The sequence below is a fragment of the Actinoplanes sp. NPDC051346 genome, assembly GCF_040682215.1.
GTDB lineage: Bacteria > Actinomycetota > Actinomycetes > Mycobacteriales > Micromonosporaceae > Actinoplanes.
In genome coordinates this window covers 224877-282289 of record NZ_JBFBAJ010000003.1, presented here as the reverse complement: position 1 = coordinate 282289, position 57413 = coordinate 224877, and the positions used below count along the sequence as shown (strand labels likewise).

The following is a 57413-nucleotide window of genomic DNA, read 5'->3' as shown; positions in this document are numbered from 1 at the left end:
CGGTGCGACGCCCGCGCTGAGCCCGGCTCGGTCGGCGCCGAGGCGGCTGATCGCCGCGTACCACAGGACGAATGCCCACGCTGTGACGACGACGGCGAGGTACAGCAGGCTCAGAGCCTGTGCCTGAGTCGGTACGGGCAGCGCGTGGCGACCGTCGGCCACCAGCGACGCGATCAGCAGCACCGGCACGGCCAGGGCCGACGCGTAGGTCGACACCCGGATCGGACCCAGCCGTGGCAGGACGGGGACGGCCAGCAACGAGAAGGCCACCTCCGCACCCAGCGCACCCAAAGACCACGACAGGCCGGCAAGACTGCCGCCGCCGTACCCCTGGGTGATCGCGACGCCGACGGCGACCACCAGGGCCGCGGCCACGATCCGCATGCTCGGAGATCGCCGGCGCAGCATCGGGTCCATGACGGCCAGCACGATCGGCACGCCGCCCACGACCGCGCCCACGCTGGACGGGTCGGCGTACCGGACCGCCTGCACGTAGCAGACGTTGAAGCCGGCCAGCCCGGTGGCCGCCAGTAGCGTCAGTCGCCCCAGCTCGGCTCGTGACAGGCTCAGATGTGATACGTGTTGAACACGCATCACCAGGAGAAGAACCAGCGTCGCGCCGGCGTAGCGCACCAGCTGTCCACCGAATGTCGGATAGTCGCTGATTCCGGCGAGGACCGCGGCGGAGCTGCCTACCAGGGTCATCGCGCCGATGCCGTACGCGGCACCACGGTAGCTCGTCATGGCAGCACCGTATGTTCGTCAGGAGCCGACGAAGCGGACCAGTTGACCACCGGTTTGGCAGACCACCGGACCGGACGGGGAAGGCTTGGACAGTCGAGATGGCGTGGCACCTCCAGCTCTCGGTCGACAGAGGATCGATTCGACCGCTGCACGAGCAGCTTCGCAGCGGCATCAAGCAGATGATCGAGGCCGGTACGCTGCGGCCGGACGCCCCGCTACCGTCCAGCCGCCGCCTCGCCGACGACCTGGGACTTGCTCGCAGCGTGGTGGTGGAGGCCTACCAGCAGCTGAGCGCTGAGGGCTATCTCGTATCCGTCGATCGCTCCGGCACCCGCGTGGCGCGTCATGCGCTTACCATCGCCTCCCCGGCGGCCCGCGCACCACAGAGCGAGGAACCGGCATCCACCGACCCGCCGATCCGTTGGGATCTCCGGACCGGACTGGCCGACGTCAGCGGCTTCCCGCGAGGCGAGTGGTCGATGTGCCTTCAACAGGTGCTTCAGACGGCCACCCCGGCACACCTGGAATACCCCTCCCTGAGCGGAGTGGTCGAGCTGCGCCGGGAACTCGCCGCGTACCTGGGCCGGGTCCGAGCCGCCCGCACCTCGGCTGACACCATCATGCTCACCGCCGGCTTCGCCCAGGGCCTCGCCTTGTTGTGCACCATGCTCGCCGAGATGGGGCACACCGCCGTCGCCGTGGAGGATCCCGGCCATCCGGGACAGCGCCGGTTCATCGAGGGCATCGGCCTGAATACCGTCGGCATCCCGGTGGACGCCGAGGGACTCGACGTGGAGGCTCTCGCGGCTTCCGGGGCGCGGGCCGTCCTGCTGACCCCGGCGAACCAGTTTCCGACCGGGGCTGTCCTGTCGGACCGCCGACGCGAGGGCCTGACTTCGTGGGCGCGACAGGTCGACGGTCTCGTCGTCGAGGATGACTACGATGCCGAGTTCTGGTTCGACAGCCCACGACGGCCCGCCTCGGTGCAGGGCATCGACCCCGACCACGTCGCGTACGGCGGCTCGGCCAGCAAGACGTTGGCCCCGGGCCTGCGCCTGGGATGGTTGGCAGTCCCGGCACATCTCATGCCCGCGCTCAAGCGGGCCCGAGCTCGTCAGGATCTTGGTGCTTCGACGCTGGATCAACTGGCGTACGCCGAGTTCATCGCCACCGGACGGCTGGAACGGCATCTGCGCCGGATGCGCAAGCGCTACCACGAGCGGCTCACCACGTTCGTCGGAGCGGTCGACGCGCACCTGCCGGAGCTGAAAACGAGCTCGTCAGTCGGCCTCCATTCCTTCCTGACGCTTCCTTCGCACCTCGACGAGCGCTCCCTGGTGAAAGCTGCCCGACGGTCAGGAGTGCTGCTACACGGCGCAGAGCACTTCACCCGCGATCGCCCGGCATCGCCTGGCCTCGTTGTCGGCTACGCCCGGCATACCCCTGATGCTCTGATCGGCGCGGTCAGGGCCCTGGCGGCCGCTGTCGGGACGTTGACCTGACATTTATTGAGATCAAGCTATGCTTGGCGGCCCATCAATGCCTATCGTTCGTTTCGTTTCACCGCGACGACGACAGGGGACTCCCATGGTCCATGTGGCCTCCGCCGGCCTCACCGCCCAGGCACGGGCTCTCGCCGAGGGCACCGTCACGTCGCGGTCGCTGGTCGAGCAGGCGTTGCAGCGCATCGACGCGGCTCAGGCGACGCTCAACGCCTTTCGCCGGGTGCGGCCCGACGCCGCGCTCGCCGAGGCGGACGCGGCCGACCGTCGACTCGCCGCCGGTGAAAGGCTGCCGCTGCTCGGCGTACCGATCGCGGTCAAGGATGACATCGACGTGGCGGGGGATCCGACGGCGTTCGGCTGTGACGGTGAGTTTCCGCCGCAGCAGGTCGACGCCGAGGCGGTACGCCGGTTGCGCGCCGCCGGCGCCATCGTGGTCGGCAAGACCAATACCTGTGAACTGGGGCAGTGGCCATTCACCGAGGGGCCGGCGTTCGGGGCCACCCGCAACCCGTGGGCGTTGGACCGTACCCCCGGCGGATCCTCCGGCGGCGCGGCGGCCGCGGTCGCCGCGGGCCTGGTAGCGGCGGCTCTCGGCTCGGACGGCGCGGGTTCGGTGCGCATCCCGGCCGCCTGGACCCACCTGGTCGGCATCAAGCCTCAGCGGGGGCGTATTTCCACGTGGCCGCACCCGGAGGCCTTCAACGGTCTCACCGGCTACGGGCCGTTGGCCCGTACCGTCGGGGACGCCGCGCTGCTGCTCGACGCGGCCGCTGGCAGCCACGCCGGCGATCTGCATCGTCCGGCGGCGTTGCGGGTGCTGCCGGCCGTGCAGCGCGATCCGGGTCGTCTGCGCATCGCGTTGTCGTTTCGCAGTGCCTTCGCCGGTGGCATTTCCCGGCCGCTGGACCCGGCGGTGCGAAGTGCCGTCACCGGCCTGGCGGCGACCCTGGGTCGACTCGGCCACGACGTCGTGGAGGCGGATCCCCGGTACGGGCTGATCGGCCTGGCTTTCGTTCCGCGGGCGGCTAGCGGAGTGCGGGACTGGACGCAGAGGGTGCCGGACAGAGCGGTGTTGGATCCCAGGACCCGGCACACCGCACGGCAGGGTCGGTTGCTGGGTGGCGCCGCACTGCGCCTGTCCTGGGCCGCCGACTCCGGTCTGCGCCGTCGGATCGGGGCCGTCTTCAACCGGTTCGACGTGGTGCTGACACCGACCACGGCTACGCCGCCGCCGAAGATCGGCGCCTTCGCCGCGTTGTCCAGCTGGGGCACGGACCGGGCGATCATCGCCGCCTGCCCGTACGCGTGGCCGTGGAACGTGCTGGGCTGGCCCGGCGTGAACGTGCCGGCCGGCTTCACCGCGGACGGGTTGCCGGTCGGTGCCCAACTGCTGGGTCCCGCCGACAGCGAGCCGCTGCTGGTCTCGCTCGCCGCGCAGCTGGAAGACGACCAGCAGTGGGCCCGGCACCGGCCGCCGGCGAATCAGACATTGGCTCCATAACCGCCCACGCTGCGGTCTCCGGGACGCAGGACGGGTGCGACCTGGGAAAGCGCCTCAGTCAGGTCCGTCGGCGGCCGAACCATTCCCTGACGCGGCCGACGGGATGGAGAACCAATGCCTATTCGCACCTGGGGTCTACGGTTGGCGGCCGCGGCGCTCATCCCGGTCACGCTCGGTGGCTGTGAGGTGCCTGAGGCGCTCGGCGGCGCGGGCGGTTCGAAGGATGCCGCGCCGGCGGCGACCGAACCGACGGCCGGCTGGATCCTCGTGAAGGAGGGTTCCCGGCAGGACAAGCCGGTCCCGGCGAAGGCCACACCCACACCCACGCCCACCGCGGAACCCACGCTCACCCCGCCGACCGCGTCGCCGCCTCCCCGCAAGAACGTCGGCACCTCGACGGATCCCCGGTGTGTCGGCAACTACAAGCCCGGCAAGATCTCCGGGCTGGACGTGGAAGTCGGCACGACCAGCGCCATCGTCCGGTGGTTCCATTCCCGGGACTCGAGCGTGCTGAAGTACCGCATCACCAGCATCTCCCAGCAGTTGGACGCCGGCGAACAGACCCCGCTGCGGTGGCATGAGGTCACGCCGGGCGCCGGATGCGCCACGCTCTCCGCCACCCTCACGGGGCTGCGGCGCGGCACGTCGTACGTGTTCTCCGTCGATGTCGTCCGCGCCACCTCCTGGCAGAACGGCACCCTCGCCTCCACCGTCGCCCGCTCCGCCGTCGTGACCACCCGCTGAGGCGCGCTCCAGCGATCTGTAGCTGAGGACCGGCGCCGCCTCGGCCGCGTTCGCGGTGACCTCGTTGCCCCGCCCGTCGTGCGCGGTCACCTTGGTGACGCGCCAGACCGCGTGAGCTGTGGCGCCGTACTGCGGCACTCCGAAGTCCATGCTGAGGTGGCGCTGCGATCCGGCGCCGTGTCCGTCACCTGCGCCTCGTACGGTACGGAGTGGGTCTGGCCGATCTGCCTGGCCCCGGCGAACTGCCGTCGCGTGGGGCTCGGGTCGTCAATGCGACGGGGGCTCCCAGACCGGTTGCAGGACATGCCAGTCCTGTGGGTGCGCCCGGATCTCGGCCTCGAACACGTCGGCGAGTTCCTGGGTCATCCGAGCCGCCCGTTCCCGTGACGATCCGACCCCCGGTGCCGGGATTTCCGGGTGCACGCGGACCCGGAGGACGGGACCGTCGTACCAGCTGGCGACCGGGATCAGCGCGGCGCCGGTGCGCAGGGCCAGGTGGGCCGGGCCACCCGGCATCGTGGTGGTGCGGCCGAAGAACAGGACCCGGGTGCCGCTCGCGGACACGTCCCGGTCCGCCAGGAGGCATACCACCGCGCCGTCCCGCAGCCGCGCGGTCAGCGTGGTGACGGTCCGGCGGGTGTCGTCGGCGAGCAGAACCTCGATTCCCAGCGCGGTCCGATGGCGGACGAACCGTCGGTGCAGGCTCTCCGGTCGCTGTCGCTGAGCGACCGTGGTGAAGGGATGACCGAGCCGCACGAGTGCCGCGCCGGCCAGGTCCCAGTTTCCGCTGTGGGAAAGCGCCACTATCACGCCGCGGTTCTGACTGAGCGCGTCCCGGATCGGTGCCAGCGAGTCGATCCTGACGAGGTCGAGAATGTGCTCCGGACGCCAGGTGCGCAGGCTGAAGAATTCACGCCAGTATCGAAAATATGACCGTAGTGCCGCGCGCGACAGGCTGCGTACCTCGGCGCCGTCGGCGGGTGCACCGGTCACCCGCGCGAGATTCGATTCGAGTTGGCGCACGGCTGGGCCGTGTCGGCGCCAGGTGAGGTCGGCCATCGTACGGAACAGCAGATCCGCCGGGCGCCGTGGTAACCGGCCCGTGACCGCCCAGCCCAGGCCGTAAAGCCAGGCGATCAGGTGTTCTCTCATGCTGTTCTCCCGAATTGCGCGCGATATTTCGCCGAGTATCGCGGGGCCGCCGACGGCGCCACGGTGGTGGAGGGGCAGGTCATCTAGAGTGGTTGGCGATCGAGACACTCCGGAGGAACCGTGGAACCCATTACCCTCGACTTCATCTCCTCGCTGTACTCCAAGTACAGCAAGGATTTGGCTGCAGTACGGGACGCGCAGCGCTCGTTTCTGCAGGAGCGTGGCAAATCGATGAAGCCTCAGCTTGATGATCTTGAGGCCGAAATCACCTACCTGCTCGTTCGTGAGGCCCGGCCCGCCAACGTGGTGGAAATCGGGACCTTCTATGGGTGGTCCACGACCTGGCTGCTCAGCGCGCTGCGGGACAACGGAGTGGGGCAGCTGCACTCGTTCGACATCGTCAGCACGGTGACCCAGAACGTCCCGGCCGAGCTTTCCGAGGGTCGCTGGACGTTCAACCAGGGCGACATGCGGGAAAGCCTCGGCAAGGTGCCGGAGACCGACTACCTCTTCATCGACGCCGACCACGGCGCCAAGTTCGCGCGGTGGTACATCGACCACCTCTTCCCGCTGATGCGGTCCGGCACGCCGACCAGCGTGCACGACGTCTTCCACGGCAAGCGCACCCTCCCGTTCACCGAGGGCGCCGTGGTTACCAAGTGGCTCGCCGACAAGAAGGTCGAGTTCTTCACGCCCTCGGCGGCGAAGGACCCGGAGAGCAACCGCGCGCTCACCAAGCTGAAGGGTGAGCTCGGGCTGACCGAGCCGGTTCGGCCGACCCCCGACAACCCGATGATCTACTTCCTGATGCCCTGAGTGTGTCCCTCGATCACCGTGGCGAGGTGATGGCGACCCCAGAGCATGGTCGCCATCACCTCTTCACCGCCTATTCGACGATCCAGCTCAGGTTTGTGACCTTCTGGCGCTGCGGGTCGGGCGCCTGCAGCCACAGAATGACGTCGCCGCCGACCTTGTCGTAGCGGCCGCCGATGAAGTGCAACGCCGGGCCGTGGGTGCGGGAGGAACGGTTCCGGTGCCGTCGACGCCGACGGCGTTCCAGGCGCCCTTGACGGATTTGACCTCCGGGCTGCCCTTTCCGTACAGCTCGACCGCCGCCCGCAAGGTGGCGACGCGGGCGCCGGCATAGTTCGTGTTCGGCATCATGTGCACCGTTGAATTCCGTTCCGTCACCCACGTTGGTGAAAACCCTGATGCCGGCACCATCGTCCGCGACGCCGCGCCGGAGACCGCGCCCCTGACGATGAAAAACGCGTACGTCCGAAGCTCATGACGCACAGCCTCACGCCGGAAGGCGACCACTCTCCAGGCCAGGAGAGTGGTCAGTGCCGTCTAGTCATGTCCACGACTGTCCATTGGGTACTGATGCCGTAAGCCGTCAGTGGGCACGACTGCGGAAGCGGCATACACGCCGCCGTGCCCACTGACGACGATTCAACGACTCACGACACTAGGAGAGGATTCCGCGGGCCTGGAAGGCTTTGCGGGTCTGGTTGGCGCCGCGGATGCCGTAGAGGACGCGGGCGGTGGCGACCGTAGCCTCGGCCGCCTGGGGCATGGTGACGTCCGGGGTGAAGCGGAACTGCGCCTCGAGGATGATCCGGTTGGCCTTGGTGCGGCCCAGCGCCTTGTTGACGTCCCAGAGGGCGTGCGACCAGATCTCGCCGTCGGCGTGGACCTGACCGACCAGGTCGCCGGGGTAGAGCTTGGCGGTGTCGGTACGGCGCAGACAGTGCGGTTCGTCATCGGTGTACGAGGTGGCGTCCCAGTCCATGACGCAGGCCAGCGGCGTGACGGCGGTGTCGGGGCTGGTCGCCTGAGACATCGTCACGGCCCAGTAGTCGCCGAATCCCTCGCCGATCGCGCCCGCTTCCACCGTGCTGCCGAAGCCCGGCACCTGGTCGTCCTGGATCGCGTGGCCGAGCTCGTGCCAGATCACCTCGTTGTCCTCGGCGTCGTCGACGCCGCCGGTGCCGAGGGTGATCCCGTCCACCGACGGGTCGTAGTACGAGTTGTCCGCGGTGAGGCCGGTCGTGGCGTAGTCCTGCGGCTCGTTGTTGACGTCGACGAACCCGAGCCGGTGGATGTAGTCCTGGGCCGCGGTCATGCCGTAATAGGTGTTCACCTGCTCGAAGCCGGGATCCGAACGCGGGTAGACGTACGAGCGGTCCGCGGAGGTGACGGCGGGCTCACTGATGTTGTTCGCGTACGAGCCTTGCAGCGTGTCCTTGTCCGGGTCGAGGTGGCGCAGCGTGACCTGCCGGTAGGCCGCCTTCAGCGTGGCGTACTCGGTGTCGTCCTGGTCGGTGAGCGACTCGTCCTGCAGGGCGACGACCGGGTTCGGATCGAAGACCTGGCCGGTGCCGTTGGCCTCGCGAACCGTGTTCTCCTCGCGCAGCACGGCGCCGCTGCCCGCGTCGACCAGCGACCGGACCGTGCCCCGCGCGGTCGGGGTCAGGGTCTGCCAGGCCAGCTTGGCGGTCGGGCCCGGGACGATGACGAGTTCGGAACGGGCGGGCTGCCTGCCGAGCCGCCCGGCCACCGCGGACCGGACTCGTTGTTCGGTGAGCGCCGCGGCGGTGCCGGCCAGGCCGGTGATCGCCTTGCGGCCGTCGGCGGTTGTCACGGTGCCGTCGGTGGTCTTGTGGACGGCGTAGTAGCCGCCGAAGACGGGGATTCCCCGGAAGGTCTGCTGATACCAGCTGTGGGTGCCGAGCAACGACTGACGGGTCTGGAGCTGCCGCAGGTCGCCGGGAACGGCGGCCGGTGCGGCGACGGCAGGTCCCGCTAGCGTCGTGGCGAGGCTGGTGACGAGAACGGATGCGAGCACGAGCGGTGTTTTCTTCAACGCTTCTCCCACTGTCGCACGTAGATCCATCGATGCTAGTCGCTTCCGATCTCCATCGATACCTGTCTTTGTGTAGAGGTCGGTGCGGCGTTCGTGGTGGTCGAAGATCGACGTGGTGCCCGACCGGCAGGCGCGTGACGTGCGTCATCCCGGTTGATCACTACGGGGCGGGTCATGGCACGATGCTCCGACTGTTCATTGATGTATCTACGGGGGTTAGTGTCAATGACTCGCCTGTTCGGTCCGCGAACCCGACGCGGCAGAGGTCGCGCCGGTCGGATCGCCGTGTCCGCGATGACCGGCCTTGCGCTGATTGGTGGGCTGTTGACCGGGCCGGCCGCGCCGGCCGGGGCCACCGGACCGGCCACCCTGGTGCGCGCCGCGGCCGCCGCCCCGGTGGCCGCCAAGGCTGACGACGCCTGTGGTCGGCCGATCGTGCTCGGCACGCCCGTCACCTGTCCGGAGCTCGAAGCCTCCGCCCGGCACACCTTCACGGTGACCACCGCCTCCGACGGCGAACGTCTCGCGGTGCGCGTCCTGTCGCCGGACCGCCGCGTGCGGGCGGAACTCGCGGACGCCGACGAGAACGCCTCCTTCTGCCAGCCCCGCTTCCTGGTGGCGGAGTGTGTCGTCCCGAAGGCCGGCGAACACACCCTGGTCGTCATCGGGGCCGCACAGGCGACCGACTACGTGCTCGCGGTGGACTCCCGGACGAACCCGTCCCGCTGCGCCGACCTGCCGGCTGCCGCGTTCGCGGTCTCCGCTCCCGGCCGCGACGACGCCCTGCCCGCCGGGTCGGTCGGCACGTGCTACCGATTCGACCAGCCGGCCGGTGCCGTCGTGCGTATCGACCCGAAACCGGCCGGTGCCGGTGCTTTCCTGCAGGGCGAGGTGCGCAACGCCGAAGGCGACGAGGTCTGTGACGCCAAGAAGCTCCGGGAGTGCGTCCTTCGGGGATCCGGACCGTACCGGTTGTTCCTGGTCGAAATCGACGGCGAAAAGGTGGACTACCACCTCACCACGACCCGGATGTCTGAGCCCACGGGCTGCCGCGAGTCGTCGCTCGCGGCGTTCGGCGGACCGGGTGACCGTGCCGTCTCCGCGACGGTCGCCGACGGCCGACCGGTCTGCTTCACCTTCGCGGCGTCGGCCGGCCCTCACCTGGTCGTCTCGGATACCGCAAGCCTGTTCCGGCAGGTGTTCGACAGCGCCGGCAAGGAGGTGACGTGCACACCGGTGAAGCTCGGTCACCGGTGCGTCTTCTCGAGCGACGGGACGTACACCCTCATCGTCAGCGACTCTGCCACCACCAAGTCGCGCGATGTCCAGCTCGCGATGTACCCGCTCGCCGGCACGCAAGGATGCTCCTCGAAGCTCGGATCGGTCACTAAAACCCGGCTCGAGCTCGTCAGGATGCAGTCGCCGTTGCAGGTCGACTGCCACCTCATCGAAGCCGACCAGGGTGACCTGGTGCAGGCCTTCACGGTGGGCAACGGTTGGCTGACCAATGCGACCGGCGCGCCGATCTGCGGTATCGAGCCCCGGCGGGGATCAGTCGGCGTTGACGCCTCCGCGCCGGCCAGTTGTCCGCTGAAGGGCGCCGGACCGTACCGGGCCATCGTGGCCGGATCGTGGGACGAGAAGGCCGCACGAGGCGCATACTCCCTGCACTTCAAGCTCGTCAGGGACGCCGAGGGCTGTGCTCCGGTCCGGCCGGGCCGGTACGGCGAGAGCCCGGCGGGCGACCTCTCCGACGACTCATGCCGCTTGCTGGTCGTGCCCGCCGCGGGCCGGTACCGGGTCGAACTGGTGGACGGCTCGAACCGCCGCGGCGCTGGAACGGTGACCGACAGCCAGGGCACCCGCGTCTGCGAGACCGGGTGGTGCACGTTCCCGGCGGCCGGCCGGTACCGGCTGACGGCCGTGAAGAGCGACAGCTACGCCACGGTCTTCCTGCCGGAACCCGGCGGCCCGGACACCGGTTGCGCGCCGGCGTCGGACGAACCCCAGTCGGCCGCTCAGAACGTCGAGGTGCGTGCCGGCGGCATCGCTTGCCTCACCCTGTCGACCCCGGCGGGCGCCCGCCTGCGCGTGGTGCGCCCGACGGACACCGCGACAACCCGGACGGTGGAACTGTCGGTGCAGGACGCGGCCGGCAACGCCGTCTGTGACCTGCCCACTCTGTCCGAGCAGGGCTGCGTTCTGCAGGGTACCGCCCCGTTCCGGGCGTTCCTGAACCGGCGCGCCGGCACCGACCAGGACGTCGTCTACCCGCTCACCTTCGTACGCCTCGGCGGCAACCCGACCTGTCCGGTCCTCCCCGCCGAATCGTCCGCGGCGTCGGACCGACAGGCGGTGTCCTTCGACAGCGGCCACTACGTCCGCTGCTTCAGCGTGCCGGCGTCGGCGCACAGCGCTGCCGAGGTCGTCAGCATCCGCAAGACCGACTTCCTGGCGCGGGCGCGGGTGTCCGTGGTCGACGAGAACGGTGAGCTGATCTGTCGTACCACCGGGGCGGGCGACGACGACTTCACCTTGTGCCGGTTCGGTGCGGGCGCGGCGACAGTCCTGGTGGAAAGCCCGGTGGCAGCCGGCTCGTACGCCCTCTCCCGCCGCGACGTCGCTGGCACGGCGGCCAACTGCCGTGAGCTTCGCCCGACCTCCCTGGGCGGCCCGTCGACGACCGGCACCATCGCCTCCCGCGCGGACGTGCACTGCTACCAGGTGGCGGCGGAGACCGCAGACCAGCTGGTGTTCGGAGTGCGGAACGCGAAGGGCATGGTGCGGACGCTCGTCCTCGACGCGGACGGCGCCCAGGTGGGGTGCGGCGTCGTCGCCGACACCTGCTCCGTGGCTGGCAAGGCCCGCTACCAGGTGCTCGTCTTTGGCGACCAGTTGGTCCGGGACGACCGTTACCACCTGGACGCCTGGAAGATGTGGACGGCCGGCGGGCCGGCGAAGGAGTGCACGGCCGTTCCCTCCAGCGCCTACGGCTTCGGCCCGTACACCGGGACGCTGACCACGACCGACGCGCCGGTGTGCCTGCTCACCACCGCCCGCCAGGGCCGTGATCTCCGCCTGGAGCTCACCAACCCGGTGACGCCCACCGACGGGTTCGGCCTGGCGACCCGGTTGTTCGCCGTGACCGCCAGCGCCGGGCTGCAGCAGTGCACGACGGGGACCGCCGGCTCCTTCTCGTGCCCGTCGGGCCGGGCGCCGGTCGAGCAGACCGCGTTCCTGCTGACCGCGGGGGACCGGGCGCCTCATCCGTACCGGTGGACGGCGACCTGCGCCACGCCGCTGTGCGGTGACAGCACGTTCGCCGTGACGGCGGTCGCCCCGACCGCCCTGACCGCCGGTGCCACCCGGTCCATCACGGTCCGCGGCACGTCGCTGCACCTGCGCGACACGGTCACGGTCACGCCGGCCGGCAAGGGGCCGATCACCGCGACGGTGAAGACGGTTTCCGCCGACCGAACCGCCCTGACGGCGGAGGTCGACCTGACGTCCGCCGCGGCGGGCCCGGCCACCATCGAGGTCCGCTCGTTCGCCGCCGGCATCGAGACGGCGAAACTGGCTGGCGCCCTGCAGGTGGTCGCGCCGGTGCTGCGCGCGACGACCGCGCCGACGATCGCCGGCAAGCCGGTGGTCGGGGGCACGGTCACCGCCGGTACGGGTACGTGGACGCCGGCCGCGACCTCGTACGCGTACCAGTGGCTCGCGGGCGGTGTCGCGATCAACGGGGCGACCGCGCGGTCGTACGTGATCCCGGCGGCTCTGGTCGGCAAGCGGCTCACCGTCCGGGTGACCGGGAAGCGTGCCGGCGCCACGTCGGCCACGGCGACCTCGGCGCCGTCCGCGGCGGTCGGCAAGGGCCCGGCCGCGAAGGCGACGTCGAAGCCGGCGATCCGCGGCACCGCGAAGGTGGGCCGCAAGGTGACCGCCGCCGTGGGGAACTGGCGGCCGAAGCCGACCGCGTTCCGCTACGAGTGGCGGCTCAACGGCGCGGTCGTCCGCGGCGCGGGCGGCTCGTCGCTGAAGCTCACCGCGGCGATGCGCGGCAAGCGGCTCACGGTGACGGTGATCGCCGTCCGGCCGGGACACGCCGACGGCAAGGCGCAGAGCGCGGCGGTCGTCGTTCGCCGGTGACCGGGTTCAACGGATAGTCCGACAAAGTTAGGGCACCCCCACCTGGGGGTGCCCTAACTATGATGCCGGGATGGATCACCGGTGGGTTGAGCTGGCGCGGACACTGCGCGACCTGGGGATGTGGCGGCATCGCGCCGAGGCTGAGGCCGCGGCCGGAGAACGGGCGGTCGCGGAGGGCGCTCATCCGCTCGGCGGAAAGGCGACCCTCGACGAGGAGCCGGGTCTCCGGTTGTTCTACGTCGACGGGGAGACCATGGCCGAAGGCGGGGTGGGTCGAGTGCTGGCGGAATGGGGACCCGCGCTGCGCCACCACGGTGTGGAACTGCACGTCGAGACGGTGAGCTATCCCGACAGCGTCGAGGCCGGCGACTATGTCACGACGATCAACGACCGGCGCTGCGTCGTGTGGACGCCGCGGGACTGGGTCGAGAGCAGCGCATGGGCGGTGGCGACCGTCCGGCCGCTGGCCGTCATCAACGATCTCCTGGCCGAGGCCGGCGCGGTCCCACGGATCTACACCCTCTACCCCGGCGGCAACGACGGAGAGGCCTGGCTCCTCGACCCACGCATCGTCGCCGCCATCGCTGAAAGTGGCTTGATCAAGGAGGGTGGAGTACCCGCGTTGGCTACTCACGACTGAAAGAGCGCCGCCTCTGTGGAACCAGAGGCGGCGCTCTCAGCGGATCAGGCTGGCCGATCAGCCATCGATCGGGTGGTAGTACAGCTTGATACCCATCGCCTTGGCTTCGTCGACAAGTTCCATGGCTCGCTCCATGTAGCCCGGCGGCGGGTTCTTCGGATACGCGACCCTCAGCACCCAGTTGTCGATGTCGCCCCGCTTGTATTGCTTCGACAAGGTCCAGCCGTCGTCGAACCTCTTGCCGTTGTGCAGGTCGTTCAGGACGCTCTTGATCTTGCTTTTGAACCTGCCCGCCGTGTCGACGTTGTCCGCGCGCCAGTCGACGGACTTGATGCTGGTCCCGGTCCTCGTCGCCGAGTCGTAGGCGTCGATGAACGGATGGCCGGGCGACAGGTGGCCACCGAGTGCTTCCTCGATTTTCAACCCGTCCTGAGCGGCCACGTTGTTCCACTTGCCGGGCGTGAGGCCGACGACCCTCTGGACCGCCATGATCACCGGGCAGGTGTTGTGCACCAGCACCGGCAACCCGCCATTGACCACGAAGTACGCGGGGACGCCCTCGACGGACAGGTCATAGGTGATCATCGCGTCGGTGTAGTTGCTGACTGCCTCGACGGTGGCCACTACGGACCCCGTCATTCGCAACTGATCGCCCGCTGCGAGAGCGCTCGCCGCCACGAAATCGTGATGGGTGACGCTGTAGAACGGATGGTTCTGCGTGCCGACGATTGTCGCCCGACGGTCGTCGGACTTGATGGTCAGCTTGGTGAACTGGGTGTCGGTGGTCGTGACGTGCAGTTCGGTGACCCGGTGCGCCTCGACCCCGCCGGCGGGAGCCGCGTTGCGGACCCAGTCGCCGACCTGGACGTCCTCGATCGCCTTGATCGACCCGTCGGCCATCAGCACACCGGTGCCGGCCGCGAAGCTGTGACCGGTTGGCAGGCAGGAGCTGAACCCCTTGAAGATGGCTCGCGCCCGTGCCGCCAGCGCCACCTGCTGCAGCTTCAGATAGGTTCGCGCGTTGATCGAGGACAGCTTGAGCATGCCGAGCGCGGCGTCGATTCCTCCGACGTTCAGCGCGATCATCGCGACCCGGAGCTCTTTGACCGCGAGCGAGACGCCCTTGAGGGCGAACGGCAGGGCCACCTCGGCGAGGACGATGCCGCAGTCGAGCAAGCTGCCGCCGTCGTCCCCCGGCGTGAGCTTCTTGTAGCAGCCGATGAACTCGCCGAAGAGGATTCCCGGCAGCGCCTTGAGCGTGGACTCGAGCATCTGCTGCTGGGTGACGTGAATCTTCGCCGGGGTGGTCACGTCGAACGGTTCGGTCATCAACTCGTCGAGCGCGACCTGCGGCCCGCTGCCGGTGTTGACGCACACGTTGGGATCGGAGCTGCTGGGCGTGACGCAGCTCGCGAGGAGATAGACGTGGTAACCCTTGGAGCGGTAGTTGCCAGTGACGTCACAGCCGCCGGTTCCCACGCAGTCGCTCGTCGGGTCGAAGCTGTAACCGGTCTGGACCGTCACCCTGTAGACGTTGTCGAGCTCGGTCGGTATGGCGTTGGTGTTCGATCCGGATCCGGCGATGTCACCCGGCGACTGCGGGTTGTTGGCCAGCGTCTGGTTGATCGCGTTCAGCGAGGCCTGCGCGGCGTCCGCCGAAGCCTCCGCGTTGTCCGCCGCTTCGCGAGCCGACACCGCCGATGCCTCCGCGTCGTCCGCGTAGCCGTCCGCCAACGAGGCGTCCGATGCGGCATTGTCGGCAGCGCCGCGTGCGGCGGCGGCGTCGCGTTCGCTGTCGTCGGCCGCCGCCTCGGCCGCGTCGGCGGAGCCGTCCGCCGCCTCCGCCGAGTTGCGTGCCTTCTCGACGTCGAGCTGTGCCTTGGCGTCCATGTCGTCGATCCGGGCGGACGCCTGCTGGGTCGCCTTCGCGTCGGCGGCCGCCTGGTTGGCCGACTTGGTCGCCGCCGCGGCCGACGCTGCCGCCTTCGACGCCGATGCCGCCGCGTCCGCCGCCGCCTGGGCGGCGAGCTTCGCGTCTCCGGCGGCCCGGTTCGCCGCGTCCTGTGCGGCCGCTGCCAGAACGGCCGCCTGTGCCGCCTGCGCCGCCGCGACGTTCGCCTGCGCCTCGGCGATGGTCTTGGCCGCCTGCGAGCTCAGCGACGCCAGCCCGGCCGCTGAATCCGTGGTGGCCCACGGATCGGCGAGCGAGATCGCCTCGTCCGCCGGCGCCGCCACGGTCGCCGCTGCCGCGGCGGCCTCCTGCGCCGCCTGGCCGGTGGCCATCGCCTGCCCGGACGCGACCGCGCTGTCCGCGAGCGCCGCGGCCGCCTCGGTGCGGGCCTGCTGCGCCGCTTGCTTCGCGCTGGCCGCCTCGGCCTTGGCGTCGGCCGCGGACTGCCGGGCCAGGGCCGCCTGCTCGGCCGACTTGCGAGCGTTCTCGATCGCGTCCGCGGCGAGCGAGCGCCCCTTGATCGAGGCCGCACGCGTCTGGGCGGCCGCCGCCTCCGCCTTGCGGACGTCGGCGTAAGCCCGATCCGCGGCGGCCCGTGCCTTGGTGGCCGCCGTTCGTGCCCTCGCCGCCGCCGACTGCGCGGCGTTGGCCGCCGCATTGGCGTTGTCCGCGGCGACGCCGGCGGCGTTCGCGGCGCTTCGGGCCCGCCGCGCCTCCGCCTCCGCCGCGTCGGCCGCGCCCGTGCCGGCGGCGGCCGCGGCTTTCGCGTCAGCGACGGCCGCCTCGGCCATCAGCTTGTCCAGGGTCCTGCGGGCGTCCTCGGCCCGCGACGCGGCGGCGGCCGCGTCGGACTCGGCGCGCAGGGCGGCCGCCTCGTCGTCGTTCGCCCGCCCGGCGGCGGCCTGAGCCTCGTTCTTCTTCGCCTCGGCGATCGCCGCCTGCTGCTGGGCGGTAGCGTTCGCGTCCGCCGCCTTCTGCCGCTCTCGCTCGGCGGTCTCCTTCGCGTCCGCGGCGATCTGCGCCTGCTTGGCCGCGTCCGCCGCGGCGGCGTCCGCCTTGGCCAGGGCGACCTTGGCGGAGGCCTCGACCGTGGCGATCTTCGCCTTGTCCGCGGCCACCTTGGCGGCCGCGTTCGCCGCCGCTGTCGCCTGCTCCTTCGCCTGGGCGGCCAACTGCGCGGCACGGGCCGCGCTGTCCTGCGCCGACTGGCGCAGATAGAGGGCCCGGGCGGCGTGCGCCTGAGCACTCGCGTTGGCCAGCAGGGTCGCCGAGTTCGCGAGGGTCGCGTTGACGGCGGCCACCACGGTCTGCATGGCGTTGACCGTGGCCTGCGTCGAGGCCGCGGCCGCCTGGGCGACCTGCGCCGACTGCTGCGCGTAGGTCAGGCCCCGGCCGGCCGGCAGCCCGTTCGCGGTCGCGGTCGCGTACGCCGCCGTACGGATGGCGACAGCCTTGTCGGCAGCGTCCTTGGCGACCGCCGCGGAGTTCTTGGCCGCCTCGGCCAGCGCGGCCACCTTCGCCTTGATCAGCTTCAGGTCTCCCGGGGCGCGCGACATGTCGACGCTGCCCCACGTGATCTGCGGGCCGTTGACCTTCTGATCCTGAGCCCACAGGATGCCGCGGGCGGTCCACGCGTAGTCCAGGCCGTCGTGCATCGTCTCGGCGCTGGCCCGCATCGCCTCCAGGGCCTGCATCTCCGCGGCCAGGATGTCCGCCCGCGGCTGCGCCTGCGAGTTCAGCTCGGCCTGCCACTCCGCCCAGGCGGTCTCCAGGACGTCGAGCAGCACGTCGTCGGGGTCGAGCGGATTGGTCGGGTCGCCCTGCGCCCACCGGGTCTTGATCGCCTCGACCTCGACCCGGAACTCCGGTGTTCCGGGCTCGGGCGCCACGGTGGGCCACCCGTCGTACTGGATGAACCGCCGCACGTCGTCGGCCGAACCGTCGATCGCGTTGTTGGCGTACATGTTCCAGACCCACGCGTCGGACGGGTCGGACGCCGCGTGCCGCGCGGCGATCTCCTTGACCTTGTCCTGCGCGGCCTTCTCCGCCTTCGCCGTCGGTGGCTCGGCGTAGATCGCGTGGGTGGCCAGCCAGAACGTCGAGTCGGTCGACATGAAGTCGACGACGTCGGTGTCGTAGTCGGGCAGCGGCCCCAGGCCCGACATCGGGTAGCCGTAAAGGAAGTGCTCGCGGCCGTCCTCGCGCTGGGCCCGCGCCTGGTCCGCGACCTTCGCGGCGGCGACGTCCTGGTCGAGCGGTCCGCCGTCGGCGCGGACCCAGCTCTCGTCGAGCCAGTCGTACCAGGACTTGTTCATGGCGGTGTCCGGCGCGGCGAGTGTCTCGGCGGCCGCCTTACGCCCGTTGCTGCCCGCGGCGTGCAACACCAGACCGAGCCGGGCGCGGTTGATCCGTACCAACTCGGCGGTGTTCATCGCGGCGGCCCGCTCCCAGCCGGTGCCCGGCGGGATCACCGACGGCACGGCCGTGGCGGGGCTGGTGAACGTCCGCGACGCGTGCGGCACGTCCCACACCTGGGCGCCGGAGTTGTTGCAGTTGTAGAGCTGCAGCTGGGTTCCGACGGTGGTCGAGGAGTTCGGCACGTCGAGGCAGCGCCCGGAGTTCGGGTTGAGCAGCCGGGGCCGGTTGCTGGTGTCCCAGCCGACCGCCCACTGCTGGTCGAGGGTCGCGGCGCACTTCGCCAGTACGGTCAAAGAGCCGTTCGCGGTGGAGGTCTCCCCGCCGTTGACCCCGAGGCACATCCCGGCTGTGGTCAGCTTGCCGTCGGTGGTGAGCGTCCACTGCAGCTTCGGGCCACCGTTGTAGCCGCTGTTGCAGGCGTTGAGTACGACCGCCGTACCGACCGCGGGCGTGGCCGTGGTCGCCGCCGGGGAGGCGCACTTGGTCATCGCCGTGTTGGTGATCGGTCCGGACGGCGGGAGCGGGGTGGTCGTTCCCGAGAACCGCTGCGCGTCGGTGCCGTTGCAGGCGTACATCCAGAGGGCGACGCCGTTGGCCGTCGACCCGCTGGGCGTGTCCACGCAGCGCCCGGCCGACGTGTTGTAGAGCTGGTGGCTGCCCGTCTTGCCGATCTGGAAGATCCAGTGCTGGCTGTCCCAGTCGTGGCAGTCGAACAACTGGACGGGACGGCCGCTGTCCTTCTCGGTGGTGAGGTCGGTCTCGGTGGTGAAGGCAGTGCCGATACCGGTCCGCGCCGCGACATAGCCGGTGCTGTTGACGGCGGCGTGCAGGCCACCGGCGCCGGCCGCGATCGAGGTGCCGAAGCCGGGGCCCTTGGCGTTCGCGAGCTCCTTGGTCCAGCCGCCCGCGCTCACGCCCTTCTTCGCGTACAGGTAGCCGTCCGAGCCGACCATCAGCTGAGTGCCGTCCGAACCGGCCGCGATGGCGGTGTCAAAATCCGGGTCGGTCGCGGTGATCGTGCTTTCCTTGGTCCAGGAAGTGCCGATTCCGGTACGGGCGTAGACGTGATTGTCGCTGCCGACGAGCATCTGCACGCCGCCGTTGGTGGCGATCGCCTGCGCGCCGGGCGCCAGCTCCTTCGTCCACCCTGACGGGCCGCCGATGCTCGACCGGGCGTACACCGCGCCGTCGCTGCCGATCATCATCTGCGTGCCGTCGGAGCCGACCGCGATCGCCTTGGCACCGGCGGCGCTTTCCGTCACCCAGCCGTTCGCGTCACCGATCGAGTTCCGGGCGTAGACGACACCGTCCGAGCCCAGATACATCTGGACGCCGCCGTTAGTGGCTACCTCCCGTGCGCCGTAACCACCCTCGTACGTCCAGCCGTCCACCCCGATGCCGTTACGGGCGTAGACCCCGCCGTTGTACATCAGCTGGGTGCCGTCCGAGCCGACCGCGATCTCGGAGGCGTTGTAGTCGGACTCCTTCGTCCAGCCGCCCAACCCGACCCCGGTCTTCGCCCAGACCTGGCCGGACTGGGTCAACAGCATCTGGGTGGTGCCACCGATCGAGATCGACTGCACGCTGCCGCCGTTGTTGCTGATGATGGTCAGGCACTTGTTCGCGGCGCCGGCCGGCCGGATCGTGCCGTCGTCCCACAGCGAAGTCTCGCGCTGGTACGTCCAACTCTGACTGGTCGCACCGCTGCACGCGGACGACACCGCGGCGGTGCCGTTGGCCGTGCCGCCGTTCAGCACCTCCAGGCACTTGCCGAGCCCGACGTTGCGGATGGGCCCGGTCGCCTGTGCGTTGAGATCCGAGATCTGCGACGCCCCGGTGTTGCCGAGGTTCCAGTCCGGGGCCGCCTGCGCCGGCGGAACCGAAATCAGCGACAGAGCCAGGGCGAGCGCCGCGCCGACGGCGGTAGCACCGGCCGTCCGCCGAGTACGAAACCTGAGCCACGACGATTGGACACGACGAAACGACACGATCCTCTACCCCCCGCGAAAACGGCACCCGCCATGATCGTGCGCGGGACGCTACGGGACGTGCCATCCACTGTGCAATAAGTGAGACGGCCAAAGTTACCGCCGAGTTGAGCCCGGTCGGGCATCGATCTCAATCGGGCTTCGGCGCTACTGGGCCGGAACGCGGAAGTGGCACACCACAGTCGTGTCGGAGCGGTTCATTCCGTCAGTGCCGCGGGCGTACCAGCCGTAAAGATGCCCCGGAGTCAGAGCGGGCACGGTGATGGTGACCGTGCCGGAGCCGGTGACCGGCTCTTCAGCGGGAGGAAAGCCTGACGGTGAGCCCGCACACGCGCGCTCGCCGCGTAAGGGGAGACGTCTTACTACGAACGGCCTTCCGGGAGTGATCCCTGAGGGCCGTTCGTCGTGGTAGCGAGGACAGGATTTAGCGCGGGTGCTGTCCGCAGGCGGATTGGGCCGCCTGATGGTCGCGACTGCGCCCGCCTGCTCGCGGGAGCAGGTGGGCGAGGGAGTCGAGGCGATCCGGCTACGAGCGGCCGGCCGCCGTGGTCCATGCGGCACGACGGGCCTCGTCGGCGACACCGTCCTCCGACGGCGTACGCGGGTGGGGAAGCCCCGGCGAACCGGGTGCGTGAGTGTCGGTCCGGGCCGTATCGCGCGCCGAGGCCTGGCGGATGTCGGCGAGGGCGCTGCGCAGGCCGTCTCGCAACCGTCGGCTGAGCGGACGCTCGACGAAGCGGTGGACGAGGTACGCCGCCACCATCATGGCCACGGCCGTCGCGGGGATCAGCCACCACAGCGCGAAACCGGCGTCGTAGCCTTTGCGCAGGATGCTCGTGCCGATCCGCTGGTGCAGCAGGTACAGCGGGTAGGTCAGGGCGCCGGCGACGGTCAGCCACTTCCACCGGATCCGGTCCGTGTAGCCGAGAGCCACCACCAGGATGACGGCGAACGCCACGGTCACGATCACCCGGGCCGGCCATATCGACACGGGGAACCCGACGTGGTGGCCCTTGATGCGGGCGTTCAGGCCGTTCATGCTCAACACCCACGACAGCGCCACGATGCCCCACAGCACGAGGTTGGGACCGAAGCGGTGCATCAGGAACATCGCGATGCCGGCGATGAAGTACGGCGAGAACCGGGGATTCGCGATCAGGTTGACCATCTGGCTACCGAGCATCGGGGAGAGCACGGTGACGGCGAGCCAGCCGAGGCAGAAGAAGAGTGCCCGACGGTAGGTGACACCCGCCCAGACGACGGCGACCGCGAAGAGCAGGTAGAACCGGAGTTCGCTGAAGAGCGTCCAGTACACCGCGTCGACCGAGGGGACCTTGCTCGGGTAGTTCAGCATCGTCAGGTTGACGAGGACGTCGACGAAACCGGGCTCGTGCTTCTCGGAGGTGCCCGACGGCACGCCGGTCAGCGTGATCACGGCAGCGGTGGCGACGACCGCGAACCAGAACGCCGGGAACAATCGACTGATCCGGGAGACGCAAAAGTCCCCGAGTCCGCGCCCCCAGCTGCTCATGCAGATCACGAAGCCGCTGATCAGGAAGAACAGTTCGACGCCGAGGAAGCCGTAGTACCCGATGCGGGTCGCGGTCGGCAGGGTGTACTGCGGCGGGTGCACGCCGTCGAACGACTCCCACACGTAGTGGCACGCCACCACCATCAACGCGGCCAACAGCCGTAGGCCGTCCAGAACTGCCAGTCGGCCCGGCTGTCTCTCACGTGTTGCGGGCATGACGGCGCGACTCCTTGTACAGCAGAACGAGGGGTGGGCGCGTCATGGTAGCGATCATGGCCAACTTCCTCTCAGGCGTTCCTGGGAGATTCGGCGGCATCATCGCCACACAATTCGGGCACTGGCCACGGTGACGACCGAGCCATCCGCGCACCGCGGCGCAGGAGACTGCTGAGTAGAAAGCCATGTCTCCCTGGGATGCTCCGTGTTTTCTCGTTTGCTACCACAGTGCGCACATGGAGATCAGAAAGCCCGGCTCCCTGAGTCGGGGCCGGGCTTTCTGACCTGCATTATGAGCCCAGCGAGCTACCGAGAGGCCAGGCGCTGAATTGTGTCTGCGCAGTTCAGCGAGATACCCCAATCTCTCCATGATCCTCTGTTCGGGATCATCGTGGGACGCTTGCCCGGACGTCGCCCGGATCAAGGTCGACTGTGGACGCTAGCCAAATCACTGACCATCTTCAATATGAACCCCACACGTCACTTACGCTCTGTGCTGGGTAGAACTGCGAGGTGGTTCCGCTGCGGCGGCACTGTTCATGTAGCCCAGCCATGTCCGAGGTCATGAGGTTATTGGCTGAGCAGTTCACGGGCGCCTTGACGGAGTAGGGCGGCAGCGACCGATGTGCCGAGCGTGAGCGGATCGGTGTGCCACTCGTGTACGTCGAGGACGTCCTTGCCGTCGAGGCCGATGACCCGTGCGCGTAGGTGGAGGCGTCCGTCGGGTTCGGTGCGGGCGAGGGCGCCGATCGGGGAATGGCAGTTGCCTTGCAGGATGTGCAGCATGGTGCGCTCGGCGACCGTCTCAGCCCATGCGCGCGGATCACCGAGACCGGCGACGAGTTCCAGGGTGGCGGTGTCGTCGTCGCGGCATTGCAGTACGAGGGTGCCGGAGCCGACCGCGGGAACCATGGTGTCGACGTCGATCGGGTGAGTGATCCGTCTAGCATGCCCGATGCGGTGCAAGCCTGAGACGGCGAGCAGCAGTGCGTCGTATTCGCCGGCGTCGAGTTTCGCGAGGCGAGTATTGGCGTTGCCGCGGATCGGTACCGGGGTCAGGTGGGGCCAGTGCAGGGCCATCTGCGCGACTCTGCGGACTGCCGAGGTGCCGATCCGGGTGCCTGCGGGCAGCTCGCCGATGGGCAGCCCGCCGGGGTGGACGAGGCAGTCGCGAACGTCGTCGCGGGTCAGGTATGCGGCCAGCACGGTGCCTGCCGGGGCAGGTCGGTCCCCGGGGATGTCCTTGACGCAATGCACCGCGACGTCGACGTGGCCGTCGATGAGTGCCGCGTCGACTTCCTTGGTGAAGGCGCCCTTTCCGCCGAGCGCGGCGAGGTCGCCGTGCCAGCGGTCCCCGGAGGTCGCCATGGACACGACTTCCACGGCGATATCCGGGTATCGGTCGGTGAGCATCGCCTGGACGCGGTCGACCTGCGCGAGCGCCATCGGGCTGTTGCGGGTGCCGATCCGGACGGTGCGGCGGGAAGGCGACATAGCGGCGAGGGTAGCCCTTCAGGTGCGGGCGGCGACGACCAGACCGGACGCCCAGTTCATGATCAGCGGCCGGATCCCTCGTTCGTGGACCAGCCGATCGAGGAACGCGTCGACGCGGACCTGGTGATCATGCGGCCAGGTCGGTTGGGGCAGTAGGTCGTCGCCGACGTAGAGCGCGCCGGGACGCAGCAGGCTCACGAGCCGGTCGAGGTGTTCGTACTTGCCGGGGCGGCAGTCGACGTAGGCGAAGTCGAACGGGGGGCCGGTGTATCCGGCCAGCCACGCCGCAGCGTCCTGCTGGACCAGCCGCAGCCGCGGGTCCATGCCGAGGTGGCGTCGGGCCACGTCTTGCACGGTGGGGTCGGCCTCGACCGAGATCAGCGTCGCCGTCGCGGTCATGCCATCGAGCAGCCACGCCGCACCGGCGCCGGCTCCGGTCCCGAGTTCGAGCAGCCTCCCGCCGGGCTTGCTCGCGGCGAGCACGGCCAGCAGCGCCCCGGTGCGGTCCTCGCACGACATGGCGAACCCGAGCCGGTGCGCGTCGGTCAGGATGGCATCCAGCTGCGGCGGACGTCGCCACGGCTGATCCACGAGCCGCGCGGCGCTCATCGCGCGGCCTCCAGAGCGCGGGCGACCTGTTCGGCGGCGTAGGTCAGGATCAGGTCAGCCCCAGCCCGTAACAGCCCGGCGTGGTATTCCACCAGTCCTTGTTCACCGAGCGCGGTCAGTGCCGCGTATTCGCCGGAGGTCGAGTACGCGACCAGCGGCACCCGGACATGATCGCGGAGGCGGACCAAGAGATCGGTACAGGTCAGCACAGGTTGCAGCGTGAGCGCGTCGGCGCCCTCGGCCAGCCACCGGTCCGCTTGCAGCAACACGTCGCGGTCTGCGCGGCCCGCTTCGAGTTGCATACCGCGCCGGTCGCCCCGATCGGGGTTGGTGCCCATCAGCGCCTTGAACGGGCCGTACAGGCAGGTGTGGACGGCCAGGTTCGGGTTCACCCCGACGTCCGGCATGCCGTTCTGGTTCAGGTAGTCACGGACCGCGCGGACCGAGCCGTCGATCATCGCGGTCGGGCTGACGATGTCGGCCCCCTGCTCCGCGTGCGCGTGCGCCATCGCCGCCATCAGCCCGAACGTGGCGCTGCGGTCCACTTGGCCGTCCGGAGTGAATAGCGCGCATTCGCCGTTATGGGTCCAGGAGCAGCCGCACACCTCGGTGGTGACCACCATGTCCGGTACGGCGTTCTTCACGGCTTCGATGGCGACCAGCATCCGGTTGCCCCGTTGCAGTGCCGCGGTGGCCCACATGTCGCGGCGGTTGCCGTACGCGAAGATCTTCACGCCACGGATCCCGAGCCCGGCCCACCGGCGCACCGTGATGCCAACTTGCGACAGCGGCACGGCCCCGGGAAGACCCGGACCCTGCGTCTTCTTCGGCAGCACCAGCAGCGGTGCGGTCAGTACCCGTGCGTGCAGCAGGTCAACGTGCATCAGGGCCCGCACCGCGGAGCGTGCGCGGCTCGGATGCACGCCCCGGGGTGCAGGCAGAGCGGGGCAGGCGGTCGACGAGTTCGCTCCATCCACAGGTATCCGCTTTCCTTGACGAGGTCGAGACGTCTGGGCATGGCTGCGCAACGCGCCGGCCGAGGAGGGGTTGCATGCGCGCCTGTCGAGGGCGCTGTCAGGGGCTTTCAGGCTGGCGTGGCGATCGGATTCCGGGCCGGATAGCCGACGCGCGTACTGCCAGGGGCCGGGACCTCTTGGGTCGGTCCCAGACCACTTGGTCGACGTTGAGGACGACCCACCAGTCGCCGTCCTCGTCCGGGGATACCCCCTCGTCGCCGCGGACAACGACGTTGATGTCGCCAGTGCCGAACTTATAGTCGCGGTCGGACAGATGCAGGTACAGACCGTCGCGCAACGCGATGCCGTCGACGATCAGTACGCCGTTTTGCCGCCACGGCTGCGTCATCCGCTGCCCGGCTCCGACGGCGGCGCAGCGCCTGCACCGCGCACCAGTAGAGCCACCTGGCCGCCGAGGGTGGCTGCGGTGACCTGTCGGCAATGCGCTTCTCCTGGCACGGCCAGGGCAGTCCGCACACACAGTGCCGCGTCCAGCGCCGCCACACCGCCCGGTGCATGAGGAGGTCGATCGACTCACGCTGCGGGGCAGACATCATCGCTCCTGATGTGGGGTTCGTCGACAAGGTCGGGCTCTTCGCGGGGCCGAACCCAATGGCTAAGGCCGTGTCCACGACGGTCGCTCCCTGCTCGCCCCCGGCCGATATCGGACCGTGGACGCCAGCACGGAGCGGCACAAGACCACCCCGGGATGCTTTCCGTCTGCGCGTTCGATCCAGACCCGGACCTCGGCGTGATCCACACCCGAGGCGGTCTGCTTGTTGCGCGAAAGCATCGTCTCCGACATGGCATTCCTCCCTGATTCGCTCCGCCTTGAACCGGCCAATCTGCGACTCCCCGTGCTCGCCGATGGCCGCTTGGTGGTGACCCTGCCGCGGCAGGCGCCCTGGTGGAGAGTCGCGGCGCTGGCCAGATCGGCTCACCACCCGCGCTGAGGTGCACCGACTAGTGCGACTAGTCAGTTCGGCTAATGATCTGGCCTGCCTGTCGTGACCTGCCGTTATGCTGCACTCACTGTCGATCGTCGATGGAGGCGCCGTGAACGTGGACGCGTACGGCCGCCACGTGCGGCCGGACCCGCGCCTTTGGGGCGAACCGCCGATGCGGGACGCACTCGGTCGGCGCGATATCGGCGCGGTCTTCCTGCTGTTGCACCGGCGGCACGGCATAACCCAGCGCCGCATCGGCGAGCTGGCCGGCTTCGCGGCTTCAGAGGTGTACGAGGTCATGCGCGGCCGGAAGATCATGGCGTACGACGTCCTCGCCCGCATCGCCGAAGGTCTCGGCATTCCCCGTGGTCTTATGGGACTCGCGCACGCCGAAGCAGCCGCAGAGCAGCCGGGTCCGGTGCCGTTGCCGCTGGACGATTCGCATCAGCGGCAGCCGTTCATCGCAGCGCTGGCTGGTGTCGCCGTCGGCGGGGCACCGGCTCTCGACGCGTGGCTGCCGCACATGACGTCATCGGCGGGCCCGGTCCCCGAGACGGTCACTCCCGCCACCATCGCCTCCGTACGCGAGATCACCAACCGGCATCGGCAGCTCGACGCCGCCTACGGCGGCGGCTCCTGCCGCGACTCCGCGCTGGGCTACCTGCTCTGGGCGCGCGGCCTGCTGCATACTCCCTGCCCTGACCAATCGCTGGCCGCAGACCTGCACCGCAAGCTGGCCGATCTGCACAACCTGGTCGGCTGGATGTCCCACGACCTCGGCCAGCACAACTCGGCCCGCCGCTACCTCGCCCAAGGGCTGGTCCTCGCGCAGCAGGCCGGCGATGACTCGCTCATGGCCGACGCCTACTACCGGCTGGGAAGGGTCAGCATCCACCAGAACGATCCTCGCGAAGCGCTGCACCTGTTCCAGCTCGGACTGATGGTCGCCACCAACTCCACCTGCCCGAGCTCGGCGGCGATCCTGCACGCCAACATCGGCTGGGCGCACGCCAAGATGGGCAACGCCGCCGCCGTCCGCGACTCGCTGTCACGCGCGGGCGAAGAACTGAACCGCGCCGACGGTCACGATGCCCCGCAGTGGACCCGATTCTTCTCCGTCGCCGACCTGGCCGGCATGTCCGGCGTCGTCCATGCCGCACTCGCTCGCCATGACGAGCACCGCAAAACCCACGCCCCGCTGGCGATCGAACACGCCAGCAGAGCGCTGGACAGCCGCACGGATGCCTCACGCAGCGGCGCCTTCGACCACGTCACCGCCGCGACGGGCCACGCCCTGCTAGGCGAAGGACCGCAGGTGCTGCCCCACGCGAGCGCCGTCCTGACCGCCACCGGCACGGTCCGCTCGCGCAGGCTCCTGGACCGGCTGGACGGCCTCGCCGACGTCGTCGCGCCCCACACCGACCAGGACAGCGCCCTGCGCGATCTGGTGACCGAGATCCGGATATTGACCGCGGCGTGACCTAGCCTTGCGGACGTGTCGACCACTCTGACCGCCGAAGCCGCCGACCACCTCGCCCGCGGACTCGCCTCGATCCGCCAGCACACCGGCCTCACCAGCGGCGACGCCGAGCTAATGCGGTACACGATCAACGCCGTCTACCGCATCGGCGACCGAGTCCTGCGGCTCTCGCACGGCGCCGCCGCCCGCCGGCGCGCCGACAGGGTCGTCCTCGGCGCCGCCTTGCTTCACCGCCACGGCGTCCCGATCGTGCAACTCGCCGCTGACATCGACCAGCCTGTCGTGGTCGGCGACTGGGTCGCCACCGTGTGGCACTACCTGCCGCATCCACCTGGAAGACCCGCCGCCGCAGAGCTTGCCGGACCGTTGGCCCGGCTGCACGCCATCACCGACGTTCCTGCGGCGCTGCCGCGCTGGTCGCCGATCGGCACCGCCCGCCGACGGTTGGCCACCATCGAAGCGCTGCCCGGCACAGAGCTGGACTTCACCCGAGCCTGGGCGCAACGCGAACTGCAACTACCGCTGGACGACCTCACCGCAGCCCTCCTGGCCCGCTGCGACAAACTCGACGCTCGTATTGCAGAAGCGAGGTGGGAGCTGCCGGTCGGGCTCATCCACGGCGACGCCCACGTCGGCAATCTCCTCGCTGGCCGCCTGTGTGACTTCGACTCCCTCGCGGTTGGCCCCCGCGAATGGGACCTCGTCCCCCTCGCACACAGCGCCGCCCGCTTCGGTGACGCCGTCCAGCCCTACCAGCAATTCGCCGCCGCATATGGCTACGACCTCACGACTTCGCAGAGCTGGCCGCTGCTCCGCGACGTCCGCGACCTACAACTGGTCACCAGCGTCCTCGACAAGCTAACTGGAAGACCGGAGGTCGCCCAGACCCTCGGACACCGACTGCGGACATACCTCTCCGGTGATCGCAACGCTGTCTGGACCCGTTACCGCTGAGGCAGCAGACTGTGATGTAGGCCGGTTGACATCAGGCGAGAACTCTATGGGAAGCCCTAACGGCTCTAGCCTGCCGGAAGGCTCGCACACGCCGCTCGATCGGGTACCGCTTCTGCCGAGTTGAGTGCATCGCGCGCCGATCAGTCTAACTTTCGGGTAGGTCGGAAAATTTCAAACCTGGATGAATTCCACGGCGTTAAAGTTGTCGCCGCGCCGCCGGTTCTGCGGGGGCTCCAAGCCTTCGATCAGGAGCGCTTCCATGGTGTCCACTAGGTTGTCCAGGGCAAAGTTCGATGGCGCCTTTTGTAGCCCGCCGTCATCTGCGACACCTCTGACGCCGAACCAAGAGAAGCGATCCCAGCGGCCATTCAGTCTATCCCTGACATGCTCCTTCAACCGCCTGCTCAGGCGCTCACTTATAACCTGGCCCACGTAAATGATGCGTGGGCCGTCATACAGAATATAGACGCCAATCTGCGCCGCAAAATTGACCGGATCACCCCCTGATAGCTGTTGGCCGAGAAGTTTAGGTTCTGAAACCTGCCAATTCACCTCCGAACGTCGCCAGAACATTCCGAAGGCGTTGATAAGACCCATGCGCTCGGCGTCTTCTTTAGCCTCGTCATGGGTATCAATTATCGGCTCACCCTCAGCCAAATCGCGAAGTCCGTAAACCCCGGGCGAGACTTTAACGAAGGGAGAGTTATCGCCTTTCTCCTTAATTGACAAAGTGATCGCCGCAGAAACCGAGTTGGCCGGGGTGGCACCAACCTTATCCCTAAGCTTTCCATCAATAACAGCCTGCGTGATTGCGGCATAGTGGAGCGGCTTCCCCGCTTTTTTGAGCACACTAATGATGACGGTCCGCCAATGTGGGTTCGGCACTGCTATCAGCCTCCTCGGCGCAAAAATTGATTGGAACCCACATAATCCAAAACCTAGGATCGCAGGGTGATTCCATATGAGTGAGCAATTTCCGCAAACCTCCAAGGGTGCGAAAAGGTCGCTCATGCATTCTCTTGCCGCCGATCGTGCGCGCCGGCTCAGCCGTAGCGCTTCACGCTCCGTGTTAGTGTACCGACGTGTCAGTACACGCTCGTAGCCGACGGGAGTGGGGCTGCGAGCGTCAAGCCTGACTGCGATAAGCCAGCCAGCGGCCGGTAACGAATACACTGGCCAATCCCACCACGTCGATACCAGCGATTCCGGCAGCCCACTCTGCCTCGCCGAGGGACGCGACGTATCCAGCCAGAACGAGAACAAATGTGACGGATGCGAAGCCGAGCATCTGTCCACGGCGAGCTGTTGCATCTGCTCGCCGGGCCAATTCCATCCCGTAGCGGTGTTCCCTGCGGCACAGAGCGATTAGCGCTCGTTTGACATCGGGATCGGATGTCTCCGCGGCTGCGTCGAGAAACGCCGTTTCCAGGCGGACATCCTCGAGTGTCTCGGTAGGAGTGTCGGCGAGAACCGTGGGTGGTGCGGCAGTCATCGCCGGTTCCGACCTGAGCCTCCGTTGCGGGCTTGGTGGTAGGCAGACAAAAGTCCGTTAGCTGACATACGGCCATCCAAGTCAAGGAGGGTGCCTACGCCAGCGGCGATTGCCGGGCCGCGGTTGCTAAGGGAACGACGGCTACGTGTTAGCTGTGCCAGTCGAGCCAGTCCCGGGTCCGGCCGGGATGGCCCGCTGCTCGCGTCATCCTTATGCGTCGCCGGAGGCCCCGAAGTACGGAGACCCTCGATGGCGTCCAGTCGTCCGGCCAAGCGAGCCATCTCGCGCCGAATTTCGTCGGTGGCAGATGCAGCCTGATGCTCGTAGAGTTTCTCCAGGAGCGACTCTATATGTGTTACCGCCTGTTCTAGGCGATTAATGCGGGCCTCATCTTGTAATCCCGTATGCTCGGTGCGCTCCTCGGACTCCGGCGAATGTTCGATTGTCCGATTCCGTTGAGCAAGCTCGCTGATCTCTTCTGCTGGCGATACCGCTTTGTCCTTTTCGGCCATGACGCCTTCCAGCGGATCCGTGTCGGTTTGGAATGCTCGCCATCGTACGCGGGATCTGGCCTGTAGCCTGCGAATCGGCGATCTCGCCGACTCAGGCCGGGGCCTCGGCATACGACCGAAGCGAGGCTCTACGACGCCTCTGGTGGCAGCTCTGCCGGGGCGCAACCATCGGAGACTATGCTTGCACTTCGTTAATACTCAACTATGCGTCCGTGCGTTCATCTGCCGCGATCCGCGTGGCCAGCAAGCCGTGGCGAACCGTCGCTGATTGCGCTGCTGCCGTATTCGCAAGGCCCAGCGTTGTAGTCGCTTCCGGTCTCTGGAGACGACGGGGTACGGCCGTTCGGGGTCGGGCGACATGGTCTTGGGTGACCCCGACCTCATCGGGCCCGCTGCCTCGCACGGCAGGGCGGCCCAGCAGTCATGCCGGGGAGCTCAAGCCAGGTAAGGCCCCGCGGGTCTGGCGCGGAGCCGCAATGCTCGCATTGCTGATCGCGTCGATCAACGTGGGCCAACCCATCGTTCCCCGCCTAGATAGGTGGGCGATGGCCATGCCCCCTGTGAGCAAACTCCGTGACGGGCATCACATAGAGAATGGCCCTTGCGTCCGAGGGTGCAGTGTGCATCTGGTGCACCGTCCTGCGTCGTGCCGGGGCGTGCTTTTTCGTTTGCCCGGATAATGCCCGGATGAAGATCAAAAACGCGGTTCCCTTAAAGTAGGGAACCGCGTCCTGAACTGCGATAACGCTAGTAGCGGGGACAGGATTTGAACCTGCGACCTCTGGGTTATGAGCCCAGCGAGCTACCGAGCTGCTCCACCCCGCGTCGACCAGGCAACGTTAGCACGGTGCCCGCCGGCCTCATTCCCCGGGCGCCCTCAGCGCCGGAAGCGGGCCACGGTTTCCTGGATTGCCGGGCCTGTGGCCGAGGCCGCCTGGGCCCAGGACTCGAATTCGAGGCTGGCCGCGAAATCTGCCGTCATCGCCGTGCGTACGGATGTCTTGATGTCGCGGGCCAGGGCCGGGTCCAGGGCCGCCCAGCGTTCGGCGCGGTCGTGGGCTGCCGCCAGGGGGTCGTCGGCGAGGGTGCCGGCCAGGCCGAGGCGGACCGCTTCCGGGCCGTCGACGCTGCCGCCGTCGAGTAGGAGTTGCAGGGCCCGTTCCGGGCCGAGTGCGCGGGTCAGGAACCAGGTGCAGCCGCCGCCGGGGTGGAGGCCGATTTTGGTGAACGAGGCGATGAGGCGCGCGTTGGGGCCGACGATGCGGGTGTCGCAGGCCATTGCCAGGTTGAGGCCCGCGCCGACCGCTGGGCCGTGGACCGCGGCGATGGTGGGGATGGGCAGGGACAGGACGCGGAGGAAGCTGTCGTAGACGCGGTGCAGGTCCGTGCGGATGTCCGCGACTGAGCGGTCCGTGTCGCCGAAGAGTGCGGGCAGGTCGGCGCCGGCGCAGAAGGCCGGGCCCGCGCCTGTGATGACGAGGGTGCGGGCGTTGGTGTCGGCGGCTACTTCGGTGATGGCGTCGCCCAGTTCGTCGCGGAGGGCCTCGTCGATGGCGTTGCGCCGGTCCGGGTCGTTCAGGGTCAGCGTCCAGCGGCCGTCGTCGGTACGTTCCCGCAGTACCTTGCTCACGCTGGACCTCCTCGTGGATCTTTCCGACATCCCAGCGAACCATAAACACCGCGGCCCCCGGCGGGGGATGCCGGGGGCCGCGGTAGGAAGAAAGATCAGCAGTACGTGACGCCGGAGCCGTTGCCCCACTTGCACGAGTCGATCGTCTTGCCGGTGGACGACCGCAGGTACGCGGTGTCGCCCCCGTTGTTCCACACGTAGCCGGTCCGGCCCCAGTAGCGGTGCGAACCGTTGGTGCCCTTGCCGGTGCGCACGTAGCCGTACTTGCCGGCGCCCAGCTTGTAGTCGCTCGAGAAGGTGTAGACCTTGCCCGAGGCGTCGCGCAGGGTCCAGCCCTTGAGGTTGATGGTCGCCTTGGTCTTGTTGGTCACGCGGACCCACTCGGCGTTGAGGCTGGTGTTGCTGCCGCTGTCCTTGCCCGGAGAGTTGTACTGGATCTTCGAGAACTGGACGGCGCCCTTGGCGACGGACGGGGTCGTCGGCTTGGGGGCGGGAGGCTTCGGCGTCGTCGGGGGCGTGGTCGGCGTGGTCGGCGTGGTGGTCCCGCCGCCGCTGCCCGAGCCGCCGCTGACGTTGAGCTCGATGGTGTCGCCCTGGCCCCGGAGCAGGTTGTTGTCGGCGTCGGCGTCGATCACCGTGCGGTAGTGCTGGGTGCCCGAGCCCTGGCCGGTGATGCTGGTGGAGTAGAGGCCTCCGTCGGCGGTGAATCCGTCGGCGACGTCGCTCCACGTGCCGCCGCTGCTGCGCTGGATGTGCACGCGCAGACCGGGCTGGCCCGGGCTTGCCTCGACGTTGACGTTGACCGTGCCGTTAGTGGCGGTCATCGTCGTCGACGGGACGATGCCCATCGCGACCGAGACGCGGTTGGACTCGGCGCCGCCGGCCCGGACGTAGAAGCGGAAGCCGGAGTCCAGGAGCCGGGTCAGCTGCCAGCTGCCGGAGCCGTTGGCCGTGGTGGTGACGTATGTGCCCGCGCCCCGGTCGTAGTCGGGGGAGGGGTAGAAGTCATTGAATTTGTACGCGGACTCGTACAGCTCCACGGTGGCACCGGCGGGCGCGGTGCCGGTGAGGGTGATGTTTCCGTAACCCTGGCGGCTTGCCGGCGCCGAGATGGTGGGCGCGTCGGCGGCGGCCGCGGGGGCGGCGAAGCCGAGGGCGGCGACGCAGCCTAGGGCGGCGAACATGGCCGTCTGGCGTGCACGCATCAGCAAGATCTCCTTGAGCGTTGGGGGGCGGTCAATGCAGCGTAGTAAATAACTCAGCGTAGTCACCCCTACTGTCGGCCCTGGTTATTGGCCGGTTGGCTGAGCGCGGAGGCGACTCTGAGTCACTTTCGGTCCCGGAAGGCCGTTAACCGTGCGTAGCGGAGATATGCCGTCTATCGGGCGCGGCTAGGGTGGTCCCCATGACCGACTTGGTGTTGCGTGCCGACTGCGGCCGGTGTGCCGGGCTGTGCTGCGTCGCACCCGCGTTCGCCAAGTCGTCCGACTTCGCGATCGACAAGCCCGCCGGCCGGGCCTGCCCCAATCTGCGCGACGATTTCCGCTGCGGCATCCACGACCGGTTGCCCCAGAAGGGCTTCCCCGGCTGCGTCGTCTTCGACTGCTTCGGCGCCGGGCAGCAGGTCACCCAGGTGACGTTCGGTGGCCGCGACTGGCGGGCCACGCCCGCCATCGCGGCCGGGATGTTCGCGGTCCTGCCGGTGATGCGCCAGCTTCATGAACTTCTTTGGTACGTGACAAGCGCGCTGAAGTTGCCGGCCGCGCACCGCCTCCACCCCCGCCTGGCGGCGGCGCGCGACGAAACCGTCGCCCTCACTTCCGGTACGCCCGAGGAACTGCTCGCGCTTGATCTGGACGCGTACCGAAGAAAGGTCAACCCGCTGTTGCAGAAGGCGAGCGAGCTGGCCCGTGCCGAGGCCGGCGGACGCCGGGCCGATCACCGCGGTGCCAACCTCATCGGCCGCCGCATGCGCGGCGCGAAACTGCGCGGAGCCAGCCTGCGCGGCGCGCTCCTGATCGGTGCCGACCTGCGCGATGCCGACCTGCGCCTGGCCGACTTCACCGGCGCCGACCTGCGCGGCGCTGACCTCCGTGGCGCTGACCTCCGCGGCGCGCTGTTCCTCACCGAAGCCCAACTCAAGGCCGCGGTGACCGACGAGGCCCAACTCAGGGCCGCGGTGACGGATTCGGGTGTCGCTCGGTAGTCGAGCCGGCTCGCGGAAGCGGGCCACTACGATGAATCTTGTCGATCGATCGAGAGCGGGTGCGTGTCGTCATGCAGGTTTCCGGCCTCGTCTGGACCCTGACCATCGTCGGCATCATCGGCCTGGTCCTCTTCGACTTCTTCTTTCATGTACGCCGCGCGCACATCCCGTCGCTGAAAGAGGCCGCGATCTGGTCCGCGGTCTACGTCGGCCTCGCGATCGTGTTCGGCTTCGGCGTGCTGATCCTCGGCGGGCAGGACATGGGTGCCGAGTACTTCGCCGGCTGGGTCACCGAAAAGGCGCTCTCGGTCGACAACCTGTTCGTCTTTCTGGTGCTGCTGGGCAGCTTCAAGGTGCCCCGCGCCGACCAGCAGAAGGTGCTGCTCTTCGGCATCATCTTCTCCCTGGTGGCCCGCACCGGCTTCATTTTCCTGGGCGCGGCGCTGATCAACTCGTTCGCCTGGGTGTTCTACCTCTTCGGAATGATCCTGCTGATCACGGCCGGCCACCTGCTCAAGGGTGACGGGGGAGAGCGCTCGGCGGACAACGTCATCATCCGGGTTGCCCGTCGCTTCCTGCGCACCTCGGAGACGTACGACGGGGACAAGCTCTTCACCGTCGAGGACGGCAAGCGGGTCATGACCCCGATGATGCTGGTCATGGTCGCCATCGGCGGCACCGACATCCTGTTCGCCCTGGACTCCATCCCGGCCATCTTCGGCCTGACCCAGAGCGTCTACCTGGTCTTCACCGCCACCGCGTTCTCCCTGCTGGGCCTGCGGCAGCTCTACTTCCTGCTCGACGGGCTGCTGGACCGCCTCATCTTCCTGTCGTACGGGCTGGCGGTGATCCTCGCCTTCATCGGCGTGAAGCTGGTCCTGCACGCGCTGCACGAGAACAACGTGCCGTTCATCAACGATGGCGACCAGGTGGACGTCGTCGAGATCAGCACCCTCATGTCGCTGAGCTTCATCATCGGGGTGCTGACCGTCACGGTGATCGCGTCGCTGCTCAGCCCGAAAGGGCGGGCCCAGACGTACGTGGCGGCCGCGCGCCGGCACGCGGCGGAGTTCCTCGACATCGAGACGGACCCGAAGTACTGCGACGAGATCTTCCACAAGCTGCTCGACGAGGAAGCCCACCTCAAGGAACTGCCGGCGAAGTACCGGGCGCGGATCCGTCAGGAACAGGAGCTGATGGAGCTGCTGCGCAAGGCACACCGGGTGCACGACGAGCGCGTCGAGGCGGGAAGCTGCTTCCGGCCCTGAGCCGTGCGGGCGGGTGCGCGCGTCAGCGGTTGCCCCGCGGGGTCGTGCCGCTCTCATGTTCGGCGCGGTGCGCCGGGGCGTTGCCCTTGCCGGAGTTGGCGGCGAACCGGGCGGCGGTTCGCCGCACGCGCTCGGCGCGACCACCGAGGTTCGCGGTCGGCTGCTCCCCGGCGGGCTGACCCGGGATCGGCTGGCCCGGGATCGGCTGGACTGGGATCGGGTGGTCCGCGATCGGCTTGCCCGCGATTGGCTGGCTTGGGATCGGGTGGCCTGGGATCGGCTGGACTGGGATCGGGTGGTCCGCGATCGGCTGAACCCGGGGTTGGTGCACGGGCTGCGCGGCTGGCTGGTGCGCGGCCGGCTGGTACACCGTCGGCTGGCGGCCGGCCGGTTGGTAGACGGTCGGTTCGTGCGCTGCGGGTTGGTGTGCGCCGGGTTGGTACACGGTCGGTGGATACACGGTCGGTTGGTGTGCGCCCGAGTAGTGCGGGGCGGGTTGGTGCGTCGGCGCTCGGTACACGGTGGGTTGATGCGAATGGCGGGGGCCGGTCTGCTCCTCCGGTAGGCCGGCGACCAGGTTCGCCACCCGGGCGGCAAGGCTCGCGGCGCGGGTCGCGAGGTCGGGTTCGGACAGGTGGGCGGCCTGCTCGGCGGCCGCGGCCTGCAGTGCCCGCGCCTCGTCGGCGGCTCGCCCGGGCCGGTAACCCGACAACCGGCCGGTGCCACCGCTCGCTGCGGCATTGTGCTCCGGCTCCGGATGCCCGGCGTCAGGCCCGGAATGTCCGGCGTCGACCCTAGCGGCGTGCGCGGCGTGCGCACCCCGAGGAACCGGCGCAGCGTAAGAGGCAGCCGGGCTAGCAGCGGCGGCAGGCGCGGCGTGCGCGGCGGCAGACGCGGCGTGCGCGGCGGCAGGCGCGGCGTGCGCGGCGGCAGATGCGGGGTAGGCGGAGACAGGCCCGGCATGCGCGGCGGCAGGTGCGGGGTAGGCGGGGTCAGGGGCGGCGTGCGCGGCGTTAGGTCCGGCGGCGTGCGCGGCGTGCGTGGGGACAGGTGCGGGGTAATCGGCGACAGGTGCGCCCTCCGCCGCGGCAGGTGCGCCGGCGGACGACGCGGCCGGTCCGGTGGGATGCTGCTGCTCGGCCGCGGCCGGGCGTGGAACCGGGAGCGCGCCGAGCAACGACGCCGTCTGCCCCTCCCCGCCCTCGAAATTGCTGAACTCCGGGCCGATCAGCAGCCGCGACAGCATCCGCGCCTGCGGGGTTGTCAGGCCGAGTTTGTCCGCGTTGTCTACCCGGAACCGGGCGATCGCGTGCCGGATGATGTTCGCGAGTCGGTCTGCCTCGCGCACTCCGGTGAGGTCGCCGCCCGCGAAGACCAGTGCGGGGAACGAGCCGTCGGCGCCGCCGCAGACGAGTTGGATCTGGGTGACGGACGCGGCGCGGCCGGGCGGTCGGGAGCCCGGCTGGACGCGGATGTGCTGGGGGTACAGCCAGCGCAGGTCGCCCGACTTGATCTCCAGGTCCTCGGGGGAGCCGGACGACGCGTACGCGTAGGCGATGCGGCGGTCCGTGACGAGCACCTCGGTCGACTCGGGCAGCGTCCACCGCGGTAGGGAGGCGGCGCGGTCGAACGCGTACTCGGCGACGGCGCAGCGGCCCCGCCACAGGGCGCGCTCGCCGCCCTGCAGCGGACCGAAGACGTCGGGCTGGTGCTGCATTCTTCGATTAGATCCGGCCGCGGATTGCCGAAACAAGTCGTGCCGCTGTCAAATTACCGCCGAGTCACCTTGATCATCCGCAAGGCCGGATACTGATGCACCTTCGGACGGAGTGTGCCGTACCCGGGTCTACGACCTGGCGCTGAACAGGCCGTCCGGCGGGGCCGGGGACGCGACCGCGTCGGCGTCCGTGGCGGGCGGGCGGCCGCCCGTGAACCGTTCCAGGTCGGTCTCGACGCGGCCCGGGAACCAGTCGCCGGCCGCCCGCCGGCTCAGCTGTGCGACCGGCAGCGGGGTGTGACCGGCGACCACGACGAGGTTGCCGAAGCGGCGGCCGCGCAGCACGGCGGCGTCCGCGACCAGGCAGGCCTCGGGGAGCACCGCGCGGATCGTGGCGACCTGGGTACGCGCGTACGTCAGCGGCGGCCCGTCCGCCACGTTGGCGATGAGCCGACCACCGGGGTCGAGGACCCGGGCCACCTCCCGCACGAACTCCACCGAGGCCAGGTGGGCGGGGGTGCGCGCGCCCGCGAACACGTCGACGATCACGAGGTCGTACCCGCTGTCGCGCATGCCGGTGACCGCCTCGCGCGCGTCGGCGACCCGTACCCGAAGCTTGGCGCGGGGGTCCCAGGGCAGTGCCGTGCGCACCAGCTCGACCAGCGGTCCGTCGATTTCCACCACCCGCTGCGGCGAGCCGGGTCGGGTGGCCGCGACGTAGCGGGGCAGCGTCAGCGCCCCGCCGCCCAGGTGCAGCACCCGCAGGGGTGCGCCGGGCGGCGCGAGCAGGTCGATCGCCGCGGCCATCCGGCGGATGTACTCGAACTCGAGGTGGGTGGGGTCGCCGAGGTCCACGTGTGACTGGGGCGTGCCGTCCAGCAGCAGGGTCCAGCCGTCGGGCCGGTCGGGGTCCGCAACGAGCTCGGCGACGCCGGAGGCCACCTGCTCCACCCGCCGCTCGCCTCGTTTGCGCTGTGCCACGGCTGCAGTATGTCGGTTGCGGTTGGGGAGTGCCGGGCCGGGAACCCGATGAAGGTCGGACCGCGCGCCGACGACGAGGACGTGACGGCATCCGCGGCGTTCCTCCCTGATGACCCGTTGCTGCATCTGCTTCGCCGTGCCACGTACGGTCCGACTCCGGCCGCTGTCGCCGAGATCCGCGGTCTCGGTGCGAAGGCGTGGCTGGATCGGCAGCTCAAGCCGGCTTCGATCGGCGATCAGGTCGCCGACGGTCTGGTCGCCCGCTTCCCGCTGAGCGGCCTGACCATCGACGGGGTACGGGCCAAGGTGCGCGCCGGCGTCATCCCCCGGTACGGCTGGGAGCCCATGTTCGAGGTGGGCTTCGCCACGCTGGCCAGGGCCGTCTGGAGCGAACGGCAGCTCTACGAGGTGATGGTCGACTTCTGGTCGAACCACCTCAACGTCACCTGCCCCTCCGGCGACGTCTGGGACAGCCGGCCCGACTACGACCGCACCGTGATCCGCAAGTACGCGCTGGGGCGCTTCGCCGACCTGCTCAAGGCTTCGGCACGGCACCCGGCGATGCTCACGTACCTGGACAACCGCTTCTCCACCCGCGCGGCGCCGAACGAGAACTACGGCCGGGAGCTGCTCGAGCTGCACACTGCCGGTCTGGGCTACTCCGAGGCCGATGTCAGATGTGCCGCCCGGCTGTTCACCGGCATGACCGTGAGCTGGGAGACCGGTCGCTACCGCTACGACGCCGGCCAGCACGCCACCGGCGCGGTGCGGATCCTCGGTTTCCGTCACGCGAACCGGACCGCCACCGGCGGCGAGGCCGCGGCCATGGCGCTGCTCGACCACCTGGCGCTGCATCCCGCCACCGCGCGGCGGATCGCCACCAAGCTGTGCGTGCGCTTTGTCGCCGACGAGCCGCCGGCGGCGCTGGTGACCCGGCTGGCCAAGGTGTACCTCGACAGCAAGAGCGCGATCGTGCCGGTGCTGCGGGCGCTGTTCACCTCGGCTGAGTTCGCCGCGTCGGTGGGCGCGAAGACCCGGACGCCGTACGAGGACGTCATCGCGACGGTGCGCACCCTCGGGTACGCGTCCGACAAGTCCGGGACGGAGGGCATCAGGGCGCTGTACTGGACCAGTGAGGCCGCCGGGCAGGCGCCGATGGCCTGGGCGCCGCCGAACGGCTACCCGGACGTGGCGACCGCCTGGGCGTCGCCGTCGGGCCAGGTCGTCCGCTGGAACGCGCACCTCAACATCGCCGCCGGCTGGTGGCCGAGCACGTTGCGGCGGCCGGAGTCGCCGCTGGCCGAGTTCGCCGGTGGTGTCCTGCCGGCGACGTACGGCGCGCTGATCGACGCCGTCGCTTCCCGGCTGGTCGGGCGCACCCTCGCCCCCGAGCACTCCGTGGCGCTCGCGGACTTCTACGGCAAGACGCTCGCCAGCCCGTTGCGGGCCGGCGACGCGGCGGCGGGGTGGGCGTTCCCCTACCTGCCGGCGTTGTTGCTCGACTCTCCCTACTTCGCGCTGAGGTGACCGTGACGACGAACCAGGACTGCGGCTGCCCGGTCAGCCGGCGCACGCTGCTCGCGGCCGGTGCCGCCGGCGCCTTCGCCGGTCTGGTCGGTGACCAGCTCGCGACCCAGCTCGCGTTCGCGTCGCCGGGCTACGGCGGGGACGTCTTCGTGCTGCTGTCGTTGCGGGGCGGCTTCGACGGGCTGTCCGCCGTCGTGCCCGCCGGCGACCCCGCGTACTACGCCGCCCGGCCCGGGATCGCGGTGGGGAAGAAGCAGCTCATCGGCGGCGACTCGTTCTTCGGGCTGCATCCGGCGCTGGCGCCGCTGCTGCCGTACTGGAAGGGCGGGACGTTGGCGGCGGTCCAGGCCGTCGGGCAGCCGGCGCCGAACCGTTCGCACTTCGCCGCGATGGAGGAGCTCGAGCGGGCGGCTCCGGGCACTTCCCTGCGTACGGGCTGGCTGGACCGGGTCATGGGCGGGCTGGGCGGGTCGGGGACCTTCGACGCCGTTTCGGTGGGCGGTGCGATGCCGGCCCGGGTGCTCGCCGGGCCCACGCCGGACCTCGGCCTCGCCAGCGTCGACAAGTTCGTGCTCTCCGGCGAGGGCGAGGGCCGCCCCATGGCGAAGACCCTGGCCGCGCTGTACGCGGGCGCCCCCGACGCGCTGAGGCGAACCACGGCGATGACGACCTCCGCGCTGGCCACGACCGCGACGCTGAAGGCCGTGGGATATACGCCCGCGAACGGGGCCGCGTACCCGGACAGCGATCTTGGCCGTGCCCTGCGCGACGTGGCCCGCCTGATCAAGGCGGACGTGGGGTTGATGACCGCCTGCGTCGACTCCGGCGACTGGGACATGCACGAGAACCTCGGCGCGGCCGCGCCCGGCAAGCGCATGTACGACCACCTCTCCGCCCTCGCCGCCGCGCTCGCCGCCTTCGCCCGGGATCTGGGTCCGGCCGGCCTCGGGCGGGTCACGCTGGTCACCATCAGCGAGTTCGGCCGCCGGGTCGGCCAGAACGGCTCCGGCGGCCTCGACCACGGCTACGGCAACGCGATGTTCGTGCTGGGCGGCGGGGTCAAGGGCGGCAAGGTGTACGGGCGCTGGCCCGGCCTGGCCGCGAGCCGGCTCGTCGACGGCGACCTGGCGGTGACCACCGACTACCGGGCGGTGATCGGCGAGATCCTGCGCGCCCGCTGCGGCCTGACGAACGTCGCCGGGGTCTTTCCGGGGGTGTCGGCGTCCACTCTGGGCCTGGTGCGATCCCGCTAGGACGGGCCCTGGTCTCGGCGCACCGCGAAGCGGACGCGGGTCAGGCCGTCGACCTGCCGGATCGACAGCGCGTCGCAGAGCTGTTGGACCAGCCACAACCCCATGCCGCCGATCTCGCCCGCCCGGGGCAGGAGATAGCCGGCCAGCGGGCTCGGGCCGATCGCGCCGTCGTCGGTCACCTCGGTCACGACGGCGTCGGGGGTCACCCAGATGCGCAGCTCGCGGTGGGCGCCGCCGTGCCGCACGCTGTTCGTGGCGATCTCGCTGAGGGCCAGCACGAGGATCTCCACCCGCTCGGCCGGCAGCCAGCCCTCGGCGCGCTCGCGAACCAGGCCCCGGAGGCCCGAGACGGATTCGTCGACGGGCACCGCGATCACGGGAGCGCCGGCGACCGGCCACGGAATCTCCGGCGTCGCGGCCAGGAAGACCTCGGGCTTCTCGTATCCGGCGTTGTCGCGCCAGTCGCCGTCGAACACCCTGGGGTGGGTGCGGACGGCGGCGGTGAGCAGCGCGGTCGGCAGGATCCGGCGATCGTACGGGCACAGCAGATGCCCATCGAGTTCGGCGAGGCTGCGGTTGAGGGCCGCCTCGAACCGCAGCCACGGGGCGTACGGTCCGGCGTACGGGATCTGCCCGACCAGCCGCACGAACGGGCTCCCGTCGTCGGCGGCGGTGCGCAGGATCTGTGCCCATCCGGCGATGGTCCGGCCGGGATGGACATACCACTCGTCAGCCGGCAGGAAACGCACCGAACGGGCTTGCCCGGCGAGGGCGTCGCGAAGCAGGTCGATGCGGTCGGGTGCGGCGGCGACGGCCACCGTCTCTCCACGTTCCAATCCGTCCCGGACGAATCCGCTCAGCAGCGAGGCGTACGCGTCGTCGGTGTCGTAGAGGAACGCCGAGTGGGTGAACACCACCTCGCCTCCTCCTAGGACCGCTGATCGACCACGGTAACACCCGTACCCGCCCGGCTCGGCGCCCGAGGACACCCGGTGCACCGCTGCGGGTGAAAGCAGCACCCGGAAACGGGAAATTCGCCCTGCGGCGCTCGCCGTGCGGTCCACACTGGGCCGGTCCAACGAACGCGGGGGTGAACGGTGTCGGGTACGGGGACCAGCGTGCTGGCCGAGATCATCGGCGAGGTGTCGAGGCGGCCGTCCGAGCCGCCGCCGACCGGGGAAATGACCGCCATCCTCGTCGCCGCCCGGCATCGCGCGGGCCCTCCGCTGAGGATCCGGCGGCACGACTCGGACGAGGGACCGGCGTACTGGCGGTGGGACTGCGCGAGCTGCGGGGAGTACGGCGGCGGCCGGCATCATCCGGACGCGGTCGGCCGGGCGATGCGGCACTGCGCGGAACACCCGGACCACGGTTCGTCGCTGCTTCCGCCGGCCCGGTGCCGGGAACGCGACCACCGGCTGGCCGTCCACCCGATGCTCTTCGCGCTGGACGACGACCCGCCGCCCCCGCCGCTAGCGATCTAGTCTCGCGTTCAGCACGGCGGCGATCCGCGCCACCCGCGGATCCGCCACGATCTGTTCCAGGCTGGTGCGCAACGGCAGGCGCCAGTTCGGGTACTCGTCGGTCGTGCCGGGCAGGTTGGGCTGGTCGAGCTCGCCCAGCACGTCGTAGAGGGACGCGGTCACGAGCCGGCACGGGGTACGAGCGAGAAACTCGTGCATGGCGACGATGATCTCCTCGGGCGTGCTCGACGCCGTGATCAGGCCCTCGTCGGTGAGCCGGGCGAGGAGCTGGGCGCGGTCGCGGTCGGCGGACGCCCGTTCCTCCTCGACCGGCCCGGCGAGCTGGCCGAGCTCGGCCCGGACCCTGACCTGTTCCCCGGCGAGGAAGCCGGCGGCCGTCGGCAGGTCGTGGGTCGAGACGGTCGCCAGCGCGTTGCGCGGATATCGCGCGGAGCTCAGATATCCCTCGTCCGGGTCGTCCTTGTAGTCCCGGGTGAACCAGAGCACCGCCGACCCGAGCATGTTCATCTCTTCCAGCGTCTGCGTTACCACTGGCAGCACCGTGCCGAGGTCCTCGCCGACGACCACGGCCCCGGCCCGGTGGGCCTCGAGGGCCAGGATGCCGAGCATCGCCTCCGGGTCGTAGTGCACGTATGTGCCCTCGGCCGGCCCCATGCCCGGCGGCACCCACCAGAGCCGCCACAGTCCGGCCACGTGATCCACGCGCAGGCCGCCCGCGTGGCGGAAGATGCGGCGCAGCATGTCCCGGTAGGCCGCGTACCCGGTGTCGACGAGCCGGTCGGGCCGCCAGGCGGCGAGGCCCCAGTCCTGGCCGAGCTGGTTGAACGCGTCCGGCGGCGCGCCCGTGTGCACGCCCGCGGCGAGCACGTCCTGCAACAGCCAGCCGTCAGCGCCGTTCGGGTCGATGCCCACGGCCAGGTCGTGCACGATGCCGACCGGCATGCCCTGAGCCCGCGCGGCAGCGTTGGCCGCGTCCAACTGCTCGTCGAGCAGGTGCTGCAACCACACGTGGAACGCCACCCGGTCGCCCTTGCGCGCGGCCCGCACGTCGGCGGTGTCGGGGCGGCGCAGCGGCTCGGGCCACTTCTGCCAGTCGGCGCCGTGATCCTCCGCGAGGACGCAGAACACGGCGAAGTCGGTGAGGCCGGGATCGGCGTCGAGATCGACCTCGCCGGCGAGCGGCCACAGCAGCTCCAACGCCGCCCGCTTGGCCCGCCAGACCGCGCTGTAGTCGATCAGAGCGTCCGCCGGCCGGTCCGGACGCAGCGCGTCCACCCGGGCCCGCAACGCCGGATCGGCCGCGCGGTACGCCCCGGTGTCGCTCACTCGCAGATACAGCGGGTTGGCGAAGCGCCGGCTGGACGGCGAGTACGGCGAGGCGGGCACGGGCAGAGTCGGCGTGATCGCGTGCAGGGGGTTGAGCAGGATCAGCCCGGCGCCGTGGCCCGCTTCGACGAGGGTCCGCAGGTCGCCGAGGTCGCCCATGCCCCACGAGGCGGCCGAGTGCAGGGCGTAGAGCTGCACCATCCAGCCCCAGGTCTCGGGCGGCTCGGGGAGCCGGGCCGGCACCACGACCAGCGTGACGTCCTGCGCGGGAAGGCTCAGCCGGTGCCAACCCAGCGGCAGGTCGGCCGGGATCCCGGTGATGTCCCGCGACGTGCCGTCCTCCAGGTGGACCGTGCCGGCCCCGGCCGCCGGTCCCACCTCGCCCTGCCGGACGACGACCGTGCCGGGGAGCCGGTGCTGCTCGCGTGCGGTGCGGATCGTGGACAGCTCCCGCTTGATCGCCGCGGGGGACGTCGCGTCCACTCCGAGCAATCCGAGCACCCCGACGACCGAGTCGGCCGCCACGTCGCGGCGCTCTCGACGCCAGTCCTCGTACCAGGTGGCCACCCCGTGGGCCTCCGCCAACGCGGCCAGCTCAGCGTCCACTACCGCCCCCTGTTCATCGGTTCCTGCCCCATACCCTGCCGTGAAACCTCTAGTCCCCCGCCGGCGGGTCTTGCGGCGACCCGGCAGACTAGGCCCTATGTCTTTTGCGGTGAAGTGGTGGGCCCGGTTGAGCGCGGTTCTGACGGGCGGCGTCCTGACCCTGGTGGTGCCCGCGCACGCCTGGGCCGCGAGCAACGGCGCGGACGGTCTCGTCATCGAGGCGGTGAAGGCCCGCCGGCGGAGCGGGTTCGGTTTCCTCCCGATTCTGGGTGGCGTCTGCTGTCTGGTCGTCGTCGGAGGCATCATCCTGGCGCTGGTCCTGATTTCCCGGAACCGCAAACGGCGCTGACCCCCCGCCCCTACCGTCGAGGGGTGAGGATGCGGGCGAACATGGTCGCGCTGGGCGTCGGGGTCGCGGCGGTCTGCACGGTTCCGCTGGCCATCACCGTGACCGCGGAGGCGTCCTCGGACGTCCTGCTGTCCCGCCGTCACCCGGTCCTCGCCTCGAGCGCGATTGACGCGGCCCGCACCGGCGTCATGGCGGTCGATGGCGACCCGACCACGCGGTGGACAAGTGTCACCAACCCCGGCTCGCAGTGGCTGCGTCTCGATCTCGGCCGCACACAGGCCGTCAACCGGGTCCGCCTGCTCTGGGACCCGTCGTATGCGCGAACGTACCGGCTGCAGCTCTCGGCCGATGGCTTGACCTGGACCGACCTGCACCGGTCCACCGGCGGCGACGGCGGCACCGACGACATCAAACGACTCCGAGGCTCGGGACGCTACCTGCGCCTGCTGGCCACCCAGCGCGCGCAGGCATCCGGCTTCTCACTGCGGGAGATCCAGGTGTACGGGCCCGGCCCCGCCCTCGCGGGCACAACGACAACCGCGCCGGCGTCAGTTCCGCCGGCCGCTGCCGGCCTCGCCGCCGCCGGCAAGAAGGAACTCGCGTTGCAGCTCGTCTCCAGCGCGGAGAACTCCACGGTCGACTGGCGCGGCGAGTTCGACTACATCGAGGACATCGGCGACGGGCGCGGCTACACAGCCGGAATCGTCGGCTTCTGCTCCGGCACGTCCGACATGCTCGCCCTGGTCACCGAGTACACCCGTCGCTCGCCCCGGAACACCCTCGGGAAGTACCTGTCGGCCCTGCGCGCGGTCGACGGCTCCGCCTCCCACAAGGGCCTGGACCCGGGCTTCACCGCGGCCTGGAAGGCGGCCGCGGCCGATCCGGTCTTCCGCAAGACCCAGGAGGACGAGCGGGACCGGATGTACTTCGAGCCAGCGGTCAGGCTCGCCACCTCGGATGGCCTGCGCGCGCTGGGACAGTTCGCGTACTACGACGCGGCGGTCATGCACGGCATGTCGGGCCTCCACGCGATCCGCGCCGCCGCGCTCCGCGTCGCCAAGACCCCCAAGCTGGGCGGCGACGAAACGGTCTTCCTCGAGGCGTTCCTCACCGCCAGGGTCAAAGAGATGCGTACGGAGGAAGCCCACAGCGACGTCAGCCGGGTGGAAACCGCCCAGCGGCTGTTCCTCCGAGCCGGCAACCTGGACCTGAACGCGCCCCTGAGCTGGCGCGTCTACGGCGACCGTTTCAAGGCGTAGGAGACTCGTGGTCACGAACCGGCGGCTCGTGACGCACGACGTTGTGGCGCGGCCCGTTCCTCGCCTGGCCCCGGCGGCGATGGGGGCGCGCTTCCGAGTGCGGGAAGACGAATTTCTTGAACGCCCAGATCCGGAAGCACATCGCGATCAGTGTGCCGATGAGGATGCCGCTGACGAAGTCCGCGATCTCCTGTACTGGCCGGCTCACGTCGGGCTCGTGCAGGAGGAAGACGTAGCGGGATATGTAGAGCGGGAGCGCGTTGAGGGCCACGCCGACCGCGCTGACTGCGAAGTACAACGCGGCCTCGTGGTGTCGTTCGTGGCCGCCCCGGGTGCCGAACGACCACTCCCGGTTCAGCACGTAGGACAGGATCGTGGTGACGATGGTGGCCAGCCCGAGCGCGGTCACCGGCTTGCCGGTGAGGACAGTGAGCTTCAGCGCGTAGTTGATCCCGGTCGTTGCGACGAAGCAGATCCCGCCGACCACCAGGAACTTCACCGCTTCGTCATGTCTGTGCGCGGTTTTGGCTAGCCACATTCCGGCGAGCCTAGCGGCGGCACTCAACCGTCAGGTTCTGGCCCACTTCTGGTTGGTGGTGCCGGCGCAGTCCCAGAGCTGGAGCTGGGCGCCGTTGGCGCCGTTCCAGTCCTTGACGTCGACGCACCTCCCGGCTGAGACGTTCACCAGGTCGCCCGCGGCGGAGAGCGTGAACCGCTGCACCGGGTTGCCGTTACAGCCCACCAGTTGGATCGGCGTCCCGTTGGCCGCACCACCACCCGCCGGGTCCATGCACTTTCCCATCGCGCGCAGCGTGCCGTCACTCTGCGGCGCCCACTTCTGCGCGGTGGTGTTGTTGCAATCCCACAGCTGCAACCTCGCGCCGTCCACCGGGTTCGCCGACGGGATGTCGACGCAGCGTCCGCTGAAGGCTGACTTCAGGCCACCGCCGCCGTCGGCGGTCCAGGCCGATACCCGGACGTAGTCGACGAGCATCGTCTGGGGGAACTGGGTGGTGGCGTCCGGGTATCCGGGCCAGTAGCCGCCGACCGCCACGTTCAGAATCATGAAGAAGTTGTGGTCGAACACCCACGGGTCGCCGCCGAGGTTGGCGGGGGTGAGGCGCAGGTACTCGACGCCGTCGAGGAACCAGACGATCAGGCCGGGCGACCAGTCGACGCGGTAGGTGTGGAAGGCGTCGCCGAGCGGGGCACCGATCGTGCGGCCGGCGCCGATGCCCTCGGCACCCGAGTAGCCGGGCCCGTGGACCGTGCCGTGGACCGTGTTGGGCTCCTTGCCGACGTTCTCCATGATGTCGATCTCGCCGGTGGTGGGCCAGGAGCCGCCGCCGAGCATCCAGAACGCCGGCCAGATGCCCTGGCCCTTTCCGATCTTGATGCTGGCCTCGAAGCGGCCGTACGTCTGGCTGAACCTGTCCGCCGTCAGGATCCGGCCGGAGGTGTACTGGCAGGTGCCGTAGTGGCACTGGTAGCCGGCCGGGTTCTCGCGCCGGGCGGTGATGGCGAGGTGACCCTGGCCGTCGTGGCGCACGTTGCTGGTCGAGTTGGTGTAGTACTGCTGCTCGTTGTTGCCCCAACCGCCGCCGCCGATGTCGAACTTCCACTTCGCCGGGTCGATCGGGGTGCCGGCGGCGCCGTTGAACTCCTCGGAGAAGGTGACGCCGCCGATGGCGGCGTGGGCCTCGTCGGTGCGGGAGGTGGCGGCCAGGCCGCCCGCGATGGTTACCGCGACCACGGCCGCGGCGAGCATGGTGCGCATGGGGATGAACCTCCGGGGGAAGAGGTCGTTAATATTATTACGCAGTCTTTACAAATTGACTGTTGTCAGTCAAGGAAGACTGGTACCGGAACCCCCGGAGGCCCCTTTTACTCAGAGTTTTTTGAACAGGCTCACCAAAGTGGTCGGCTCCCAGCCGGGCAGCGACGTGTGCGCCTCGAGGACCCGGTAGTCCTTGCCCTTGAACTTGACGACGTCACCCACCTTGTAGCTGGTGAACGTCTTCCACTGCTTCACTTCGGCCGCGGCGGGCGGCTGCGTCGTGGCCGGGGCGGTCGTCGGCTCCGCCGGCGGCGGCGTGGTGGCCTCGGCCGGCGTGGTGGCCGGCGGCGTGGTGGGCACCTCGGCCGGCGGCGTGGTGGCCTCGGCGGGCGGTGTGGTGGCCTCGGCCGGCGGTGTGGTCTCCTCGGCCGGCGGAGTGGCCTCCTCGTCGAGGGCGTCCACGTCGACGGAGTCCACGACCATCCTCGCGGGCAGATCCGCCTCGCGGGGGTTCGTGATCAGCAGGCTCAGGGTCAGCCGGAACAGCTGGCCGGTGCCGTTCTGCGGCGCGGCCGCCCGCTGCACGACGTCACCGTCGCGCGACAGGGTGACCGAATCCGGCGTCCAGGCGACCGCGTAGGTGTGGAACTCGTCGTCCTCGACCGGGTCGGCGAGCAGGTTGATCGCGGCGGAGTTGCGCCCGGCGCCGAACAGCGCGAACACGGGACGCAGGCCGTCGCCGTCCTCGGGCACCCTGATCCGGGCCTCGACCTGGCCGGAATCGCGGCGGAACATGCTCCGGCTCACGAGCTGGGCCGTGGTGAGCCCGGTGCGGTCACCGTTGCGGGCCGTGATGATCAGGTTGCCGTCACCGTCGAGCCGCGCGTTGCGGGTGCTCTCGCTGAAGGTCAGCCCGGAGCCGGTGCGGCCGGTGTTGAGGAACCACTTCTGCGGGTCGACGGTGCTGCCCTCGCGGCCAGCGAAATCGTCGGAGAACTGCTCCTGGGAGGCGATGGTGGGGATGTTGCGGCGCCACTCGGACGCGTCCGCACTGTCGTTGCGGGTCGGCAGCCAAATAGCGGTAGCCAACCCGGCGGCCGCGACGGCGAGCGTCACGACGAGTCGGGGACGTATCCAGGCAGGCTGGAGCGGCGCGCTGTGTCGCGGCACGGGGGGACCTCCGGTGGGCGGGGGTACTTATGCTTCAGCAGAGACCTAAGAAGATTCCCGTGGAAAGGTCAAGTGCTAATCCGGGAATCCATAAGAACATTCAGCTTTTCTCATTACTCGCCGGTTCGAGATGCGTTGGGTCGTCCCTTCGGTGCCTGATTTGATCTCAGTTGTGTAGGGGAGGAACCGGACGAGAGGTAAAAGCCGCTGCCCACCACGCCGCGGCGTTGCCCCTGTCCCGCTGCCTTGTCGTACGGCGCCGGCAGGCAATTCGTTCACTGCGACTGCGAAATGAGTAGGGTCTGGCCATGACCGAGACCGGTGCGCGGCAGACGCCCCTGTGGCGGGCTATCGCCGTATATCGCATCGCCGCCCTGGTCTACGTGGGGATCCTCGTGGTGCGCAACGTCGGCGTCTACGAGCGGCCGCTCTTCGCGTGGCCGGTGCTCGCGCTGACCGCGGCCTGGACGGTCTTCACCACGTACGCGTACGCCGTGCCGTCCCGCCGCAAGCCGCCACTGCTCGTCGCCGACCTGGTCGTCACGATGGCGGTGATGGCCTCCAGCGCGGTGATCGTCGGACCGGCCGCGCTCAAGGCCGGCGCTCCCACCCTCGCGGTCGCCTGGCATGTCGCCCCGGTCATCGCCTGGGCCGTCGCCGGCGGGCGCCGCTGGGGCATCACCGCGGCGCTCGCGATGGGCGCCACGGACCTCGTCGTGCGCAACCACTACGACCAGGCCGCGTTCACCGGCACGGTGCTGATGCTGCTCGCCGCCCTTGCTGTCGGTTACCTCGTCAGCATTGCCGAGGTCTCCCAGCAGCGGCTCGAGCGCGCCATCCAGCTGGAGGCCGCCACCCGGGAACGCGAACGCCTGGCCCGCGACATCCACGACTCGGTGTTGCAGGTTCTCGCCCTCGTCAAGCGGCGCGGCGCCGGCCTCGACGGGGAGGCGGGCGAGCTGGCCCGGCTCGCCGGCGAACAGGAGGCCGCGCTGCGCATCCTCGTGACCGGGCGGACCGTGGACCTCGCCGACGACCACGCCGACGTCGATCTGATGATGCTGCTCGACCCGTACGCGTCGAACACGGTGTCGGTGGCCGCACCCGCCGGCGCGGTCAGTCTGCCGTCCCGGACCGCCACCGAGCTGGCGGCCGCCGTGGCGGCCGCGCTGGACAACGTGACGAAGCACTGCGAGCCCGGGACGAAGGTGTGGGTCCTCGTCGAGGACGAGCCGGAATCCGTGACCGTCAGCGTGCGGGACGACGGCTGTGGCATCCCGCCCGACCGGCTCGCCGAGGCCGAGTCCCAGGGGCGGCTCGGCGTCGCCCAGTCGATCCGGGGACGCGTGAGCGACCTCGGCGGGACGGTACGCATCACCACCGCACCGGATCAGGGCACCGAGGTCGAGCTGACCGTCCCCCGGGCATCGCTAGGCTGACCGGTGTGGCAGTCAGGGTGATGGTGGTGGATGACCACCCGATGTGGCGCGACGGCGTGGCCCGGGACCTTGCCGCCGCCGGGTACGACGTGGTCGCGACCACCGGCGAGGGTCGGCAGGCCGTCCGCATCGCGGGGGCCGCCCGGCCGGACGTGGTGATCCTCGACCTTCAGCTCCCGGACGTCTCCGGGGTGGAGGTCATCAACGGCCTGCTCGAGGCCGTTCCGGGGGTTCGGGTGCTGATGCTGTCGGCCAGCGGTGAGCAGCAGAGCGTGCTCGACGCGGTGAAGGCGGGAGCCTCCGGCTACCTGCTGAAGTCGGCGGCGCAGGCGGAGTTCCTCGACGCCGTCGGACGGACGGCGGCCGGAGACACCGTCTTCACGCCGGGCCTGGCGGGCCTGGTGCTGGGGGAATTCCGGCGGCTGGCGGTGGAACCCGCCGGGGACGACGCGATGGCGCCCAAGCTGACCGAGCGGGAGACCGAGGTGCTCCGGCTGGTGGCCAAGGGCCTGTCCTATCGGCAGATCGCCGAACGGCTGGTGCTCAGCCATCGCACCGTGCAGAACCACGTGCAGAACACGCTGGGAAAGCTGCAACTGCATAATCGGGTGGAATTAACCCGTTATGCCATCGAAAAAGGCTTGGACTGAGTTTAATGGCCTTCGCTTCGCTCCGGCGGGCGCTGCGCCCCGGAGAGCCTGTGTCGAGAACACCGAAACAGACCACGGCAAAGGGCGCCTAGTCTGTTTCGGCGCCCTCGACACAGGCGGGCGCAGCGCGACCGGGGTTGCGGCTGCACCAGGCCGGTTCACCGGTAGTGCGGGGCGTTTGTCTCGTGCATGGCGGCTTCCTCCGCCGAGGGGCCACCGCCGGCCATGCCCACGTCCTGGGCGATGCTGTCCGGTTCGTCGTCGAAGCCTGAGCCCGCGTCCGGTTCGACGAGGCGGCCCACCGGCCGGGGGACGTCGTCGTCGAGCTGTCCGTCGTCGTACATCGAGATCGCGGAGTGCGGGTCCGAGGTCGGGCTCTCACCCCACACGTCGGCGGCCAGGCGGCGCGCCTCCGGGTCGTCGACGGTCTCGTCGTAGGGCTCGCCGCGGGGCGGGTCTCCCGCGCCGACGTCGGGCATCTCCTGGCGCAGGCGGCGGTCGAGTGACTCGCCCTCCCACTGCTCGTGCGCGGTCTCGCCGAAGTGGTTGGAGCCGCCCGGTCCCACGCCCGCGAGGGCGGCCGGGTCGGGTCCGTCGGCCCAGCGGGTGCTGTCTACCGCGTCGTAGGCGTTCGAATCGTCATCCGCGGTCTCGGGCAGGCCGGACGCCTCAGGATCGGAGACGGCGGTGGGAAAGTCGTTGTCTCGCATATCCGGTGATTACCCCCGGGTGTGCCCTGCCATGCCTGTGGTCTGCACATCTCCGGCCGGGGAGCCGTCGTCCTCGAGGGGATCGTCGCCGTTGAGGCACGCCCACACGACCTTGCCGCCGGGCACGGCGAGGCTGCCCCAGCGGTTCGCGACCGAGTCGATCAACAGCAGGCCGCGGCCGCCGTATGAGGTCACCGGCACCGGACCGCCGGCGAAGCGAGGCAGGGCCGGGGACCGGTCGCGGACCGCCACGCTCATGCGGGAGCCGTGCAGCCCCAGCAGGACCGTCATCTCCGTCCGCGCGTGCGAGACCACGTTGTTGACCATCTCGGTGACGACGATGCACGCGCCCCCGGCGAGGTCGGGCAGCTCCCAGCGGGCACACGCCTCGGTGACCAGCTCCCGGGACCGCCGCGCGGCACCCACCACCGGTTCCAGACCGCTGGACAGGAAGTTCGCGGGGGCGGGGTGGCCGAGGGCCGCGAACGCCTCCTGCGGGCTGGGCCAGATCGGCAGGCCCGTGCCGTGCCAGCCGCGGGTGTCGCAGGCGGCGCAGACCACCACGTGGGCGGAGGGCCAGTCGGCCGTCGCCTGTGCGACGTCGCGCAGCACGGTGACCGCCTCGCTCTCGCGGACGGTCAGGTCGCGCACGTCGACGACGAGCGCCTCGGGCTGGCCGGCGAGCACGTCGAGCACTGCCTCGCCCACGGCGGGAGCGGAGTCGGTGTCGAGCACCCCGGTTAGCCGGACGACCGGATAGGTCTGCCCGCCGTCCACCAGGTGTCGGACCTCGCTCGGCATGATCGCTCCATTGTGCATAACGCGCAGGGCACTCGCATTCTCACGGGCGAGGAAACTTTAGGGTGATTTGCACGAATTTATGGACAAGCGAGGCATGGTCATGTGCCTCGTTGTACCCCGAGGATCGCCGCTCATGCACGCTCAGCGGGCGGCGGGATGCAGGCGCGCCCGCTCGGCCCGACGGCCCGACGACGGCCGGGTCGTCGCGTGGTGGTGCTGCGGTTCGGCGTAGCGCGTCAGGGCGATAACCGCGCCGAGCGTCACCACGAAGCCGACGCCGGCCAGCCACTCGCGCCCGGGATGGATCCGGTCGCCGAGCAGCAGCAGCCCGACGATCGCCGCCGGCACCGCGCCCGCGGCGTCCATCGCGGCCACCGCGGCCGTGGTCGACCCCCGCTGCATGGCCAGACCCAGCAGCAGCTGACCCACGATCGAGTGCGCGACCAGCAGATAGAGCAGCGGGTCGGCGACCAGGTCACCGAAGGACTCCGCCATGGCCAGCGGGCGGGCCGCGATCGCCGCCGCCGAGAACGCGATGCCCGCGAGGGAGCCGAGCACGACGGAACCGAGCGCGCCATGCAGCCGTACCGCGAAAAAGCCCAGCACGGCGATCACCGCGATCGTGACCGCGAGGCCGATCACGCCGGACGTGCCGAGCTGGCGCGAATGCGCCGGCTGCGCCGACAGGACGAGCGCGGTGATGCCACCCAGCAGCAACGTCAGCAGCGCGACCTCCGCGACCGGCAAGGTCCACTTCAGCAGGAGCACGCCGAGCAGCGCCGTCACGCCCAGACCCGCCGCCACGCTCGACTGCACCAGGAACAGGGGCAGGTCACGGCGCGCCAGGAACGCGAGGACGAACCCCAGGACCTGGCAGAACAGCCCCAGGAGATAGGTACGGTGACAAGCGAGCCGGACGAGGAGTTGCGGGTCGAAAGTGTGATGCACGCTCGTGCGCGCCGCCGCGACCGACTGCAGCATGTTCGCCACGCCATACGCGACGATCATCGCTGCGAGAAAGAACCAGCCGGCGGACATCACTGAGCGAGAATAGACCAGCGACGCAGTCCCCCGGAGGACGAACGGTGCGTCAGGCCCGGCCGCGGGCCAGCCGGTCGAGAATCTTCTCGTGCAGGTGCCCGTTGGACGCGATGGAGCTGCCGTCGCCGGGCGCGCGCTGCCCGGCCAGGTCGGTGAAGCTGCCGCCGGCCTCGGTGACGATCGGGATCAGCGCGGCCACGTCCCACAGCGAGAGCTCCGGCTCGACCATGACGTCGAGGGCACCCTCGGCGAGCAGCATGTAGCCGTAGAAGTCGCCGTAGGCCCGGCTGCGCCAGCTGTCGCGCATGAGGCCGAGCATCGGCTCCAGATATCCGCCCTCCTCCCAGCTCGGCAGGCTGGAGTAGCAGAAGCTGGCGTCGCCGAGCTTGCGGACCGCGGAGACGGACAGCCGGGTGGCGGCGTGCTGGTGCTTGCCCGCGTACGCGCCGTGGCCGAGCGCGCCCCACCAGCGGCGGCCGAGCGCGGGCGCCGAGACGAGCCCCGCGACCGGCCGCTCGCCCTCCATGAGCGCGATGAGGGTGCCCCAGATCGGCACGCCGCGGATGAAGTTCTTGGTGCCGTCGATCGGGTCGATGACCCAGTGCCGCTTTCCGGCCCCGGCCGGCGCGGTGGAGTTGCCGAACTCCTCGCCGATCACGCCGTCGCGCGGCCGCGCCCGGGCCAGCGTCGATCGGATCGCCTGCTCGACCGCGGTGTCGGCGTCCGAGACCGGCGTGAGGTCCGGCTTGGACTCGACGCGCAGGTCCAGGGCCCGGAACCGGGCCATGGAGATCGAGTCGGCGGTGTCGGCCAGCAGGTGGGCGAGCGCGAGGTCGTCGGCGTACGAAACCATGCGGGCACGCTAGCCGATCAACCGCCGGGCGCGGGATCTCGCTCGGCCTGGTCGCGGACGTCCAGCTCGCCGGCGCGGCTGCTCAACAGCCGACGGTACGACGCGAGCCGGCGCTGATCGGCCTTACCGTCCGCCACCCAGGCGTCGAGCGTGCAGTCGACGTCCGCGGCCGTGTGCCCGCAGTTGGGCGGGCAGTCGACCGTGCCCTCGACCAGGTCGGGGAAGCCGTGCAGCAGGCTCTCCGCGCTCACGTGCGCCAGCCCGAAGCTGCGGATCCCGGGCGTGTCGATGATCCAGCCGGGGTCGCCCTTCTTCCGGACCCGGGGCAGGCGCAGCGCGACAGCGCTGGTCGAGGTGTGCCGCCCCTTGCCGACCGCGCTGACCACGCCGACCGCCCGCAGGGCGTCCGGGACCAGTCGGTTGACCAGCGTCGACTTGCCGACGCCGGAGTGACCGACAAGCACCGAGATGCGGTCGGCGAGGTGCTCGCGCAGCTCGCTCAGGTCGCTGTCCGGCCCGACCAGCACATAGGGCAGGTCGAGCTCCGCGTAGTAGTCGAGCACCGGGGCGGGGCCGGCGAGGTCGGCCTTGGTCAGGCACAGCAGCGGTTCGACGCCCGCGTCGTACGCGGCGACCAGGCACCGGTCGATGAAGCCCGTGCGCGGCGGCGGGTCGGCCAGCGCGCTGACGATCACCAGTTGGTCGGCATTGGCCACGACGACGCGTTCGAGCCGGCCCTCGGGCGTGGTGTCGTCGTCGTCCGCCGTGCGGCGCAGCACGGAGGTGCGCTCGGAGATGCGCACGATGCGAGCCAGTGCGCCTGGCGCCGCCGAGACGTCGCCCACCAGCGCCACGCGGTCTCCGACGACGACCGACTTGCGGCCGAGCTCGCGGGCGCGCATCGCGGTGATGACCTCGTCCTCGCTCTCCGCCTCCTCGCGGACACAGCCGTAACGGCCCCGGTCGACGGTGATCACCAGCGCGCTGACAGCGTCCTCGTGCTTGGGGCGGGTGCGGGTACGCGGGCGGGACGACCGGCCTGGACGGACCCGGACGTCGTCCTCGTCGTACTCCCGTTTGCGTGCCGGCAGCTTCAGCTCCCTGTCACCAGGCCGGCCCAGAGCTCGGGGAACTCGGGCAGCGTCTTGGACGTACACGCTACGTCGGTGAGGTCGACCCCCTCGATCGCCAGGCCGATCACCGCCGCGGCGTGCGCCATCCGGTGGTCGGCGTAGGTCTCGAAGGTGGCCGCCCGCAGCGGTTGGGGGGTGATCTCCAGGCCGTCGGGGTGTTCCACCACCCCGGCGCCGACCTTGGTCAACTCGCGGGCGAGCGCGGCGATGCGGTCGGTCTCGTGGCCGCGGATGTGCGCCACACCGCGCAGCGAGGACGGCGAGTCGGCCAGCGCGGCCAGGGCGGCGACGACCGGGGTCAGCTCGCTGACCTCCGACAGGTCGGCGTCGATGCCACGCAGCGTGCCGGTGCCCCGCACGGTTAGCCCGTCGTCGCCCTGGCTCACCTCGGCGCCGAGCCCGGTGAGCAGTTCGCTGAGGGCGCCGACCGGCTGCCAGCTGTCGCGGGGCCAGCCGGCCAGCGTCACCGCCCCACCGGTGACCATGGCGGCGGCGAAGAACGGCGCGGCTCCGGAGAGGTCGGGCTCGATCTGCCAGGTCCGTCCGCTCAGGGTGCCGGGCTCGACGGCCCAGACGTCCGGCTCGCTCTCGTCGACGACGGCCCCGGCCGCCCGCAGCATGTGGGTGGTCATCCGCAGGTGCGGCGCCGACGGCACGGGCGGTCCCTCGTGCCGCAGCGTCAGACCCTTGACGAAGCGTGGCGCCGACAGCAGCAGGCCGGACACGAACTGGCTGGAGGCCGAGGCGTCGATGACGGCCGGACCGCCCTCGACCATGCCGGTGCCCCGCACGACGAGCGGCAGGCCGCCCTGGGGAGAGGAGTCGATGTCGACGCCGAGGGAGCGCAACGCCTCCACGATGGGTCGCTGCGGACGGTTGCGGGCGTGGGGATCGCCGTCGAAGGTGACCGTGCCCTCGGCCAGCGCGGCCACCGGTGGCGCGAATCGCATGACGGTGCCGGACAGGCCGACGTCGATCGCGGCGGGACCCCGTAGCGGTCCGGGCCGGACCGGCCAGACGTCCGCGCTGGACACGTCGATGCCGGCGCCGAGCGCCCGCAGGCCGTCGGCCATCAGCGTGGTATCTCGGGCGCGCAGCGGGCGGTGGATCTCGGAGGGGCCGTCGGCGAGGGCGCTGAGCACCAGGGCCCGCGCCGTCATCGACTTGGAGCCGGGCAGCCGCACGGTCGCGGCGACGGGCCTCGTGGCGATGGGCGCGGTCCAGGGTCGGACTTCTGCGGTCACGGGACCCATTCTGCCGGTCGGGTATGACAAGTGGTGCGCGCGGCCCGTCCGGGGCCGTAGGGGACAGCGGGCACACCGGTACCGGGCGTAGGGTCTGGCGCATGTGTGGGCGTTACGCGACGACGAAGAGCGAGGCCGATCTGGGCCTGCTCTTCGACGCTGTCGCCGTGGCCGAGGCGCCGCCCGCGAGCTGGAACGTCGCGCCGACCGACCCCGTGCCGGTGATCCGCGTGTCGCAGCGGCACGACGGCCGCGTGGTCGACACCGCCCGCTGGGGCCTGGTGCCGCCCTGGGCGACCGACCCGCGCGCCGGAGCCAGGATGATCAACGCCAGGTCCGAAACCGTGGCCACGTCCCCGGCGTTCGCGCCGTCCTTCCAGCGCCGCCGGTGTCTGGTGCCGGCCGACGGCTGGTACGAGTGGGTGCGCACCGGCAAGCAGCGCCAGGCCTACTACATGACCCCGCGCGACTCCTCGGTGCTGGCCTTCGCCGGAGTGTGGACGATGTGGCGTGCCGAGACCCTTACCTGCAGCGTGCTCACCGCCGCGGCGGCGGGCGGGCTCGCGGCGGTGCACGACCGCATGCCGCTGTTCCTGCCGCGCGATCGCTGGGCGGCGTGGTTGGCCGGCGGCGGGGATGCCGGCGAGCTGCTCCGGCCGCTGTCCGAGGCGGAGCTGGAAGCGGTCGAGGTGCGGGCCGTGGGCCCGGATGTCGGCAACGTCCGCAACAACGGCGCGGAGCTGACGGCCCCGGTCCAGGTCTCGGTTCCCCAGGAGGAGTCGACGCTCTTCTGAGCGCCTCCGAAAGATCGCCGCGTGACGAATCGTGACCATTGGTTTGCCCCGTAATCGGGGTATATGGACCGCGAAAAATTGTGCAGACATAGATAAGACCCTTGTTCTGATCTTGCTCCGTGCGATAGAAACCAGCGCCGGTGTGGCGGCGGTGCGCATGGTGCGGGCCGCGTCGCCACAGCTTTACCGGTACCCACGGGGGAGGTGGGCTGATGACACGTGCTCGAATGCCGCGTCCACATGAAGTTGCCATCGCACGGCGGGACCCGAGGCTGCTCGGGGCCAT

General features: G+C 70.0%; 45 protein-coding genes, 1 tRNA gene and 2 pseudogenes (2 of these 48 cut by a window edge). 20 read left to right on the top strand and 28 right to left on the bottom strand.

Translation table 11 applies throughout. The annotated features are described in order from the left end of the window. A protein-coding gene (locus AB0M36_RS09615; RefSeq protein ID WP_364154883.1) for a DMT family transporter crosses the window boundary here: on the bottom strand, positions 1 to 744 show its 5' portion. It extends 273 nt beyond the left edge of the window; only the first 744 of its 1017 coding nucleotides appear in the window; it begins with the start codon at positions 742 to 744; its stop codon lies beyond the left edge, outside the window. 98 nt (positions 745 to 842) lie between these two features. On the opposite strand from AB0M36_RS09615, the gene AB0M36_RS09610 reads away from it, so the two are divergent. The 3 genes from AB0M36_RS09610 (at position 843) to AB0M36_RS09600 (ending at position 4494) form a co-directional block, all read left to right on the top strand. Next, positions 843 to 2246 carry a PLP-dependent aminotransferase family protein gene (locus AB0M36_RS09610; protein WP_364154882.1) on the top strand — a complete coding sequence of 468 codons (1404 nt, stop codon included), beginning with the start codon at positions 843 to 845 and terminating at the stop codon, positions 2244 to 2246. 85 nt (positions 2247 to 2331) lie between these two features. After that, entirely contained in the window at positions 2332 to 3750 is a 1419-nt protein-coding gene (locus AB0M36_RS09605) for an amidase (protein WP_364154881.1), read from the top strand. Positions 3751 to 3864: 114 nt separating this feature from the next. After that, complete coding sequence (locus AB0M36_RS09600) at positions 3865 to 4494, top strand: fibronectin type III domain-containing protein (protein WP_364154879.1); 630 nt, start codon at positions 3865 to 3867, stop codon at positions 4492 to 4494. Positions 4495 to 4761: 267 nt separating this feature from the next. Here AB0M36_RS09600 and AB0M36_RS09595 read toward each other — a convergent pair whose 3' ends face one another. Beyond that, positions 4762 to 5646 carry a phosphatidylinositol mannoside acyltransferase gene (locus AB0M36_RS09595; RefSeq protein WP_364154878.1) on the bottom strand — a complete coding sequence of 295 codons (885 nt, stop codon included), beginning with the start codon at positions 5644 to 5646 and terminating at the stop codon, positions 4762 to 4764. Between the two features lie 120 nt (positions 5647 to 5766). On the opposite strand from AB0M36_RS09595, the gene AB0M36_RS09590 reads away from it, so the two are divergent. Further along, the gene (locus tag AB0M36_RS09590) at positions 5767 to 6462 is read left to right on the top strand and encodes a class I SAM-dependent methyltransferase (protein WP_364154876.1); all 696 of its coding nucleotides are present in this window, start codon (positions 5767 to 5769) and stop codon (positions 6460 to 6462) included. Positions 6463 to 6747: 285 nt separating this feature from the next. Here AB0M36_RS09590 and AB0M36_RS09585 read toward each other — a convergent pair. Further along, positions 6748 to 6807, bottom strand: a pseudogene (locus tag AB0M36_RS09585) (hypothetical protein); the annotation flags it as partial. Between AB0M36_RS09585 and AB0M36_RS09580 the strand changes: the two are divergent. Continuing rightward, positions 6797 to 6937 carry a hypothetical protein gene (locus AB0M36_RS09580; protein WP_364155441.1) on the top strand — a complete coding sequence of 47 codons (141 nt, stop codon included), beginning with the start codon at positions 6797 to 6799 and terminating at the stop codon, positions 6935 to 6937. The pseudogene AB0M36_RS09585 and the gene AB0M36_RS09580 sit on opposite strands and share 11 nt — an antisense overlap. A 177-nt stretch (positions 6938 to 7114) precedes the next feature. Here AB0M36_RS09580 and AB0M36_RS09575 read toward each other — a convergent pair whose 3' ends face one another. Beyond that, on the bottom strand, positions 7115 to 8512 hold the full coding sequence (locus AB0M36_RS09575) for a M36 family metallopeptidase (RefSeq protein ID WP_364154874.1): 1398 nt from the start codon (positions 8510 to 8512) through the stop codon (positions 7115 to 7117). 294 nt (positions 8513 to 8806) lie between these two features. On the opposite strand from AB0M36_RS09575, the gene AB0M36_RS09570 reads away from it, so the two are divergent. Next, positions 8807 to 12661, top strand: a complete 3855-nt coding sequence (locus tag AB0M36_RS09570) for a hypothetical protein (protein ID WP_364154873.1) — start codon at positions 8807 to 8809, stop codon at positions 12659 to 12661. Positions 12662 to 12731: 70 nt separating this feature from the next. Continuing rightward, positions 12732 to 13301, top strand: a complete 570-nt coding sequence (locus AB0M36_RS09565; protein WP_364154871.1) for a hypothetical protein — start codon at positions 12732 to 12734, stop codon at positions 13299 to 13301. Positions 13302 to 13358: 57 nt separating this feature from the next. Here AB0M36_RS09565 and AB0M36_RS09560 read toward each other — a convergent pair whose 3' ends face one another. From AB0M36_RS09560 to AB0M36_RS09535, 6 genes are all read right to left on the bottom strand, one after another. Next, the gene (locus tag AB0M36_RS09560; protein ID WP_364154870.1) at positions 13359 to 19658 is read right to left on the bottom strand and encodes a ricin-type beta-trefoil lectin domain protein; all 6300 of its coding nucleotides are present in this window, start codon (positions 19656 to 19658) and stop codon (positions 13359 to 13361) included. 526 nt (positions 19659 to 20184) lie between these two features. Next, positions 20185 to 21405 carry an acyltransferase gene (locus tag AB0M36_RS09555; RefSeq protein WP_364154868.1) on the bottom strand — a complete coding sequence of 407 codons (1221 nt, stop codon included), beginning with the start codon at positions 21403 to 21405 and terminating at the stop codon, positions 20185 to 20187. A 570-nt stretch (positions 21406 to 21975) separates the two neighbouring features. After that, complete coding sequence (hemC, locus tag AB0M36_RS09550; protein WP_364154867.1) at positions 21976 to 22899, bottom strand: hydroxymethylbilane synthase; 924 nt, start codon at positions 22897 to 22899, stop codon at positions 21976 to 21978. Positions 22900 to 22917: 18 nt separating this feature from the next. After that, positions 22918 to 23508 carry a class I SAM-dependent methyltransferase gene (locus AB0M36_RS09545; RefSeq protein WP_364154865.1) on the bottom strand — a complete coding sequence of 197 codons (591 nt, stop codon included), beginning with the start codon at positions 23506 to 23508 and terminating at the stop codon, positions 22918 to 22920. Continuing rightward, the gene (locus AB0M36_RS09540; RefSeq protein ID WP_364154863.1) at positions 23505 to 24431 is read right to left on the bottom strand and encodes a hypothetical protein; all 927 of its coding nucleotides are present in this window, start codon (positions 24429 to 24431) and stop codon (positions 23505 to 23507) included. The genes AB0M36_RS09545 and AB0M36_RS09540 overlap by 4 nt, the downstream gene beginning before the upstream one ends. 151 nt (positions 24432 to 24582) lie before the next feature. Next, positions 24583 to 24873, bottom strand: a complete 291-nt coding sequence (locus AB0M36_RS09535; RefSeq protein WP_364154862.1) for a hypothetical protein — start codon at positions 24871 to 24873, stop codon at positions 24583 to 24585. A gap of 671 nt (positions 24874 to 25544) precedes the next feature. Between AB0M36_RS09535 and AB0M36_RS09530 the strand changes: the two genes are divergently transcribed. Beyond that, entirely contained in the window at positions 25545 to 26951 is a 1407-nt protein-coding gene (locus tag AB0M36_RS09530; RefSeq protein ID WP_364154861.1) for a helix-turn-helix transcriptional regulator, read from the top strand. Positions 26952 to 26966: 15 nt separating this feature from the next. After that, entirely contained in the window at positions 26967 to 27905 is a 939-nt protein-coding gene (locus tag AB0M36_RS09525; protein ID WP_364154859.1) for an aminoglycoside phosphotransferase family protein, read from the top strand. A 171-nt stretch (positions 27906 to 28076) separates the two neighbouring features. Here AB0M36_RS09525 and AB0M36_RS09520 read toward each other — a convergent pair whose 3' ends face one another. The 5 genes from AB0M36_RS09520 to AB0M36_RS09500 all read right to left on the bottom strand — a co-directional run bounded on the left by AB0M36_RS09520 (position 28077) and on the right by AB0M36_RS09500 (position 32744). Next, positions 28077 to 28790, bottom strand: coding sequence for an HTH domain-containing protein (locus AB0M36_RS09520; RefSeq protein ID WP_364154858.1), 714 nt, complete (start codon positions 28788 to 28790; stop codon positions 28077 to 28079). A 241-nt stretch (positions 28791 to 29031) separates the two neighbouring features. Further along, positions 29032 to 29397, bottom strand: a complete 366-nt coding sequence (locus AB0M36_RS09515) for a hypothetical protein (RefSeq protein ID WP_364154857.1) — start codon at positions 29395 to 29397, stop codon at positions 29032 to 29034. Positions 29398 to 30660: 1263 nt separating this feature from the next. Beyond that, a tRNA-Met gene (locus AB0M36_RS09510) sits at positions 30661 to 30734 on the bottom strand. A gap of 52 nt (positions 30735 to 30786) precedes the next feature. After that, positions 30787 to 31539, bottom strand: a complete 753-nt coding sequence (locus AB0M36_RS09505) for an enoyl-CoA hydratase (RefSeq protein ID WP_364154856.1) — start codon at positions 31537 to 31539, stop codon at positions 30787 to 30789. A 95-nt stretch (positions 31540 to 31634) separates the two neighbouring features. Continuing rightward, on the bottom strand, positions 31635 to 32744 hold the full coding sequence (locus AB0M36_RS09500) for a lamin tail domain-containing protein (protein WP_364154854.1): 1110 nt from the start codon (positions 32742 to 32744) through the stop codon (positions 31635 to 31637). Positions 32745 to 32944: 200 nt separating this feature from the next. On the opposite strand from AB0M36_RS09500, the gene AB0M36_RS09495 reads away from it, so the two are divergent. After that, positions 32945 to 33745, top strand: a complete 801-nt coding sequence (locus tag AB0M36_RS09495; protein ID WP_364154853.1) for a pentapeptide repeat-containing protein — start codon at positions 32945 to 32947, stop codon at positions 33743 to 33745. Between the two features lie 71 nt (positions 33746 to 33816). Next, positions 33817 to 34779 (top strand): annotated as a pseudogene (locus AB0M36_RS09490) (TerC family protein); the annotation flags it as partial. Positions 34780 to 35035: 256 nt separating this feature from the next. On the opposite strand, the gene AB0M36_RS09485 reads toward AB0M36_RS09490, so the two are convergent. After that, positions 35036 to 36730 carry a hypothetical protein gene (locus AB0M36_RS09485; RefSeq protein ID WP_364154851.1) on the bottom strand — a complete coding sequence of 565 codons (1695 nt, stop codon included), beginning with the start codon at positions 36728 to 36730 and terminating at the stop codon, positions 35036 to 35038. 129 nt (positions 36731 to 36859) lie between these two features. Further along, entirely contained in the window at positions 36860 to 37711 is an 852-nt protein-coding gene (locus AB0M36_RS09480) for a fused MFS/spermidine synthase (protein ID WP_364154849.1), read from the bottom strand. A gap of 48 nt (positions 37712 to 37759) precedes the next feature. On the opposite strand from AB0M36_RS09480, the gene AB0M36_RS09475 reads away from it, so the two are divergent. Together AB0M36_RS09475 and AB0M36_RS09470 are read left to right on the top strand one after the other, a co-directional pair. Then, positions 37760 to 39238, top strand: a complete 1479-nt coding sequence (locus tag AB0M36_RS09475; protein ID WP_364154847.1) for a DUF1800 domain-containing protein — start codon at positions 37760 to 37762, stop codon at positions 39236 to 39238. A gap of 2 nt (positions 39239 to 39240) precedes the next feature. Then, positions 39241 to 40491, top strand: coding sequence for a DUF1501 domain-containing protein (locus tag AB0M36_RS09470; RefSeq protein ID WP_364154846.1), 1251 nt, complete (start codon positions 39241 to 39243; stop codon positions 40489 to 40491). Here the strand turns inward: AB0M36_RS09470 and AB0M36_RS09465 are convergent. Beyond that, positions 40488 to 41408: a sensor histidine kinase gene (locus AB0M36_RS09465; RefSeq protein ID WP_364154844.1), complete on the bottom strand. Its 921-nt coding sequence runs from the start codon at positions 41406 to 41408 to the stop codon at positions 40488 to 40490. The two genes, AB0M36_RS09470 and AB0M36_RS09465, sit on opposite strands and share 4 nt — an antisense overlap. A gap of 180 nt (positions 41409 to 41588) precedes the next feature. Between AB0M36_RS09465 and AB0M36_RS09460 the strand changes: the two genes are divergently transcribed. After that, the gene (locus tag AB0M36_RS09460) at positions 41589 to 41975 is read left to right on the top strand and encodes a hypothetical protein (protein WP_364154842.1); all 387 of its coding nucleotides are present in this window, start codon (positions 41589 to 41591) and stop codon (positions 41973 to 41975) included. On the opposite strand, the gene malQ is transcribed toward AB0M36_RS09460, so the two are convergent. Next, entirely contained in the window at positions 41964 to 43907 is a 1944-nt protein-coding gene (gene malQ / locus AB0M36_RS09455; protein WP_364154840.1) for a 4-alpha-glucanotransferase, read from the bottom strand. The two genes, AB0M36_RS09460 and malQ, sit on opposite strands and share 12 nt — an antisense overlap. A gap of 97 nt (positions 43908 to 44004) precedes the next feature. On the opposite strand from malQ, the gene AB0M36_RS09450 reads away from it, so the two are divergent. Further along, positions 44005 to 44256, top strand: coding sequence for a hypothetical protein (locus AB0M36_RS09450; protein ID WP_364154838.1), 252 nt, complete (start codon positions 44005 to 44007; stop codon positions 44254 to 44256). Positions 44257 to 44285: 29 nt separating this feature from the next. Continuing rightward, positions 44286 to 45515, top strand: coding sequence for a chitosanase (locus tag AB0M36_RS09445; protein ID WP_364155413.1), 1230 nt, complete (start codon positions 44286 to 44288; stop codon positions 45513 to 45515). Here AB0M36_RS09445 and AB0M36_RS09440 read toward each other — a convergent pair. The 3 genes from AB0M36_RS09440 to AB0M36_RS09430 all read right to left on the bottom strand — a co-directional run bounded on the left by AB0M36_RS09440 (position 45505) and on the right by AB0M36_RS09430 (position 48462). Next, complete coding sequence (locus tag AB0M36_RS09440; RefSeq protein WP_364154835.1) at positions 45505 to 46053, bottom strand: GtrA family protein; 549 nt, start codon at positions 46051 to 46053, stop codon at positions 45505 to 45507. The two genes, AB0M36_RS09445 and AB0M36_RS09440, sit on opposite strands and share 11 nt — an antisense overlap. A 30-nt stretch (positions 46054 to 46083) precedes the next feature. Beyond that, on the bottom strand, positions 46084 to 47292 hold the full coding sequence (locus tag AB0M36_RS09435) for a family 16 glycosylhydrolase (RefSeq protein ID WP_364154832.1): 1209 nt from the start codon (positions 47290 to 47292) through the stop codon (positions 46084 to 46086). Positions 47293 to 47403: 111 nt separating this feature from the next. Next, a complete protein-coding gene (locus AB0M36_RS09430) occupies positions 47404 to 48462 on the bottom strand; it encodes a carbohydrate-binding protein (RefSeq protein WP_364154829.1) in 1059 nt (352 codons plus the stop codon). A gap of 308 nt (positions 48463 to 48770) precedes the next feature. Between AB0M36_RS09430 and AB0M36_RS09425 the strand changes: the two genes are divergently transcribed. Together AB0M36_RS09425 and AB0M36_RS09420 are read left to right on the top strand one after the other, a co-directional pair. Continuing rightward, positions 48771 to 49901 (top strand): DUF5931 domain-containing protein, encoded by a 1131-nt coding sequence (locus AB0M36_RS09425; protein ID WP_364154827.1) that lies wholly within the window; start codon positions 48771 to 48773, stop codon positions 49899 to 49901. Between the two features lie 20 nt (positions 49902 to 49921). Next, a complete protein-coding gene (locus AB0M36_RS09420) occupies positions 49922 to 50551 on the top strand; it encodes a response regulator transcription factor (protein ID WP_364155412.1) in 630 nt (209 codons plus the stop codon). Between the two features lie 158 nt (positions 50552 to 50709). Here the strand turns inward: AB0M36_RS09420 and AB0M36_RS09415 are convergent, their stop codons facing one another. From AB0M36_RS09415 to aroA, 6 genes are all read right to left on the bottom strand, one after another. Continuing rightward, on the bottom strand, positions 50710 to 51261 hold the full coding sequence (locus AB0M36_RS09415; protein WP_364154825.1) for a DUF5709 domain-containing protein: 552 nt from the start codon (positions 51259 to 51261) through the stop codon (positions 50710 to 50712). 9 nt (positions 51262 to 51270) lie between these two features. Then, positions 51271 to 52062 carry an ATP-binding protein gene (locus AB0M36_RS09410; RefSeq protein ID WP_364154822.1) on the bottom strand — a complete coding sequence of 264 codons (792 nt, stop codon included), beginning with the start codon at positions 52060 to 52062 and terminating at the stop codon, positions 51271 to 51273. A gap of 141 nt (positions 52063 to 52203) precedes the next feature. Continuing rightward, positions 52204 to 53070 (bottom strand): hypothetical protein, encoded by an 867-nt coding sequence (locus AB0M36_RS09405; protein ID WP_364155411.1) that lies wholly within the window; start codon positions 53068 to 53070, stop codon positions 52204 to 52206. Between the two features lie 82 nt (positions 53071 to 53152). Beyond that, complete coding sequence (gene hisN, locus AB0M36_RS09400; RefSeq protein ID WP_364154819.1) at positions 53153 to 53956, bottom strand: histidinol-phosphatase; 804 nt, start codon at positions 53954 to 53956, stop codon at positions 53153 to 53155. A 17-nt stretch (positions 53957 to 53973) separates the two neighbouring features. Continuing rightward, positions 53974 to 55077: a ribosome small subunit-dependent GTPase A gene (gene rsgA, locus AB0M36_RS09395; RefSeq protein WP_364155410.1), complete on the bottom strand. Its 1104-nt coding sequence runs from the start codon at positions 55075 to 55077 to the stop codon at positions 53974 to 53976. Beyond that, entirely contained in the window at positions 55050 to 56342 is a 1293-nt protein-coding gene (aroA, locus tag AB0M36_RS09390) for a 3-phosphoshikimate 1-carboxyvinyltransferase (RefSeq protein ID WP_364154816.1), read from the bottom strand. Before aroA ends, rsgA begins: the two co-directional genes overlap by 28 nt. 92 nt (positions 56343 to 56434) lie before the next feature. Here aroA and AB0M36_RS09385 point away from each other — a divergent pair, with 92 nt between their 5' ends. Next, a complete protein-coding gene (locus AB0M36_RS09385; protein WP_364154813.1) occupies positions 56435 to 57127 on the top strand; it encodes an SOS response-associated peptidase in 693 nt (230 codons plus the stop codon). A gap of 212 nt (positions 57128 to 57339) precedes the next feature. Then, positions 57340 to 57413: the start of a WhiB family transcriptional regulator gene (locus AB0M36_RS09380; RefSeq protein WP_364154811.1), read on the top strand. It continues 322 nt past the right edge of the window; the window shows 74 of its 396 coding nt (coding positions 1-74); it begins with the start codon at positions 57340 to 57342; the stop codon falls past the right edge of the window.

Excerpts from the sequence above, each read along its gene's own strand:
- hisN (WP_364154819.1), bottom strand. The coding sequence starts at position 53,956 with ATGGTTTCGTACGCCGACGACCTCGCGCTCGCCCACCTGCTGGCCGAC.
- AB0M36_RS09495 (WP_364154853.1), top strand. The coding sequence starts at position 32,945 with ATGACCGACTTGGTGTTGCGTGCCGACTGCGGCCGGTGTGCCGGGCTG.
- AB0M36_RS09440 (WP_364154835.1), bottom strand. The coding sequence starts at position 46,053 with ATGTGGCTAGCCAAAACCGCGCACAGACATGACGAAGCGGTGAAGTTC.
- AB0M36_RS09385 (WP_364154813.1), top strand. The coding sequence starts at position 56,435 with ATGTGTGGGCGTTACGCGACGACGAAGAGCGAGGCCGATCTGGGCCTG.
- hemC (WP_364154867.1), bottom strand. The coding sequence starts at position 22,899 with ATGTCGCCTTCCCGCCGCACCGTCCGGATCGGCACCCGCAACAGCCCG.
- AB0M36_RS09425 (WP_364154827.1), top strand. The coding sequence starts at position 48,771 with ATGACCGAGACCGGTGCGCGGCAGACGCCCCTGTGGCGGGCTATCGCC.
- AB0M36_RS09605 (WP_364154881.1), top strand. The coding sequence starts at position 2,332 with ATGGTCCATGTGGCCTCCGCCGGCCTCACCGCCCAGGCACGGGCTCTC.
- AB0M36_RS09475 (WP_364154847.1), top strand. The coding sequence starts at position 37,760 with ATGAAGGTCGGACCGCGCGCCGACGACGAGGACGTGACGGCATCCGCG.
- AB0M36_RS09415 (WP_364154825.1), bottom strand. The coding sequence starts at position 51,261 with ATGCGAGACAACGACTTTCCCACCGCCGTCTCCGATCCTGAGGCGTCC.
- AB0M36_RS09500 (WP_364154854.1), bottom strand. The coding sequence starts at position 32,744 with ATGCGTGCACGCCAGACGGCCATGTTCGCCGCCCTAGGCTGCGTCGCC.
- AB0M36_RS09435 (WP_364154832.1), bottom strand. The coding sequence starts at position 47,292 with ATGCGCACCATGCTCGCCGCGGCCGTGGTCGCGGTAACCATCGCGGGC.
- aroA (WP_364154816.1), bottom strand. The coding sequence starts at position 56,342 with ATGGGTCCCGTGACCGCAGAAGTCCGACCCTGGACCGCGCCCATCGCC.
- AB0M36_RS09595 (WP_364154878.1), bottom strand. The coding sequence starts at position 5,646 with ATGAGAGAACACCTGATCGCCTGGCTTTACGGCCTGGGCTGGGCGGTC.
- AB0M36_RS09530 (WP_364154861.1), top strand. The coding sequence starts at position 25,545 with ATGCTGCACTCACTGTCGATCGTCGATGGAGGCGCCGTGAACGTGGAC.
- AB0M36_RS09565 (WP_364154871.1), top strand. The coding sequence starts at position 12,732 with ATGGATCACCGGTGGGTTGAGCTGGCGCGGACACTGCGCGACCTGGGG.
- AB0M36_RS09555 (WP_364154868.1), bottom strand. The coding sequence starts at position 21,405 with ATGCCCGCAACACGTGAGAGACAGCCGGGCCGACTGGCAGTTCTGGAC.
- AB0M36_RS09410 (WP_364154822.1), bottom strand. The coding sequence starts at position 52,062 with ATGCCGAGCGAGGTCCGACACCTGGTGGACGGCGGGCAGACCTATCCG.
- AB0M36_RS09570 (WP_364154873.1), top strand. The coding sequence starts at position 8,807 with ATGACCGGCCTTGCGCTGATTGGTGGGCTGTTGACCGGGCCGGCCGCG.
- AB0M36_RS09485 (WP_364154851.1), bottom strand. The coding sequence starts at position 36,730 with ATGCAGCACCAGCCCGACGTCTTCGGTCCGCTGCAGGGCGGCGAGCGC.
- AB0M36_RS09445 (WP_364155413.1), top strand. The coding sequence starts at position 44,286 with ATGCGGGCGAACATGGTCGCGCTGGGCGTCGGGGTCGCGGCGGTCTGC.
- AB0M36_RS09450 (WP_364154838.1), top strand. The coding sequence starts at position 44,005 with ATGTCTTTTGCGGTGAAGTGGTGGGCCCGGTTGAGCGCGGTTCTGACG.
- AB0M36_RS09545 (WP_364154865.1), bottom strand. The coding sequence starts at position 23,508 with ATGAGCGCCGCGCGGCTCGTGGATCAGCCGTGGCGACGTCCGCCGCAG.
- AB0M36_RS09515 (WP_364154857.1), bottom strand. The coding sequence starts at position 29,397 with ATGACTGCCGCACCACCCACGGTTCTCGCCGACACTCCTACCGAGACA.
- AB0M36_RS09405 (WP_364155411.1), bottom strand. The coding sequence starts at position 53,070 with ATGATCGTCGCGTATGGCGTGGCGAACATGCTGCAGTCGGTCGCGGCG.
- AB0M36_RS09420 (WP_364155412.1), top strand. The coding sequence starts at position 49,922 with ATGGTGGTGGATGACCACCCGATGTGGCGCGACGGCGTGGCCCGGGAC.
- AB0M36_RS09535 (WP_364154862.1), bottom strand. The coding sequence starts at position 24,873 with ATGACGCAGCCGTGGCGGCAAAACGGCGTACTGATCGTCGACGGCATC.
- AB0M36_RS09610 (WP_364154882.1), top strand. The coding sequence starts at position 843 with ATGGCGTGGCACCTCCAGCTCTCGGTCGACAGAGGATCGATTCGACCG.
- AB0M36_RS09600 (WP_364154879.1), top strand. The coding sequence starts at position 3,865 with ATGCCTATTCGCACCTGGGGTCTACGGTTGGCGGCCGCGGCGCTCATC.